General features: G+C 51.5%; 39 protein-coding genes, 7 tRNA genes and 3 rRNA genes (1 of these 49 cut by a window edge). 17 read left to right on the plus strand and 32 right to left on the minus strand.

Annotation, left to right across the window (positions count from 1 at the left end; translation table 11 throughout):
* Positions 1-14, minus strand: partial view of an acyltransferase gene (locus VHA_RS03015; RefSeq protein WP_040528112.1) — the start only. It extends 988 nt beyond the left edge of the window; only the first 14 of its 1,002 coding nucleotides appear in the window; it begins with the start codon at positions 12-14; its stop codon lies off the left edge, out of view.
* 272 nt (positions 15-286) lie between these two features.
* On the opposite strand from VHA_RS03015, the gene VHA_RS03020 reads away from it, so the two are divergent.
* From VHA_RS03020 to ygjK, 5 genes are all read left to right on the plus strand, one after another.
* Entirely contained in the window at positions 287-1,288 is a 1,002-nt protein-coding gene (locus tag VHA_RS03020) for an alpha/beta fold hydrolase (RefSeq protein ID WP_005501712.1), read from the plus strand.
* A gap of 136 nt (positions 1,289-1,424) precedes the next feature.
* Positions 1,425-2,225 (plus strand): Cof-type HAD-IIB family hydrolase, encoded by an 801-nt coding sequence (locus tag VHA_RS03025; RefSeq protein ID WP_005501715.1) that lies wholly within the window; start codon positions 1,425-1,427, stop codon positions 2,223-2,225.
* Between the two features lie 196 nt (positions 2,226-2,421).
* Positions 2,422-3,954, plus strand: a complete 1,533-nt coding sequence (locus tag VHA_RS03030; protein WP_005501716.1) for a COG3650 family protein — start codon at positions 2,422-2,424, stop codon at positions 3,952-3,954.
* A complete protein-coding gene (locus VHA_RS03035; protein WP_005501717.1) occupies positions 3,955-4,587 on the plus strand; it encodes a tRNA-uridine aminocarboxypropyltransferase in 633 nt (210 codons plus the stop codon).
* A 249-nt stretch (positions 4,588-4,836) separates the two neighbouring features.
* Positions 4,837-7,398, plus strand: coding sequence for an alpha-glucosidase (gene ygjK, locus VHA_RS03040; RefSeq protein WP_040528067.1), 2,562 nt, complete (start codon positions 4,837-4,839; stop codon positions 7,396-7,398).
* A 70-nt stretch (positions 7,399-7,468) separates the two neighbouring features.
* On the opposite strand, the gene cspE (VHA_RS03045) is transcribed toward ygjK, so the two are convergent.
* The 5 genes from cspE (VHA_RS03045) to uspB form a co-directional block, all read right to left on the minus strand.
* Positions 7,469-7,681, minus strand: coding sequence for a transcription antiterminator/RNA stability regulator CspE (gene cspE / locus VHA_RS03045; RefSeq protein ID WP_005501719.1), 213 nt, complete (start codon positions 7,679-7,681; stop codon positions 7,469-7,471).
* Between the two features lie 368 nt (positions 7,682-8,049).
* Positions 8,050-8,262, minus strand: a complete 213-nt coding sequence (cspE, locus tag VHA_RS03050; RefSeq protein ID WP_005501719.1) for a transcription antiterminator/RNA stability regulator CspE — start codon at positions 8,260-8,262, stop codon at positions 8,050-8,052.
* A 333-nt stretch (positions 8,263-8,595) separates the two neighbouring features.
* On the minus strand, positions 8,596-9,780 hold the full coding sequence (locus VHA_RS03055; RefSeq protein ID WP_005501727.1) for a BaiN/RdsA family NAD(P)/FAD-dependent oxidoreductase: 1,185 nt from the start codon (positions 9,778-9,780) through the stop codon (positions 8,596-8,598).
* Between the two features lie 62 nt (positions 9,781-9,842).
* Positions 9,843-10,970 (minus strand): mechanosensitive ion channel family protein, encoded by a 1,128-nt coding sequence (locus tag VHA_RS03060; protein WP_005501733.1) that lies wholly within the window; start codon positions 10,968-10,970, stop codon positions 9,843-9,845.
* Positions 10,971-11,075: 105 nt separating this feature from the next.
* A complete protein-coding gene (gene uspB, locus VHA_RS03065) occupies positions 11,076-11,414 on the minus strand; it encodes a universal stress protein UspB (RefSeq protein ID WP_005501735.1) in 339 nt (112 codons plus the stop codon).
* Between the two features lie 618 nt (positions 11,415-12,032).
* Between uspB and VHA_RS03070 the strand changes: the two genes are divergently transcribed.
* Positions 12,033-12,458 (plus strand): universal stress protein, encoded by a 426-nt coding sequence (locus VHA_RS03070; RefSeq protein WP_005501737.1) that lies wholly within the window; start codon positions 12,033-12,035, stop codon positions 12,456-12,458.
* 93 nt (positions 12,459-12,551) lie between these two features.
* The gene (locus tag VHA_RS03075) at positions 12,552-13,421 is read left to right on the plus strand and encodes a carboxylate/amino acid/amine transporter (protein WP_005501743.1); all 870 of its coding nucleotides are present in this window, start codon (positions 12,552-12,554) and stop codon (positions 13,419-13,421) included.
* Between the two features lie 72 nt (positions 13,422-13,493).
* Here VHA_RS03075 and fre read toward each other — a convergent pair whose 3' ends face one another.
* The 6 genes from fre to trxA all read right to left on the minus strand — a co-directional run bounded on the left by fre (position 13,494) and on the right by trxA (position 19,414).
* The gene (gene fre, locus VHA_RS03080; RefSeq protein ID WP_005501744.1) at positions 13,494-14,213 is read right to left on the minus strand and encodes an NAD(P)H-flavin reductase; all 720 of its coding nucleotides are present in this window, start codon (positions 14,211-14,213) and stop codon (positions 13,494-13,496) included.
* Entirely contained in the window at positions 14,203-14,481 is a 279-nt protein-coding gene (locus VHA_RS03085) for a 2Fe-2S iron-sulfur cluster-binding protein (RefSeq protein ID WP_040528068.1), read from the minus strand. Before VHA_RS03085 ends, fre begins: the two co-directional genes overlap by 11 nt.
* Positions 14,482-14,484: 3 nt before the next feature.
* Entirely contained in the window at positions 14,485-16,365 is a 1,881-nt protein-coding gene (ubiD, locus tag VHA_RS03090) for a 4-hydroxy-3-polyprenylbenzoate decarboxylase (RefSeq protein WP_005501748.1), read from the minus strand.
* A gap of 85 nt (positions 16,366-16,450) precedes the next feature.
* Positions 16,451-17,455: a hypothetical protein gene (locus tag VHA_RS03095; protein ID WP_040528069.1), complete on the minus strand. Its 1,005-nt coding sequence runs from the start codon at positions 17,453-17,455 to the stop codon at positions 16,451-16,453.
* 177 nt (positions 17,456-17,632) lie between these two features.
* The gene (gene rho, locus VHA_RS03100) at positions 17,633-18,898 is read right to left on the minus strand and encodes a transcription termination factor Rho (protein WP_005501751.1); all 1,266 of its coding nucleotides are present in this window, start codon (positions 18,896-18,898) and stop codon (positions 17,633-17,635) included.
* A 189-nt stretch (positions 18,899-19,087) separates the two neighbouring features.
* The gene (gene trxA / locus VHA_RS03105) at positions 19,088-19,414 is read right to left on the minus strand and encodes a thioredoxin TrxA (protein ID WP_005501753.1); all 327 of its coding nucleotides are present in this window, start codon (positions 19,412-19,414) and stop codon (positions 19,088-19,090) included.
* Between the two features lie 113 nt (positions 19,415-19,527).
* On the opposite strand from trxA, the gene rhlB reads away from it, so the two are divergent.
* Positions 19,528-20,826: an ATP-dependent RNA helicase RhlB gene (rhlB, locus tag VHA_RS03110; protein ID WP_040528118.1), complete on the plus strand. Its 1,299-nt coding sequence runs from the start codon at positions 19,528-19,530 to the stop codon at positions 20,824-20,826.
* Between the two features lie 24 nt (positions 20,827-20,850).
* Entirely contained in the window at positions 20,851-22,332 is a 1,482-nt protein-coding gene (gene gppA, locus VHA_RS03115; protein ID WP_005501758.1) for a guanosine-5'-triphosphate,3'-diphosphate diphosphatase, read from the plus strand.
* A 60-nt stretch (positions 22,333-22,392) separates the two neighbouring features.
* On the opposite strand, the gene prlC is transcribed toward gppA, so the two are convergent.
* On the minus strand, positions 22,393-24,435 hold the full coding sequence (gene prlC / locus VHA_RS03120) for an oligopeptidase A (protein WP_005501760.1): 2,043 nt from the start codon (positions 24,433-24,435) through the stop codon (positions 22,393-22,395).
* Between the two features lie 192 nt (positions 24,436-24,627).
* Here prlC and VHA_RS03125 point away from each other — a divergent pair, with 192 nt between their 5' ends.
* Together VHA_RS03125 and gorA are read left to right on the plus strand one after the other, a co-directional pair.
* Positions 24,628-25,467 (plus strand): 23S rRNA (adenine(2030)-N(6))-methyltransferase RlmJ, encoded by an 840-nt coding sequence (locus VHA_RS03125; RefSeq protein WP_040528070.1) that lies wholly within the window; start codon positions 24,628-24,630, stop codon positions 25,465-25,467.
* 84 nt (positions 25,468-25,551) lie between these two features.
* Positions 25,552-26,907, plus strand: a complete 1,356-nt coding sequence (gorA, locus tag VHA_RS03130) for a glutathione-disulfide reductase (RefSeq protein ID WP_005501763.1) — start codon at positions 25,552-25,554, stop codon at positions 26,905-26,907.
* A 65-nt stretch (positions 26,908-26,972) separates the two neighbouring features.
* On the opposite strand, the gene VHA_RS03135 is transcribed toward gorA, so the two are convergent.
* The 10 genes from VHA_RS03135 to VHA_RS03180 form a co-directional block, all read right to left on the minus strand.
* Positions 26,973-27,770, minus strand: a complete 798-nt coding sequence (locus tag VHA_RS03135; RefSeq protein ID WP_005501765.1) for a hypothetical protein — start codon at positions 27,768-27,770, stop codon at positions 26,973-26,975.
* A gap of 168 nt (positions 27,771-27,938) precedes the next feature.
* Positions 27,939-28,688: an SPOR domain-containing protein gene (locus tag VHA_RS03140; protein WP_005501767.1), complete on the minus strand. Its 750-nt coding sequence runs from the start codon at positions 28,686-28,688 to the stop codon at positions 27,939-27,941.
* A gap of 119 nt (positions 28,689-28,807) precedes the next feature.
* The gene (locus VHA_RS03145; RefSeq protein ID WP_005501769.1) at positions 28,808-29,782 is read right to left on the minus strand and encodes a peptide ABC transporter ATP-binding protein; all 975 of its coding nucleotides are present in this window, start codon (positions 29,780-29,782) and stop codon (positions 28,808-28,810) included.
* Positions 29,779-30,759, minus strand: coding sequence for a dipeptide ABC transporter ATP-binding protein (gene dppD / locus VHA_RS03150; RefSeq protein ID WP_005501771.1), 981 nt, complete (start codon positions 30,757-30,759; stop codon positions 29,779-29,781). The genes VHA_RS03145 and dppD overlap by 4 nt, the downstream gene beginning before the upstream one ends.
* Before the next feature lie 9 nt (positions 30,760-30,768).
* Positions 30,769-31,674, minus strand: a complete 906-nt coding sequence (gene dppC, locus VHA_RS03155; RefSeq protein ID WP_005501773.1) for a dipeptide ABC transporter permease DppC — start codon at positions 31,672-31,674, stop codon at positions 30,769-30,771.
* 11 nt (positions 31,675-31,685) lie between these two features.
* Positions 31,686-32,699 carry an ABC transporter permease subunit gene (locus VHA_RS03160; protein ID WP_005501776.1) on the minus strand — a complete coding sequence of 338 codons (1,014 nt, stop codon included), beginning with the start codon at positions 32,697-32,699 and terminating at the stop codon, positions 31,686-31,688.
* Between the two features lie 79 nt (positions 32,700-32,778).
* Entirely contained in the window at positions 32,779-34,371 is a 1,593-nt protein-coding gene (locus tag VHA_RS03165) for an ABC transporter substrate-binding protein (RefSeq protein ID WP_005501778.1), read from the minus strand.
* Between the two features lie 725 nt (positions 34,372-35,096).
* Positions 35,097-35,173, minus strand: a tRNA-Pro gene (locus VHA_RS03170).
* Between the two features lie 2 nt (positions 35,174-35,175).
* A tRNA-His gene (locus tag VHA_RS03175) sits at positions 35,176-35,251 on the minus strand.
* 21 nt (positions 35,252-35,272) lie between these two features.
* Positions 35,273-35,349, minus strand: a tRNA-Arg gene (locus VHA_RS03180).
* Between the two features lie 341 nt (positions 35,350-35,690).
* Between VHA_RS03180 and VHA_RS03185 the strand changes: the two genes are divergently transcribed.
* Entirely contained in the window at positions 35,691-36,113 is a 423-nt protein-coding gene (locus VHA_RS03185; RefSeq protein ID WP_005501782.1) for a c-type cytochrome, read from the plus strand.
* 43 nt (positions 36,114-36,156) lie between these two features.
* On the opposite strand, the gene rep is transcribed toward VHA_RS03185, so the two are convergent.
* On the minus strand, positions 36,157-38,175 hold the full coding sequence (gene rep, locus VHA_RS03190) for a DNA helicase Rep (protein ID WP_005501783.1): 2,019 nt from the start codon (positions 38,173-38,175) through the stop codon (positions 36,157-36,159).
* Positions 38,176-38,370: 195 nt separating this feature from the next.
* Here rep and VHA_RS03195 point away from each other — a divergent pair, with 195 nt between their 5' ends.
* From VHA_RS03195 to ubiK, 4 genes are all read left to right on the plus strand, one after another.
* Positions 38,371-38,940, plus strand: a complete 570-nt coding sequence (locus tag VHA_RS03195; protein ID WP_005501785.1) for a TetR/AcrR family transcriptional regulator — start codon at positions 38,371-38,373, stop codon at positions 38,938-38,940.
* Positions 38,941-38,954: 14 nt separating this feature from the next.
* A complete protein-coding gene (locus tag VHA_RS03200; RefSeq protein WP_005501787.1) occupies positions 38,955-40,055 on the plus strand; it encodes an efflux RND transporter periplasmic adaptor subunit in 1,101 nt (366 codons plus the stop codon).
* A 9-nt stretch (positions 40,056-40,064) separates the two neighbouring features.
* Positions 40,065-43,142: a multidrug efflux RND transporter permease subunit gene (locus VHA_RS03205; protein WP_005501788.1), complete on the plus strand. Its 3,078-nt coding sequence runs from the start codon at positions 40,065-40,067 to the stop codon at positions 43,140-43,142.
* 152 nt (positions 43,143-43,294) lie between these two features.
* A complete protein-coding gene (gene ubiK / locus VHA_RS03210; RefSeq protein ID WP_002535501.1) occupies positions 43,295-43,555 on the plus strand; it encodes a ubiquinone biosynthesis accessory factor UbiK in 261 nt (86 codons plus the stop codon).
* 67 nt (positions 43,556-43,622) lie between these two features.
* On the opposite strand, the gene ilvC is transcribed toward ubiK, so the two are convergent.
* Entirely contained in the window at positions 43,623-45,107 is a 1,485-nt protein-coding gene (gene ilvC / locus VHA_RS03215; RefSeq protein WP_005501791.1) for a ketol-acid reductoisomerase, read from the minus strand.
* A 153-nt stretch (positions 45,108-45,260) separates the two neighbouring features.
* Between ilvC and ilvY the strand changes: the two genes are divergently transcribed.
* Entirely contained in the window at positions 45,261-46,145 is an 885-nt protein-coding gene (gene ilvY, locus VHA_RS03220; RefSeq protein ID WP_005501793.1) for an HTH-type transcriptional activator IlvY, read from the plus strand.
* Positions 46,146-46,210: 65 nt separating this feature from the next.
* Here ilvY and VHA_RS03225 read toward each other — a convergent pair.
* The 7 genes from VHA_RS03225 to VHA_RS03255 all read right to left on the minus strand — a co-directional run.
* Positions 46,211-46,287: transfer RNA gene (locus VHA_RS03225), tRNA-Asp, on the minus strand.
* A gap of 42 nt (positions 46,288-46,329) precedes the next feature.
* Positions 46,330-46,446: ribosomal RNA gene (rrf, locus tag VHA_RS03230) — 5S ribosomal RNA — on the minus strand.
* 167 nt (positions 46,447-46,613) lie between these two features.
* Positions 46,614-49,620 (minus strand): 23S ribosomal RNA (locus VHA_RS03235).
* A gap of 419 nt (positions 49,621-50,039) precedes the next feature.
* Positions 50,040-50,115: transfer RNA gene (locus VHA_RS03240), tRNA-Val, on the minus strand.
* A 33-nt stretch (positions 50,116-50,148) separates the two neighbouring features.
* Positions 50,149-50,224: transfer RNA gene (locus VHA_RS03245), tRNA-Lys, on the minus strand.
* A gap of 2 nt (positions 50,225-50,226) precedes the next feature.
* Positions 50,227-50,302, minus strand: a tRNA-Glu gene (locus VHA_RS03250).
* Positions 50,303-50,475: 173 nt separating this feature from the next.
* Positions 50,476-51,756, minus strand: a 16S ribosomal RNA gene (locus VHA_RS03255); the annotation flags it as partial.

The raw sequence follows: 51,756 nt of genomic DNA on the forward strand, positions 1-51,756 counted from the left end.
ACTTTTTTCTGTATTTGCTCACCCATCGTCTGATATGTCTCTTGTGTATTATTATCTTTTATTTGATGGTGACATTTTCACCACCAAACAGAAAGCAAACAAATATAGCCGCCAAACGTCAATTCTTGATTAACTTTTTTAAAGATCACCACATCCATTTCAAGCATTGTCGGCTGTTTTCTTTTCAACTGAATGTGACGTTTCACCGATTGATAGAATGCATGACGTGCTCAGGCATATTGACGATTCAGTGGTATGCTAATAAAAAAACAACGCCGGAATTCACATGCCAATCGAACACCTTTTTTTATTTTCCCGCGAAGATGCACTGAAAGAGACCATGGAAAAGGCGATCGCGCCGTTTTGGGCCAACCGACAACGGGGGGAATTTGTCGGTCAAGACGGACTGCGCCTGAACTGGTGCGCCTTTACTAAGCCAGAGCACACCCGTGCAATTGTGGTGGTCAATGGCCGTATCGAAGGGGTCGCAAAATATCAGGAACTCTTCTTCGACCTTTTCAATCAGGGTTTTGATGTCTATAGCTATGATCACCGGGGACAGGGCCATAGCCAGCGTCTGGTCACCGGCAGTGACATCGGCCATGTGGTGGCGTTCGATCATTATGTGGACGATCTCGAGACCTTTATCAATGAGGTTGTCACCCGGAAAACCCATCTACAACGCATGATCCTGGCCCACTCCATGGGCGGGGCAATCTCAACCCTGTATGCCGCACGAAAGCCTAACGCCATTGATGCACTGGCTCTGAGCGCACCGATGTTCGGCATTAACCTGTCCCGGCCCCTGCAAGTGACCGCCAAACCACTGTGTCAGATGCTGTCCAAGTTGCAACACCCCGCCGGTTTTGCACCAGGTCAGATGCCCTACTGGGCCAAACCTTTTAAACAAAACCTGCTCACACAATCTGAAGCCCGCTACCAGTGGTTCCGCAAACTGTATGAGAAAGATGAGACACTAAAAGTCGGCGGCCCCAGCGCCCAGTGGATCTGGCAAAGTATAGAGGCCTGCAGACGCATACGTAACGCGGCCACCGACATCGAGATCCCCATCCTGTTGATGCAAGCGGCCTACGATCAGGTCGTTTGCAACCAGGCCATGTTCCAGTTCTACCGTAACCGCCAGGCGGCAGACCTGCCGATCCAGTTTGAAATTCTGGCAGGCTCCCGCCATGAACTGCTGTTTGAAGTTGACGCTATTCGCGATAAATCCCTGACCCTGATACTTGAATTTTTTAACACCCTCAACGGTGAAAGCATACAGGAGTAAACCGCCTAGCCCCGGCTACAGATGTCGGCTTTTCAGAAACAGGAAATAAACGCCGACATTTTGATCCCTTTTCTTTCCCCTTTTTCTGGATACACTGAGAGCATTAACGCATCTCTGCTTTCCTATTGAGGTATCCATGTACAACATCGTTGCATCCGATCTCGACGGCACCTTGCTAACGCCAAAACACACTATCGCTCCCTTTACCTGCGATGTCCTGCAACGTTTACATGCCAAAGGTAAGCACTTTGTTTTCGCTACAGGCCGTCATCACATCGATGTGGCTCATATCCGCAAAAATGTCGGCATCCCAGCCTGCATGATCACGTCAAACGGGGCGAGGGTGCACGATGAAAACGACCAACTGATCTTCAGTCATAACGTTGACCCTGCGGTGGTTGCCCAACTGGTAGAGATGGTAAAAGACGATGAAACCGTAACTATTCACATCTATCGTGAAGATGACTGGCTGCTGAACCGCGTGGATGAAGACCTGGCGAAATACCACAAAGATTCAGGCTTCAGTTTTAAAGAATTCGACGTCAATAACCCACCGGTTGATGATGTGGCAAAAATATTCTTTATCCGCCATGACCATGATTACCTGATGGGTTATGAGAAAACGTTCATCGACACCTTTGGTGACAACATCAGTGTGGCCTTTTCCACCCCGTTTTGTCTGGAAGTGATGGGCTCTGGCGTCTCTAAAGGAGAAGCGCTCAAAGCGGTCGCAGAAATCAAAGGCTTCAGCCTGGACGACTGTATCGCGTTTGGCGACGGCATGAATGATGTAGAAATGCTGGGTGCGGCGAAAAAAGGCCTCATTATGGCAACCGCACACCCACGTGTAAAAGCAGCCCTGCCAGATAACGAAGTCATTGGCAGTAACGCAGAAGAGGCCGTCGCTCACTACCTTGAAACCCATCTACTGGACTGAGTCGCGCGGTAGATTCCCAAACGGCAGCACTCCCCCTTGCTGCCGTTTTTTTATGCACACTTTTCTAACATCGCGATATTCTCATGCTATTGTGGCTCGGCTTTCATCAGCCAATACGCCATAATTTCCCTGTTGCTTCCTTGAATCCTGTTGGGATTTAATCCAATCAGGCACTGAATGAGAAGAGGAATGTCTGTTGAATATCCAAAACCCCCCTTTTGCCCACACACTGGGATTATTTTGTGCGACTGCCCTGCTGTCTGCCTGCAGCTTCACGCTTAAAGACCCTGTAGATCAGGGGAGCACCGACGACGTATCCCCGCAAGCAGAAACCAGTGCCACGCCTCAACGTTTTATGCTGCGTGGAGAAGTGACACTCGGCCATGAAGTTCGTGCTATTACCCCGTGCGGCAGCAATACTCAGTATTGGCTTGATCTTCCGGCTACCTTGGATCAAGGCGGGCAGGCACTGACCATGGGACCGTATCAGAATGTCTACGGCGAACTGATCGGTGAGTTTGTGCAGCCCGCCTATGATGGCTTTGCCGCTGATTACCCGGCAACGTTCAAGGTGACACAATTGAACCTGATGTCCGTCGAAATCGACGGCTGCAACCAACCTCGAAACCGTACAGTGGCATCAGGCAATGAGCCCTTCTGGTCAGTGTCTATTGATGGTAATACACTTAAGTACCAACAGCCCGGTGTAGAAGCGGAGCAATTTACCTTGATCGGGCACGACATCTCTTCCGCTGCCCGCGTTTACCGGGCAGATGGCGCGACACTTACCCTGCGCCCAGCGCTTTGCAATGACACCATGAGCGACAGCATTTACGGCTGGGCCTCGACCTTCACCAAAGGCAATCAAACCTTGAACGGCTGTGCGACGCTGGCCGCTGATGACCCAACGCAGCACTGGGTCGGCGAATATCAGGGCGTGACCAATATCGGCGGCAATTCACTGACCACCACCCTGACGCTCAACCCCGACCATACTGCCACCACCCGGTATACTCAGGCAGGGGAAGACACAGTGGAAGAAACCGGTATTTGGCAACAGGCCAGCCAAAACAAAGTACAGGTGATGATGACCCGGCACCAAGGGCAATACCTGGTCAGTGAGCGCCTGTTTACCCGCCAGGGGTTCACCCTGAATGCCGATAAGGAAACCATCAATAGCCAGGAGTACAGCCTTGGGCCAGAAGGGCTTACACTGTCGTTGATGGTCGGCAATCACCAGCAGCCCAATGCCACCACTGGCGTGAAAGGCTCCGCAGCATTCAATGAAAAAGTCGATGCCGCATTCAAGGCCTACCTTGGTGAAGACGGCGTAAAACAGGCTGAAGGTACCCGCTATCGCTGGCTGATGCAGGATCTGAACGGTGACCTTCAAGATGAGCTGATGATTTTTACTGACTGGTGCGGCAGTGGCGGCTGCACCCTGTTGGTGTTTGCCAACGACAACAATGAATGGCGTTTTAACAGCCACATCACCCTGGTGCACTTACCGTTTCAGATGAGTGCCGCCACCCGCCTCGGCTGGCACAATCTCATCATGCCAGTCGGGGGTGGCGGTGCAAAAGCGACCTCCCGCGTATTAATGTTTAACGGTACGCACTACCCGGGCAATCCATCGGTTGCACCGGAAGTGTTGTTGCCTGACAGCTCTGATCTATACCTGTTCGTTGATGGTATTTACCCGCAGCAAGAAGGCATTGAGCTGAAATAAATGGAAAAAGACTCCCGGATGCCAGAAAAAGCCGCCCCCTGCACAGGGTGCGGCTTTCACTACCACTGCTTTTGCGGTGAAGAGCCAACACTGAATAGCCAGGTGCGTATTGAGCTCTTAATGCATGAAACAGAAACCGGACGCACCACCAACACAGGCCAACTGCTCGAAAAGGCACTGCCATATTGCAGACGCCATATCTGGCAGCGCAAAGCACCGCCAGCGGCGTTGCTCACTTTATTCGCAGACTCTGCCACACAGACATATCTGGTGTTTCCGGGAGACCATGCTATTGCGTTGGATAACGCACTCGCGCAGCACACTTCTAAACCGGAAACCAATCCCATCCACTTCATCATTCTCGATGCCACCTGGCAGCAGGCAAGGAAAATGCTGCGCCAGAGCCCCTGGCTCCAGACTGCCCCTATGATAAAACTACCGGAGGGGCTTTCCACCCGCTACACCCTGCGTCGCAACCAACCAAACGGATCACTGTGCACCTGTGAAGTGGGTACCGTGTTGCTGACAGCGATGGGAGAAACAGACAATGCTGCCGCGGTAGATAAGTACTTTGAAAAATTTATACAGATATTTGAAGCAGATAGACACCATCAGCCGTTACAAAAACGATAAAGGTGAAACATGTACTAACACAGACCAAGGATCCAAGACCACCAAATGTAAGTCTTTAAAAATCAATCTATTATCAACATAAATTGGCCATTCATTTACTTTCCAGGCGACATATCACGCAATGTAATTTCGCGTAACAAAGCGTTTCACCGTGATCTTCGTTTCAAATCATTCCCATAACCCACTCTATGATTGCCGCCAATTTTTCTAGGCAAACCAAACCTCCTGGGATCATAGATAGGTGTAAGAATGACGTTTAAGTTAGCCCCTCTTTCTGCATGTATTTTTCTCTCTTTGGCACTCGCGGGATGCAACAACAACGATGTCGTCGTTAACAATAGTGTATCTCTTAATAAATACACCAATATTCTTAACCGTCACGGTAACCCACAGTTCCTCCGCGACTACGACAGCTACAGCAATCTTAAGTACAACGCTTTTGTCGATAACGGTGCTTGGCATGGACACTTGTTGCCTGCCGATGAACAAGGCTATGGCGCAGTGGGGGGCATCATGCAAGTCACTCAAGAATACGCCCATTACATGTCAGATCAGACTTTCGATAAGCTCATCCTGACGGATAATGAATCGGGTGATGTGATAGACCTCTCACTTGCAGACGCCAACCTCTACAGTACACCGGATGCCCTGGTTCAGGAGCTCAAAACGCCCACCTTACTGGTCACCATGACACTTCGCTTTGCCACAAACCGTACATCACTGTTGGAAACCAAATTGTCCGATCTCAGTGGTCAGGACCGTACATTTACCGCCGAGTGGCAAGGCACTTTGCTGACACATGCCATCTCAACCGCCCCCGAGAAAACCGTGGACGAGCAGTACCCAGAGTACGGCCGCCGCATTGAAAAATCAGACCTTGGCCTTTCTATCTCCAGTAATGAAATGAAAGACAACTGGGCCATTCGCAACGATGCTGATGCAACCTTTGTGATAGCACGCTCCGTCGACACGCAAACCCACATTGATGGCCTTTCCTATAAAGAGACCGCGCAACTTCAGTTAAAACACGGTCAAGAACAACGGCTCTACACGACATTTTCCTACCTACACAATGCTCAGGAAGTAAAAGAAGAAGCCTCAAAAATTGCGGATATCCTGCAAAACCCCAACACCTACATGGAGGCAACAAAACAGCGTTGGACAAACTACCTCACACGTGGATTGACGAATACCCACGCAAGCCAGGAACAGGCACGTGTCGGTGTAAAAGCGATGATGACACTGAACGGTAACTGGCGCTCTGCCGCCGGTGACATTGAACACGACACCGTGACCCCATCGGTGACCGCACGTTGGTTCTCCGGCAACCTGACCTGGCCATGGGATACCTGGAAGCAAGCGTATGCCCTGGCGCACTTTAATCCGGATGTGGCAATGGAAAATATCCGTACCGTGTTCCAGTATCAGGTGCAAGATAACGACCCTATCCGCCCGCAGGACAAAGGGTATCTTCTGGACGTGGTGACCTATACCGCACCGAAATCACGCGGTGGTGCCGGCGCTGAAAACTGGAACGAACGCAACACCAAGCCATCTTTGGCTGCATGGGCTGTGATGGAGATTTACCATGCCTTGCGCGATGAGTTTAATCGCCCCTCTGATGCGCAGGCATGGATTGACGAAATGTATCCAAAGCTTGTTGCCTACCATGACTGGTGGCTGACCAACCGCGACCACAATGGCAACGGCGTGCCGGAGTACGGTGCCGCTGTCGATCCTGCCCACAATACCGATGATGGCCAGATGTATGTAGAAGTGATAACCAAAGAAAATCTCGCCACCAAGTTTGGCAACAATGCCACCTTGATTGGTAACGTTAACGGCGAGAACAAGTACCGAGTCATTGGCGTGGACAACTACAACCGGGTATTGGACGAAGTCATCTACTCCGATCTCCATGTCGGCGCGCAGGAAGCGGCAGGCTGGGAATCCGGTATGGATAACGCTGCCCGCTTTGGCTTTATCGATGAAGACCAGCTCCAGGCTTACGCAAACAAAACCTACAATGGCAATCTTGACCGTGCCCGTAAAGACTGGCAGGTCCGTTTTGGTGAAAACCGCGATAAAGAAACGGACAAGTTGCTTGGCTTCTCCATGCTGCAGGAGTCAGTCGATCAGGCCTCTTACATGTACTCTGATAACGTCTATCTCGCCGACATGGCAGAGCGGGTGTCTGCCGGGGTTAAGGGCAAAGATCGCGCAGAAGAATTCCGCATTGGCGCAGAGAAGATCAAAACCTACATCAATACCTGCATGTTTGATGAAGCAAGCGGGTTCTACTACGACATCCGCATGGTTGACCAAAACGGTAAAGACACCGCCTATAACAAGAATGGGGTGATGTGTGCTGGCCAACCTTTGGTGGAACGCGGACGGGGACCTGAAGGCTGGGGGCCATTGTTTAATGGCGCAGCAACACAGGAACATGCTGACAGCGTGATCCGCACCATGACCGACCCGAAAGAGTTTGCAACCTCAGAGGCATTCCCGGGCTACGGCATTTCACTGCCCACCGCGAGCCAGACTAACCCAGCTTACGGCAAGGATATTTACTGGCGAGGCCGTGTATGGCTGGATCAGTTCTACTTTGGCGTGAAAGCGATGGAAAAATATGGCTACGGCCCGGAAGCGGTACAGATGGCCCACCAGTTGTTTGAAAACGCAGAAGGCATGACAGCAGATGGGGCGATCCGGGAAAACTACAACCCGGAGACTGGGGCGGTACAGGGTGCATCCAACTTCTCGTGGAGTGCAGCGCATCTTTACATGCTCTACCGAGACTTTTTCTAAACGCCAGAAACCCAAAAACGCGCCACCAGGGCGCGTTTTTCATATCAGGGAAATCCCGGATAACTCGACATTAAAGAGCAACGACGTTAGCCGCTTGCGGGCCTTTCTGGCCTTGTTCAACGTCGAAAGAAACTTTTTGGCCTTCAGCCAGGGTTTTGAAGCCGTCAGAAGCGATAGCACGGAAGTGAACAAATACGTCAGCACCACCGTTGTCTTGGGTAATAAAACCAAAACCTTTCTCTTCGTTAAACCATTTTACCAGACCCGTTGTTTTATTAGACATAATGTGTCCCTTATATAAATTAAATTCTTTGATTTTTTCGCTGAATGCGATGCACTGAAAGCTTGAATTTGAATTATTGAATGTTACGAAAATCTAAGGGAAACGCAGAGGGCACAACAAATGGAGGGCAAACTGAAGTTTTACTTTTACTTACGTGTTTCAAATAACCCTGTTCAACAGAGCAAGGACTATATTATAGTAAATTTACTTTTTGTAAAGTATTATTTTTTAATTTTCAAAAAATAAAATCTACCGAAATATTATCAAAAGTATTTAATGCTACTTTTTATTTCAACTAAAAAACCAATTAAAAAACGCGCCTCAATGGGCGCGCTTTTTATATCCGGAAAATTCCAGACAATTCGACATTAAAGTGCAACGACATTCGCCGCTTGCGGACCTTTCTGGCCTTGTTCAACGTCGAAAGAAACTTTTTGGCCTTCAGCCAGGGTTTTGAAACCGTCAGAAGCGATAGCACGGAAGTGAACGAATACGTCTGCACCGCCGTTGTCTTGGGTAATAAAACCAAAACCTTTCTCTTCGTTAAACCATTTTACTAGACCCGTTGTTTTATTAGACATAATGTGTCCCTTATATAAATTAAATTCTTTGATTTTTTCGCTGAATGCGATGCACTGAAAGCTTGAATTTGAATTATTGAATGTTACGAAAATCTAAGGGAAACGCAGAGGGCACAACAAAAGGAGGGCAAACTGGAGTTTTACTTTTACTTACGTGTTTCAAATAACCCTGTTCAACAGAGCAAGGACAATACTATAGTAAATCGTACCTTTGTAAAGCTTTATTATTCGAAATATCAAAATAAATCCTTATTCGCCTGGTTTTTAACCAAAAAAGCAGAAAACAGGGCGACCGACTAACTATAGATAGCCCCAGATTTCACCTACACAATGCTATACGTGCTGCCCTGCCACCCAGCCTGAGCTCCAGGCCCACTGGAAATTGTAACCACCGAGCCAACCGGAGACATCCATCACTTCGCCAACAAAATAGAGCCCTGGCACTTTCTTCGCTTCCATGGTTTTCGATGACAACTCATCGGTGTCCACACCGCCCAGTGTCACCTCTGCGGTGCGGTACCCTTCCGTCCCATTCGGTGCAATATGCCAGTTGTGAAGGTATTCTGCCAGTGCATTGATGTCTTTCGGGTTAAGCTGCCTGAGCGGTTTGTCCTGAATATCACCACGGGCAATTAAGGCTTCAACAAGTCGTTTTGGCAGCAGGCGGGCCAGGCTGTTTTTCAGGCTCTGCGCCGGGTGTTTGTCACGCATGGCACTGAGGGTGTCTGCCACGTCCAGATCGGGCAAAAGATCGATCGTGACCTTCTCGCCCGGTTTCCAGTAGGAGCTCACCTGTAACACCACGGGGCCTGACAAGCCCCGGTGGGTGAACAGCAGGTTTTCTTTAAACAGCACCCCACTCTCGGTGGTGATGGTCACCGGAACTGCGATACCGGACAGATCCGCAAAAGCCGCCTTGTCTTTATCGTGCAGGGTAAAAGGCACCAGTCCTGCCGTGGTCGGCACGCGGGCAAGGCCAAACTGTTCGGCAATCTGGTAACCAAACGGTGTCGCACCGAGTTTTGGCATCGAAAGGCCGCCAGTTGCCACAACCAGCGACTGGCAGCTCACCGTATCTGTATCCAGCTTTAAGGTGAAACCATCGTCGGTCTTTTCGATATCATGCACATCGCAGCGGTAGCGTTGCTCCACGGTTGGCTGGTCGCACTCTTTGAGCAACATATCCACAATGTCTTTAGCCGAATCGATGCAAAACAGCTGGCCGTGCTCACGTTCTTCCCATGCGATACCATATTCGTTGACCATGGAAAAGAAATCCCACTGGCTGTACTGTGCCAGCGCCGATTTTGGGAAGTGTGGGTTGCGGCAGACGTAGTTGGCGGCAGTCACATCATAATTGGTGAAATTACAACGCCCGCCCCCGGAGATCAGAATTTTCCGGCCCGGTTTCTTGCCGTTATCGACTACCAGCACACGGCGGCCACGCTTACCTGCCTGCGCGGCACACATCAGGCCTGCGGCACCTGCGCCAATGATCACCACATCTACTTGTTTCATCTTTACAACCCATTACACGAAATCGGGCGGCATTGTAGCCGCCCGTACACCTTGGAGCCAGTCTAGTTTTTATCCGGCGGGAGCGCCAATTCTGGGCTGGGTGAGATCTGCGCGTTTATCACATCATCGCGGTCAAACGCGACAGTACGGGTCGGGAAGGCAAAATCAGCACCGTGCGCGTGGACGATGTCGACAATTTTCAGCATCACGTCCTGTTTTACTTCGTGGTATCGTGCCCAGTTGACGGTTTTAGTGAAGGTGTAGATAAAGAAATTGAGCGAGGAGTCAGCAAAAGCATCGAAATTCACCATCAGGGTCGCACGCTGTTCAATGTCTGGATGGGTTTTCAGCATGTTTTTCACATCATCGACAATGGCTTCCATCTTGTCCGCGTCTTTGTAACGGATGCCGATGGTTTCGTTGATGCGGCGGTTTCGCATCCGCGACGGGTTTTGTACCACGATATTACTGAACACAGAATTGGGGACGTAGAGCGGGCGGCTTTCAAAGGTGCGGATCACTGTCATCCGCATACCTATGCGTTCCACGGTACCTTCGATATTCCTGTCTGGTGAGCTTATCCAGTCCCCGACACTGAAAGGGCGGTCGAAATAAATCATCAGGCCACCGAAAAAGTTCGACAACAAATCCTTGGCCGCAAGACCGACAATCAGGCCACCGACGCCACCAAAGGTGAGAAGCCCTGTCAGGCTGATACCAAACTCCTGCAGCAACGTCAGGACACCAATAAAGGCCAGCAGCAGACGCAAGACATGCCCTATGGCAGAAACTGTAGTCTGGTCACGCTTATTGGATTGGGAAAGGTAGGCTTCAATGGCGTTCACCAGGCGCAGCATTACCCACAGCATGAGAATGATCAGCAATGCTCGGCGTGATACAACAAGCCAGTCAGTGCCTACTTTAACTACGCTGGCATCCAGCAAGCTGCCTATCGCAAAGGTGGTTGGCCACAACCAGATAAACACACTGACTGGTGTACTGACAGCCTGAAGCACAATCGTATCCCACTGGGTCCGCGTCTTTTTCGACACCTCCACCAGTTTGCTGAACACAAACCGCCAAACCAGCCAGGCAATCGCTGCGGCACCCAGCATCAGACCAACATGTTCGAGCCAGTCTAGATTCAACCCTTCAGTGCTTTGTTGCCACCATGCAAGAAATCTGTCCAAACCCCACTCCGACGTTTTTGTTCGCTATCCGGGAAGGGTAACAAAAAAAACGCGGGCATCTGCCAGCGTTTTCTGAGAATTGAGTGAACGTTTGTTTTTTGCTCGTCAAAGCCCTGCAAACGCCACAAAAAAGAGCGACAAAACCAGTGTCAGCACCAGTGCAGTCGAAAGAATGAAGAGGTGGCGAACCTTATTGCATTTGGCAATAAAGACGTTGTCATGATGATGGAGGTATTCCTGACTGCGGATATAATGGAACAACCTTTTCTGACGACTGATATCACTCTGAGACGCAAAGAAATTATTTCCACGGGCCACTTGTTGGTAAAGCAACGGGTTAGCTTCACGCATCATGACCAATAACGTACGCAGCGAACTCAGGTAGCGCAGGATGTTGACCAGTGCGACAAAAAAAATCGCAATAATTAAGCCGTCTCCGCTCATGGTTTATCTCCCAGTGTTGCTGGTGGCCACTTCCACAATTTGGATGTCCACCACAAAGGCCGTCTGTAAAGGTGACCTCTGTCAGGTAAAACTCAATGAAGAACAGGGTCTTTCCGTCTTCCCCTAATCAGTATTTCTTCCGGTTTGCACGAACATACGCTTGTGGTATGGGCGGGATTGCATGCCCCCACACAAAACAGTAAACCAGGCAATCTTCGTGTGATACGGCGACAAAACACCTGATGGCTTAGAATCTCAATATCGAGGAGATTATGGCCCGCCGCCAGTCTGTTCATTCTGACAAGCTGTTACCTATCACCCCGCCAGTCTGGTTTTTTGATGACATGCTTATATATCAGTATAGATTTGATGCCGAAAACGCCAACTACAATTCTCGATGACATGCACAGTACCGACGTTTTACGCACTGCAATTATTTCCCTTTTTATCAAATTGATAGCTAATCTGACTATGAGATATTTTTTTTTATTGCGGTGCTATTCACACTGGCAGTAACGTCACTGGACATGCGCTGGCATTGCGATCCATGCAACAGTCTTCACACGGCGACAGTGGTAATTTTCAGCGGTAATCATTGGCTTTATAGGGAGTCAGGCTATGGGCTATAAACACATTTTGGTAGCAGTGGATCTGTCATCTGACAGCGACGTGTTGGTCAAAAAAGGGGCGGCGCTGGCGGCGCCCTTAGGTGCCAAACTGTCACTCATTCACATTGATGTGAATTACGCACAGCTGTATACCGGCCTTATCGATGTCAATCTGGTGGAAACCCGCAACCGCCTCATCGATGAAGCGCAGGCCCAGTTGAATGCACTTGCACGCCATGCGGAGTATCCGGTGGCCCACACTCTGGTGGCCAGCGGAGATCTGGCTGATGAGATCACTGAATCCATCAGTCACTATGGGATTGATTTGGTACTTTGCGGTCACCACCAGGATTTCTGGAGCACATTGATCTCGTCAGCCAAGCAACTGATCAACAAAACCCCGGTCGACATGCTGATGGTGCCACTGCCAAGTTGATCGCGGCGCTCATCCGTCCAGACGAAGATCGCTACACATTGCCGCCAGGTTCTTTAGAATTGGCGGCAATTTTTATCATGTTAGGGAAAGAAAATGGGGTATCTATCGTTTGTCACCCTGCTGTGGGCGTTTTCATTCAGTTTGATTGGCGTGTATCTGGCTGGACAGGTCGATGCCTGGTTTTCGGTAGTTACCCGTGTGGCATTAGCAGCCTTGGTATTCCTGCCCTTCCTGCGCCTGAAAGGCGTGCCTAAGCCCCTGATGCTGAAACTGATGGCAATCGGCGGCATCCAGCTTGGCCTGATGTACTGCTTCTACTACCAGTCTTTCCTTTACCTGTCTGTGCCGGAAGTACTGTTGTTCACCGTTTTCACCCCGGTGTATGTCACCCTTACCTATGACTTGCTGAACCGCCGTTTCTCCCCCTGGTACCTGATGACAGCCGCGCTTGCTGTTCTCGGTGCAGTAGTGATCAAGTTTGCCTCGGTTAACCCGGACTTTATGCTGGGCTTTCTGGTTGTTCAGGGAGCAAACCTCTGTTTTGCTATCGGTCAGGTAGGTTACAAGGTGGTGATGGAACGCGCCGGGATCGATGTGCCGCAACGCACGGTGTTTGGCCTGTTCTATCTGGGCGCTCTCTGTGTGGCCCTGCCGGCCTTCCTGCTGCTCGGCAATACAGAAAAACTGCCAACCACCCATATTCAGTGGGGCATTCTGGTTTACCTCGGCACCGTGGCATCCGGCTTGGGCTATTTCCTCTGGAACAAAGGGGCAACTCTGGTGAATGCCGGCGCACTGGCGGTGATGAACAATGCGCTGGTGCCTGCGGGTATTCTGGTGAATGTACTGATCTGGAACCGCGATGCTGATCTAGTCACGCTGGCGTTGGGCGGTGCGGTGATCCTCGTATCGCTGTGGCTCAATGAAACCTGGGTGAAAAAGAAAATCGACGCGACCGCTTAGCACGCCGGGTACACAGACAAAAACACCGCCAGCGTGGCGGTGTTTTTCTGTCTGGTGTTTCTGGCCTGTGGCTTACAGAAACGCGTAAGCATCCGCAAACAGGTGATCGCGCTCGGCGCCACGCTCATTACAGAACATCTCACGTGCTGCTCCCGCCATTTCAAACCGGCCGGCAATATAAATGTCGTAGGCAGACAGGGAGACGAAATCTTCCATCACTGCCTCCAGCACATTGCCGGTCTTGCCATTCCAGCCTTCCGGGGCAGTTTCCACCACAGGAATATAGGTCAGGTTGCTGTGTTTCAACGCCAGCGCTTCCATTTCGTCGTTTGCATAAAGCTGGCTGATATCGCGGCCGCCCCAGTAAAGGAAAATCGGCTGTTCAAACCCCTGACCCAGGCAATGGTCAACCATGCTTCGCACATAAGAAAAGCCGGTTCCGCCGGCAATCAATACTAACGGACGCTGGCGCTCTTCACGCAGCCAGGCATCACCGTGTGGCGCATCAATCACAAAAGAATTGTCGCCTTTCTCCAGTGTCGCCTGCGCCGCTTTTACCACGTCCATGGCATAGGCGTTTTCTTCTGCAGCACCAATATGCAGTTCCAGCTCGCGGCCACCCTGGCGGCATGGGCTGCTGGCAATGGAGAACGGGCGCTTGTCTTTCTCACCCATCACCGCCAGAAGATACTGGCCCGCTTTGTAGCTGACCGGTCTCTCGGGCTTCAGCAAAATTCGATAGGTGTTATTAGTCAGCGGTGACACTGACGTTACTTCACATTTAATAGTCATTGCTTTCCTCAAAACTAACCACCAGATCACTGCACGGTATGGCCTGACAGGCAAATATCCAGCCTTGTTGTTTTTCCTGTTCAGTCAGCATCGGTTCAAGGTGATAACGCACCTCGCCTTCCACCAGCCGACACAGGCAGCTTGCACAAGCCCCAATCTGGCAACGGTTAGGAAAAGGCACCCCTGCATCAAGCGCGCCCTGTAATAGGGTCTGGTGCCTGAAAACGGTAAACTGCGTTCCCGCAGGCATCAGGTGTACCGTATACATCGTCTATAGACCCAGTTTATCCCACATTTCATCGACATTCGCGACAGTTCGCGGATCTTTGCTAATGGGCGTACCCCACTCACGGACAGTTTCACCCGGCCATTTGTTGGTGGCATCAAACCCCATCCTAGAACCCGCACGTAGAGCCTGTGACCCGCCTTGCTGTGCGTTTGTGCGCAACAGGGTATCACGGGCCGGATCCATACGGGTGGTTATCGCCCAAATTACATCGTTCCAGTCGCGGATGTTGACGTCTTCCTTATCAAACACCATCACAAACTTCACGTCCGCCACGTCCCCGAGCGAACCCCAGATAGCTTCAATGATGCGGGGGCCATCGCCCAGTGCCTGTTTGTTGATGCTGGCCATCACCATGCCGTTGGCATAGGCTTCCGGTGGCAGGTAGATATCCGCCAGTTCAGTGTGCGCGGCTTTCAGGGCAGCAACTCTGGATTCAATCTCTGCGCTGTCAGCAATGCGCGCGTCATGATTGGCGTAACCGGAGAGCTCAGCGTCCCACTTTTTAGTGACATCCAACCCCATTTTCGAACCTAACCCAACCACAGGCGAGGCAAAGTCGAGCGAGTCAATCGGGGTGTGCTCAATCATCAGGGTGTCACGCACTGGATCCATGCGGGTGGTCATGGCCTGCACCACACTGTGCCAGTCTCGCGCGTTGACGTCTTCATCACAGACAATCACGTACTTGGTGTACATAAACTGGCGCAGGAAAGACCACACCCCCATCATTACGCGCTTGGCATGACCGGGGTATTGCTTCTTCATGATCACCACTGCCACGCGGTAGGAACAGCCTTCCGGCGGCAGGTAGAAATCAACAATCTCCGGAAACTGCTTTTGCAGGATAGGCACAAACACCTCGTTAAGTGCCACACCCAGCACTGCGGGTTCATCCGGCGGACGGCCAGTGTAAGTGCTGTGGTAAATCGGCTTCTGGCGCATAGTAACGTGGGTAACAGTAAACACGTGGTGGCGTTCAACTTCGTTGTAGTAGCCAGTGTGGTCGCCATACGGGCCTTCATCCGCAAACTCGTTCGGATCGATGTAGCCTTCCATCACGATTTCCGCGCTCGCTGGCACGTCTAAATCGTTACTGAGGCTTTTCACCACTTCGGTTTTGCTGCCACGCAACAGGCCGGCAAAGGCGTACTCTGACAGGGTATCCGGCACCGGCGTTACCGCGCCGAGAATGGTGGCCGGATCAGCACCGTAAGCGACAGAGACGGGAAAAGGTTTACCGGGATGAGTTTCCATCCACTCACGCAGATCAAGCGCCCCGCCTCGGTGAGCCAGCCAGCGCATGATGACTTTGTTCTTGCCAATCTTCTGCTGGCGGTAAATCCCCAGATTCTGGCGCTTTTTATTCGGCCCACGGGTGATGGTCAGCCCCCAGGTCAGCAGTGGTGCCACGTCACCCGGCCAGCAACTCATCACCGGAATTTTATCCAGATTGACCTCATCGCCCTGCCATACCACCTCCTGGCACGGCGCTTTACGCAGGCGCTTGGCTGGCATGTTCAGCACCTGTCGGAACACCGGCAGCTTTTCTATCGCATCCTTAAAGCCTTTCGGCGGCTCGGGCTCTTTGAGGTAGGCCAGCAGCTTACCAACTTCACGCAGCTCTTTAACGTCTGTACGGCCCATGCCCATGGCGACACGCTTGGGGGTGCCAAACAGGTTTACCAGCACTGGCATGTCATAACCAACGGGGTTTTCGAATAACAGTGCAGGGCCGCCAGCACGGAGCACGCGATCAGCAATTTCGGTCATTTCCTGATCGGGATTGACAGGATGGGAGATGCGCTTAAGCTCGCCCACCGATTCCAGGTGGTCGATAAAGGCACGTAAATCAGTAAATTTCATAACCTTCCCGGTTGAGGTGTGTTGGTTCGATTATAACGGGCAAGCCTTGCCAGAACAGATTGATATGTAAGAAACCGTCACGCGGTCAGCTTCCCGCGATCTTAAGCTTGAGTCCATGCTGAATGTTCCGGCGTGTCACGCCTGAAGTGGTTTCCGCCAGGGCTTTCAGCCAGGCATGATGGCCATTTTGCACCAGCAATGCCGCGACATTTTCCCCGCGCTGGCGATCACTGAGCTGTTTGGTTAGAAAGTCTTTCACGTTTTCTGTCAGCGGGTGCAATCCTGTCAGTTGCCTGATTGCGGTCTGTGCCAGTACGGGATTGACGGTGGCAGCGATCATCAATTGAACGTGTTTTTCACTCACCGGCGGCATTTCCAGCTTTTGCAACGCCGACAGGCTGTAACTGTCGGTGCGGCGACGCCAGAGTAGGTCATATGCCCGTGTCTCCCCGCTCTTCTCAGCCAATGCTGCGAGCACGGCATTATCCGGGCTCCAGACCATGTCCTTGTCAGCAAAATACAGATCCATCAAGGTATCAAGTTGTGCCTTGGAAAGTTTATGCACCAAGGTGACCATGGCTTCCCGGCGTAATGCGTAGTCACCTGAGGAGAATGACAGCCATTCTGCGGGTTTGAATTGGTTGTAGCCAAGTAAACGCAGCACTTCATCCTGCATCACTTTGATTTGCCAGCGATTAAGCACCCATTTGGCTTCACCAGCATAATTGAAGGCAGGCATGGTCACCCAAAAACCATTGCCCTGGCTTTTAACCAGATACTTGGGCTGCTGGTGGCTGATGGTCACCAGAAATTTTTCACGCTCTGGTGTCATGCCGGTGAAGTCTTGCGCCTGCTGAGCAAGCATGGTCAGGGTTTCTTCCCGCAACAAGTCCGGCATCCCATCCAGATACTGGTTGAGTGCCGTCATGTCATTGGCATTAAACAGCGTCGTCGCCCGGAGAATGGCAGTGACGGACGAGGGATCGGCCATATGTACCGCGACATCATCAGGGGACAGCGTCATAGCCCGAGCCCCCCCAGAAAACAGGGTGGGTAGCAATATGGCAAATAAAATCAGAAAACGTTTCATCCCGGAAATCCTGGGTCAGTCTGTCCTTGTTCGCTGACTGAGTAGCGATTCATCTCAATTTTGATGATCTGTATCAGTTTTGGCAACTTATAACGTTGTGAATAAAGATGACTTTTTCTGTTGTCATAATAAAAAAGCACCGCGCTTGCGGTGCTTTCTCTCTATAAAACCATCACGTTATGACTTCTGACGGCGCATAGCGTCAAAAAATTCATCATTGGTTTTGGTCATAGCCAGTTTGTCGATCAGGAACTCCATGCCTTCGATTTCGCCCATTGGGTGAACAATCTTACGCAGGATCCACATCTTCTGCAGCTCATCAGGCTTGGTCAGTAGCTCTTCACGACGGGTGCCCGAGCGGGTAAAGTCGATCGCAGGGAAGACGCGCTTCTCGGCAATCTTACGGGACAGGTGCAGTTCCATGTTACCTGTACCTTTAAATTCTTCGTAGATAACTTCATCCATCTTCGAGCCGGTATCCACCAGCGCAGTTGCGATGATGGTCAGGCTACCGCCTTCTTCTACATTACGGGCAGCACCGAAGAAACGCTTCGGACGGTGCAAGGCGTTGGCATCCACACCACCGGTCAGAACCTTGCCTGAGCTAGGTACAACGGTGTTGTAGGCACGTGCAAGGCGGGTGATGGAATCCAGTAGGATAACCACGTCTTTCTTGTGCTCAACCAGGCGTTTAGCCTTTTCAATGACCATTTCAGCCACCTGAACGTGACGGCTTGCTGGCTCATCGAACGTGGATGCGACCACTTCACCTTTTACCAGACGCTGCATCTCGGTCACTTCTTCTGGGCGCTCGTCAATCAGCAGCACCATCAGCTCACACTCTGGATGGTTGTAAGCAATACTCTGGGCAATGTTTTGCAGCAGCATGGTTTTACCCGCTTTTGGCGGTGCCACAATGAGACCACGCTGGCCTTTACCGATTGGCGATGCCAAGTCCAGTACGCGGGCCGTGATGTCTTCTGTCGAGCCATTACCACGCTCCATCACCATACGTTCGTTGGCGTGCAGTGGGGTCAGGTTTTCAAACAGGATCTTGTTACGGGCATTATCAGGCTTGTCATGGTTAACTTCGTTCACTTTCAGCAGAGCGAAGTAACGCTCACCGTCTTTTGGCGGACGGATTTTGCCTGAAATGGTGTCGCCAGTGCGCAGGTTAAAGCGACGGATCTGGCTAGGGGAAACGTAAATGTCGTCGGGGCCAGCCAGGTAAGAACTGTCTGCACTGCGCAGAAAGCCAAAACCGTCCTGAAGAATTTCCAACACGCCGTTACCAAAAATATCTTCGCCGCTTTTGGCGTGTTGCTTGAGAATAGCGAAGATGATGTCTTGTTTACGGAGGCGGGCAAGGTTCTCGAGGCCCATGCTTTCACCCAGGGCTACAAGCTCGGAAACGGCCTGATTCTTCAGTTCGGTAAGATTCATAGTGGTAGGTGTCTTGTCAGTCAAAGTTGAGGTCTGAGTTAGTTAGGGTTTAGCGATCAAGGGTGTGATCGGGAAATGAACAGAAATGTACAATTAACGTGCAATAAGTTAGCACCAGATTGGAAAACTGTCTAGCAGATAGGAAGAATAAAGCCGTGTCCGGAGGTCGTACACGGCTTCTCTGTCACATTACAGGTTTGCATCCAAGAACTCTTTCAACTGAGTCTTGGACAAAGCGCCAACCTTGGTTGCTGCCACGCTACCGTCTTTAAACAGCAGCAGCGTTGGAATACCGCGGATCCCGAACTTAGGTGGCGTACCTGCGTTCTGATCGATATTCAGTTTACCGATAGTGACTTTCCCTTCGTACTCTTCAGCGATTTCGTCAAGAATCGGGGCGATCATCTTACAAGGACCACACCACTCTGCCCAAAAATCTACCAACACAGGGCCTGCAGCATTGATAACATCTGCGTCAAAGCTGTCGTCGGTCAGCTGCAAAATCTTGTCGCTCATCTTTCACTCCAATGATTATTTTTCGTCACTGGTGATATATCAACCAGCAAATCATCGCACTATTTGAATGTATTCACTACCGTATTGCAAGCCTAAGCTGATATTCTATGCGGATGAAAATGACACATCTCACAGAGCAGAAATTTGCCGACTTCGGTCTTCACGCCGATGTTCTCAAGGGTTTGGAAGAAAAAGGGTTTCATAATTGTACCCCTATCCAAGCACTGGCATTGCCGGTCCTGCTCACCGGCCAAGACATTGCAGGGCAAGCCCAGACGGGCACAGGTAAGACGATGGCATTCCTGACTGCAACTTTCCACCATTTGCTGACAACGGAGGCACCCGCCGACCGCAAGAAAAACTGTCCGCGCGCGATCATCATGGCACCGACGCGCGAGCTTGCGATCCAGATCTATAACGATGCAGCCCCACTGCTGGCATCGACCTCGCTGACCGCAGGCCTTGCCTACGGCGGCGAAGCATACGAGAAGCAAAAAGACACACTGGAAAACGGCGTCGATATCCTGATCGGCACCTGTGGCCGTATCATCGATTTCTACAAACAGCGCGTGATTGATCTGCGTTGTATTCAGGCCGTTGTGCTGGATGAAGCAGACCGTATGTTCGATCTGGGCTTTATCAAAGACATCCGCTTCCTGTTCCGCCGTATGCCGGAGCCGTCTGAGCGCCTGAACATGCTGTTCTCGGCCACCCTGTCATACCGTGTGCAGGAGCTGGCATTTGAACACATGACCAACCCGGAACATGTGGTGGTTGAACCAGAACAAAAAACCGGTCACCGCATCAAGGAAGAGCTGTTCTACCCTTCCAACAAAGACAAAATGCGCCTGCTGCAAACCCTGATTGAGGAAGAGTGGCCGGAGCGTGCAATTGTGTTTGCCAACACCAAACACCGTTGTGAGGACATTTGGGGGCACCTGGCGGCCGACGGCCTTCGCGCAGGCCTGCTGACCGGCGACGTACCGCAGAAAAAGCGTGTCAAAATTCTGGAAGAGTTTACCAAGGGTAGTCTGGACATTCTGGTAGCAACCGATGTGGCTGCGCGTGGCCTGCATATTCCGCAAGTCACTCATGTGTTCAACTACGACTTGCCGGATGACTGCGAAGATTACGTTCACCGTATTGGCCGTACTGGCCGCGCCGGTGCCAGCGGTGCATCAATCAGCTTCGCCTGTGAAGAATACGCTGTGAACCTGCCGGCGATCGAAGAGTACATCGATCACACCATTCCGGTGTCTGAATACAACGAAGATGCCCTGTTGACCGACCTGCCCGCGCCAATCAAGGTGCAGCGTCCGCGTCAGGTGAACAGCCGCCGCAGTACGTCTGGCAAAGGGGGCGCACCTTCACGTGGTCGCGGTCGCCGCCGCCCGTCGACCAGCAAAGCGTAATTTTACCAGGGGTAACCAAAGAGCATGGAACACGCGCGTTCGCCCCTGTATGCTGCCATTGACCTTGGCTCAAACAGCTTTCACATGCTGGTTGTGCGTGAGGTTCAGGGCAGCGTGCAAACGCTGGCAAAAATCAAACGTAAAGTCCGCCTGGCTTCCGGCCTCGACAATCACCTGAACCTCAGCCAAGAAGCCATGCAGCGTGGCTGGGACTGCCTGTCGCTGTTCGCCGAGCGCCTTCAGGATATTCCACCCGACAACATCCGTATCGTCGCCACCGCCGCCCTTCGCAGCGCCAAAAACGCCGATGTGTTTATCAAAAACGCCAATCACATTCTGGGGCACCCTATCACGGTGATCAGCGGTGAAGAAGAAGCTTGCACAATTTATCAGGGGGTGGCACATACCTCGGGCGGCAAAGGCAAACGTCTGGTGGTCGATATTGGTGGTGCAAGCACCGAAGTGATTATTGGCGAAGGCTTTAACGCTTCTGCACTGACCAGCCTCGATATGGGCTGTGTCACCTGGCTGGAAAAACACTTCAAGGACCGTTCCCTGACGGAAAAAAGCTTCAATAACGCAATTGAAGGGGCGAAAGCCGTGCTCTCCCCTATCGTCAAGCGTTATCGCGAACTGGGGTGGGATGTCTGTGTCGGTGCCAGCGGCACGGTTCAGGCCTTGCAGGAAATCATGGTCGCGCAGGGCATGGACGAAACCATTACTCTCGCTAAACTCTATCGCCTGCGTAAACAAGCGATTGGCTTTGGTCAGGTCGAAGAGCTCGATATCGATGGACTGACACTGGAGCGCGCTCTGGTATTCCCAAGTGGCCTTTCCATCCTGATTGCGATTTTCGAGGAGCTGGGGGTGGAATCCATGACCCTGGCAGGCGGCGCCCTGCGTGAAGGTCTTGTGTATGGCATGATGAATACAATGTCAGAACAAGACATCCGAAAGCGTACTATCAAAAGCATACAGTCGCGATACCAGCTGGACACCACGCATGCAGGGAGTGTTGCCACCACCGCCAACACGCTGCTCAAACAGTGCGGAGACAACTGGATCCCAGAGCCTGTTGCCCCTGTCTTGCTCCATGCCGCGGCCTCACTCCATGAAATCGGCATGAGCATTGGCTTTAAGCGTGATGGTGAACATGCGGCGTATCTCATTAACAATATGGATCTGCCGGGCTTTACCCGCGCACAGAAAACGCTGCTGGCAAAAATGTTGCGTCACTACCGCGAGCAATTGCACCCTGTCGGCCAGCAGAATGCGATTTCACCCAACAGTGCCAACCGCCTGCTGCGGCTGTTGCGGCTCGCGGTGATCCTCTGTCACCGCCGTGACAGCGGGGCGATTCCAGCCTTTACACTCAAGGCCGAAGGGGATGCCCTGACACTGGCACTTCCGGCAAACTGGCTGGAAAACAACGCCCTGATGTCAACCGAGCTGACGCTTGAGGCGGAGCGCCAGAGTGACCACCACTGGCCACTGACGGTTGCGTAAGTAAACCGAAAACACCAAAAAGCACGGCCGAAACCGTGCTCTTTCTTTATTGGTCAGCAGTTAAATGCCAATCCCACTGTGGCGCAGCAGCGCATCCGGTGACGGCTCACGGCCACGGAAGCGTTTAAACAGCGCCATAGGTTCTTCACTGCCACCACGCTCCAGAATATTTTCCAGAAACGACTGACCGGTTTCCGTGTTAAAGATCCCCTCTTCCTCAAAGCGGCTGAAGGCATCTGAAGAGAGCACTTCCGCCCACAGGTAGCTGTAGTAACCCGCGCTGTAGCCACCGGCAAAGATATGGCTGAAGGAATGCGGGAAGCGATTCCATTCCGGCGACGGCACCACGGCGACCTTGCTCTTCACGTCGGCCAGTGTTTCCAGCACTTTCGCGCCTTCTTCAGCATCAAAGCGGGTGAAAAGGGTGAAGTCGAACAGGCCAAATTCCAGCTGGCGCAACATGCCCATGGCGGAGTTGTAGTTTTTCGCTGCCAGCATCTTGTCGAGCATGGCTTTTGGCAGCAGCTCACCGGTCTCATAGTGGCCGGAGATAAACGCCAGCGCCTCTTCTTCCCAGCACCAGTTTTCGAGGAACTGGCTGGGCAGCTCGACCGCATCCCATGGCACACCATTGATACCGGAGACAGCAGGCACATCCACCTTGGTCAGCATGTGGTGGATACCATGTCCGAATTCATGGAACAGGGTGACCACTTCATCATGGGTAAACAGTGCCGGTTTCCCGCCAACCGGTTTGTTGAAGTTACAGGTCAGGTACGCCACCGGGGTTTGCAGGTCACCGGAAGCAGTCACGCGGCGCACACGGCACTCGTCCATCCACGCCCCGCCACGCTTGTGTTCACGGGCATACAGGTCAAGGTAGAAGCTGCCACGGAGCGTGCCGCTGGCATCGAAAATATCGTAGAAGGAGACCGACTCATGCCACACATCCACACCGTCACGGCGTTTTACGTCCATGCCAAACACACGCTTAAGCACTTCAAACAGGCCGGCAACCACCTTGTTTTCCGGGAAGTATGGACGAAGCTCTTCATCTGAAATGCTGTATTGGTGCTGCTTGAGTTTCTCAGCGTAGTAACCCACATCCCAGGGTTCCAGCGCCTCAACGCCAAAGTTGTCTTTGGCAAACTGCTTGAGGGTGTCGAATTCTTTCAATCCTTGTGGACGCGCTTTTTCCACCAGCTCGTTCAGAAACGTCATCACCTGCTCTGTTGACGCCGCCATTTTGGTTGCCAGCGACAGTTCACTGTAGGTCGCAAAGCCCAGCAGGCGTGCAATCTCGCTTTTCAGCAGCAGGGTTTCATTGATGATGTCAGTGTTGTCCCACTTCCCGGCGTTTGGCCCACGATCAGAGGCACGCGTCGTATAGGCTTCATACATTTCCTGACGCAGCGCACGGTTGTCACAGTAGGTCATCACCGGCAGGTAAGACGGGATATCCAGCGTTAACACGTAACCGTCGAGTGATTTACTCTCTGCCATTGCCTGTGCCGCAGCCAGTGCTGACTCCGGCATGCCTGCCAATTCTTTGGCATCAGTAATGTGTTTGGTCCAACCCATGGTGGCATCGAGCACATTATTCGAAAACGCCGACGACAGCTCAGACAGGCGTTTGCTGATTTCGCCAAAGCGGTGTTGCTCTTTCGAAGGCAGTGCAATGCCGGAAAGTTCAAAATCACGCAGTGCGTCAGTCACGGTCTTTTGTTGCGCCGGGGTCAGGCTGTCAAAATCGTCACGCGCCTTGATGGCTTTATAGGCATCATAAAGCGGCTTGTGCTGGCCGACCCAGGTCGAGTAATCAGACAGCAGCGGCAGGCAGGCATCATAAGCTTCACGCAATGCCTGGCTGTTCACCACCGCATTCATATGGCCTATCGGTGACCAGATACGGCTCAGCCTGTCATCGCTTTCTGCCAGCGGTGCGCAGATGGTATCCCAACTTGGATCCATATTGTTTTCCAGTACCGCTTCAATCGCAGCGCGGCAATCGGCGATAGCCTGTTCAACAGCCGGTTGCACGTGCTCCGGTTTGATCTGGGAGAAAGGAGGCAAATCGTTAAACGACAGCAGCGGGTTGGACATAGGTCAATTCCTTTACATTTTTTAGTCTTACTATTTATGAAGGTAAATGTGCCGCTTTTCAATGCCGGGGCTGCAGATATCACCAAGAGGCCTGGCGCGACCATTCTTCGGGGACTTTCTGCACAGCTTGGGTATAACGCCTTAATAAGCGATAATGCCCCCCCTACTTTTCTCTTTTCACCGGATATTGACATGCTCAGCTACCGCCACAGCTTCCATGCTGGCAACCATGCCGATGTGCTGAAACACATCGTGCAGAGCCTTATCATTGAATCGCTTAAACAAAAAGACAAAGCCTTCGTCTACCACGACACCCATAGCGGTGCAGGCCGCTATGATTTGTCTGATGAGCGGGCAGAAAAAACCGGTGAATACAAAGAAGGCATTGGCCTGATTTGGGAGTGTGATGACGCGCCAGAAGCGATCAAGCCCTACATTGATACTATCCGCGCCCTGAACAACGGCGACACCCTGCGTTATTACCCGGGTTCACCGAAAGTCGGCCGCAGCCTGCTTCGTGAGCAGGACCGCGCCATTTTCACTGAACTTCACCCAAGCGATTTTCCGCTCCTGCTGCAAGAATTTCGCGGAGATCGCCAGGTAAAAATGTATAAGGAAGATGGCTATGCACGCCTGAAAGCCAGCCTGCCGCCCAAAGAGCGCCGTGGTGTGGTGCTGATTGACCCGCCTTACGAGCTCAAACACGAATATCAGGATGTGGTTGACGCCATCGGTGAAAGTGTCAAACGCTGGGCAACGGGCACTTACGCGATTTGGTATCCGGTGGTCTATCGCAGGAATGTTGACCTTATTACCCAAGGTCTGGAGAAACTCGGCATCCGCAAAATCCTGCAAATCGAGCTCGGCGTGGCGGAAGACAGTGAAGAACGCGGCATGACTGCATCCGGCATGATAGTCATCAACCCACCGTGGACACTCGAAACACAGATGAAAGAAATCCTGCCCTGGCTGCAAAGCAAAATTGCACCACAGACAGGGCATCAATTTGTTCAATGGGTTGTACCTGAATAACAGCCGGCGTTAACAAGGTCTGATAACATTAAAGGATAACCAGCCCGCTTTACGGGATTTAAGAATAACCAAACGGAGAAACTCATGGCCAAGCATTTTGATTATATTTGTATCGGTGGCGGCAGTGGCGGTATTGCATCGGCAAACCGCGCCGCGATGTACGGTGCAAAAGTAGCGCTCATCGAAGCACGTCACCTCGGGGGCACGTGTGTCAACGTAGGTTGTGTACCGAAAAAGGTGATGTGGCATGGCGCGCAAATCGCAGAAGCCATCAAAATGTACGGCCCGGATTACGGCTTTGACACCACGCTGAACCACTTCGACTGGGCCAAACTGGTGGAAAACCGCGAAGCCTATATCGGCCGTATCCACACGTCATACGAAAATGTACTGGGTAAAAACCAGATCGAAGTGATTGAAGGCTTCGGTAAATTTGTCGATGCCAAAACCGTCGAGGTGAACGGTGAGCACTATACGGCTGATCACATTCTGATTGCTGTGGGCGGCGCACCAACCATTCCAAATATTCCCGGCGCAGAATATGGCATCGACTCCAACGGTTTCTTCGCGCTCAACGAGCAGCCAAAACGTGTTGCTGTTGTCGGCGCAGGCTATATTGCGGTTGAGATCGCCGGCGTATTGAGCGCGCTGGGCTCAGATACCCACCTGTTTGTGCGTAAGGAATCCCCGCTTCGCAGCTTCGACCCGATGATCATCGACACCCTGGTGGAAGTGATGGAAAAAGAAGGGCCAGCACTGCACACCCACTCAATTCCAAAAGAAGTGGTGAAAGAGTCCGACGGTTCATTGACCCTGCACTTTGAAAATGGCCAAACCCACAACACCGATCTTCTGATCTGGGCGATTGGCCGTCACCCTGCAACCGACAAAATCAACCTGGCTGCCGCAGGCGTGGAAACCAATGATCGCGGCTACATCAAGGTAGACGAGTACCAGAATACCAATGTGCCGGGTATCTACTGCGTAGGCGATATTATGGAAGGCGGTATTGAACTGACCCCGGTGGCAGTGAAAGCCGGTCGCCAGCTTTCTGAGCGCCTTTTCAACGGCAAAGCTGACGCCAAAATGGATTACAACCTGGTGCCTACCGTGGTATTCAGCCACCCGCCTATCGGCACCATCGGCCTGACTGAAACTGAAGCCAAAGCACAGTATGGCGAAGAAAATGTGAAGGTTTACACCTCTAGCTTCACCGCCATGTACACCGCCGTCACCCAGCACCGCCAGCCATGTAAAATGAAACTGGTCTGTGCCGGAGAAGACGAAAAAGTCGTGGGCCTCCATGGCATCGGCTATACCGTGGATGAAATGATCCAGGGCTTTGGCGTAGCAATGAAAATGGGCGCAACCAAAGCGGATTTCGACAGTGTGGTCGCCATCCACCCGACTGGTTCGGAAGAGTTTGTTACCATGCGCTGATCGCAAACGCCTTTGAAAAAGCCCCGACAGCGAATGCTGCCGGGGCTTTTTTATTCATACCTTCATCACTCACACAAGACATTCAGCGTCAGGGTGTCGGTGATGGCCACAAATGCCATATCGAGCTTGATGTCGTACACCTTTCCACTGTTTAGCCAGTAAGGAATGGAGTTGGGCAACGCACCCTGCTTGCCGGATTGTTCAACCGCCCGCCGGATCCCCTTCTCAGATACCAGTTGTTTCCCCGCATCTCGGCAGGCCTGTTGCGCATCTTCAAAAGTGGCGCGCCACCAGTCCTGTCGGCCCCGGGTATAACGGGCATCATCCCCTTTGGGCTGAAGCGTCCAAAGCCCTGCTACCTGAGTCAGCGTCCGCGCAGATTGGGGTTGATGAGCGGAAGATGGTGCCGCTTCAGGCTTGGTTTTTCTGGCTTTGGGATAATCGACCTGGCGAATAAACGCATCCGCCGTCAGGGGCAACTGGCGCAGAAGGTTGCGGGTTTGGAATGCCATATGATGATGCTCAAACGGCCCGACAAGGCAACGCAACTGGTTAGGTTCCTGACGAAACACCAAGGGCGCCGCATTATCCAATGCCTGCTCTATCGCACGCCTTTTCTCCCCCAGAGAACCCTCTGGATAAATGCCACACTGCACCCAGAAAGGACCTCCATTTTTTGCCGGCTTCCGCCCCCAAAGCCCCTCGCCAACCGGACATGTCTCTGCCACCAAGCGCACACCGTTTTCCACACTGACACTTTGACACTGTCCGTCCAGATCAGGCTTGGCATGCACCGAAAATCCCATAGAAAACAGTACAATAAAAATTGCACTAAAGAGGGCTGAGCCAAAAGAAAACTGCATGGATGATTGCCTATTTACTACTGCTCCCAAACAACCTGAAGTGACAGGTTGTTTGGATACATACCACAAAAAGCGCTGAATCTGACCGGATAAAGCCGCCGACAATCATGCATTGTAGAGGCGGCATTATGGTATTGGGGGAATTACGATCTGTTTCTACAACAGATTTCACAAACCCTGCTTCATCTCGCGGATGACAAGCTTAGGCTCACAAAGCACCAGTAGGGCTGATGCTTTCGATAACGGTATTGAAATGCCTGTATCTGCATCAAAGGCGTTTCCATCCGCTACCCAAAAAGGCAAAGGACTGGACAATTCTTCTTTTGCCGTCGGTATCGCTATCAATTCTTTCAGCGTCTGCTCAGACACTAAATTCATATTATCTGTCGCGCAGGTCATCTTGGCTTCCTGGAGAGTGGCACGCCACCAAACATTATGTTGATCACTATATCTGGGCTCATCCACTTTTGGCATTGGACTTTTCATTCCAGCAATATCCAAATAACGGCGGGGCGGTTTTTTGACTTCCCGGATAAACGCTAAAGAGAAAGCGTCACTTTGCCTTACTGCCGCCTTCACTCCAGCAGCCTCAGAAAAGTGCATAAATGGCCCTAGCAAACAGCGGTATTGACTGCTTTCAGTGCGAAAAACCAGCTTTTCCAGTGAGATATCACGAGGAAACAGATCGGAAAAACTGGCTGGAGGCGAACGGTTGAACAAACCACATTGCACCCAGAAACGCCCGTCTTCCCTCTCGGGGCGTGTTGACCATAAACCTTGCCCGACGTCACAAGATTCTCCCACCACTTGCCAGTTGCCGTCACTCACAGGTTGACACCCATCATTGGCAACACTGGCCGATGACAAGAAAACAGCAATAAACAAGAAAGGTATCAGGTGTGAAAATTTTGCAATCATTACACGTTATCCGTCAAAGAGGTTTATTATTCAGCCTACTCTGAAATCCATGAAATAACGAGAAAAGAGGAATAGAGACAGTTTGATGCTGCCCTTTTTTCTCTTTATCGCACCTAGTGTCACTCATTCACAACATGACAAGCTATTTGTCTGTCTCCATACGTTTTTAGCGAAGGTTGTTCGTGGTGACACTTATCGATAGCGTTACGGCATCGCGCATGGAATGCACAACCTTTCGGCGGGTTCAACGGGCTGGGTAACTCCCCGGTTAGCTTAATGCGTTCTATCCGGTGTTCGGGATCGAGGCGTGGTGTTGCAGAAAGCAATGCCTGAGTATAAGGGTGCAATGGGGATTTAAAAATCTTATCCGCCTGCCCTTTTTCCACACAGCGTCCCAGATACATCACCATAACGTCGTCTGCGATGTGTTCCACCACCGACAAGTCATGTGAAATAAAGACATACGAAAGACCAAGCTCTGCCTGTAGGTCCATCATCAGGTTGAGCACTTGCGCCTGTACCGACACATCAAGCGCAGAAACCGGTTCATCGGCAACAACCACTTCAGGATTCAGCATCAAACCACGGGCAATCGCGATACGCTGACGCTGCCCACCGGAGAACATATGGGGGTAGCGATCGTAGTGCTCTTTCTTGAGCCCGACTTTCGCCATCATCTCCATCGCACGCGCTTTCCGCTTGACCGCGCTCAGGTCAGTGTTTATCGCAAGCGGCTCTTCAAGGATCTGGCCGATTTTTTTTCGGGGATTCAAGGAGCCATAGGGGTTCTGGAAGACAATTTGAATCTTCTGACGACGTAGCTTGTCTGATTCAGGATCGCGCTTGAGAAGATCTTTGCCTTTAAAATCCAGCGTCCCTCCGGTAGGCACTTCGATCATGGTCAGTAACCGGCCAAGCGTTGATTTACCACAGCCAGACTCCCCAACAACAGCAAGGGTTTTGCCTCGCTCCAGGGTAAATGACACACCGTCCAGTGCTTTAACCTCTGCATCCGGTTTAAATAGGCCCTGTTTAACCGGATAGTATTTTTTCAGATCCACTGCATGGAGCAGCGGTACATTCTGTTCACTCATCGTGTTGGCTCTCCCTGCTCATTCAATGGATAATGGCACTTCACCGCACGCTCCGGAGGCCCTTGTACCGCAGGCTCCTGAGTGCGGCACTTATCTGTTGCATACGGACAGCGGGGGTTCAGCAAACACCCTCCCGGGCGGTCGAACAGGCCAGGAACCACACCTGGCAAAGAATCCAGACGATGCTTGCCGGCGGAAGATTCCGGTAAAGAGCGCAAAAGTGCCTGGGTATACGGATGCTTTGGCATGCTGAAAATGTCCGTCGCCGCACCGGTCTCAACCACCTGCCCGGCGTACATTACCATCACTTTATGCGCTGCCTCTGCTACCAATGCCAAATCATGGGTGATCAGCACCAGCGCCATGTTTTGCTCTTTCTGTAGTTCGAGCAGCAAGTCAATGATCTGTGCCTGAATCGTTACATCCAATGCCGTGGTGGGTTCGTCGGCAATCAGCAGGCGGGGATTACAGGCTATCGCCATCGCAATCATTACGCGCTGACTCATGCCACCGGAAAGCTGGTGCGGATAAACCTTAAGACGTGAAGCCGGATCGGGGATCCCAACCAGCGTCAACAATTCCTCAGCCCGCGTCCGGCGCGCTTTTTTGCTCCCCCCCTGGTGAACACCCAATGCTTCCATGATTTGATAACCCACAGTAAAGCAGGGGTTAAGGCTGGTCATGGGGTCCTGGAAGATCATCGAAATATCGGCACCAGTCAGTTTTTTCCGCGCGTTGTCCGGCATCTCCAGCAGGTTAGAACCGTAAAAATTCACCGACTGGGCACTCACTCGCCCCGGGTAATCAATCAGCCCCATAATCGCCAGTGAACTGACTGATTTTCCGGAACCAGATTCACCAACAATGCCAAGGATTTCACCTTCATCAACGCGATAACTGATCTTATCCACCGCTTTAAACGGCGCCCGCTCATCACCAAAGTGCACAGAGAGCTCGTTTACTTCTAATATTGCCATGTCGCTCTCCTACTGCTTCAACTTCGGATCCAGCGCATCACGCAGACCGTCACCCATAAGGTTAAAGGCCAGCACCGTGAGCAAAATTGCAAGTCCCGGGAAGGTCACCACCCACCAGGCCGAATTAATAAACTGACGGGCATCAGCCAGCATCACGCCCCATTCAGGCGTGGGCGGCTGGGCCCCCAAGCCAAGAAAGCCGAGCGCCGCCATGTCGAGGATAGCGGCAGAAAAGCCCAGTGTAGCCTGCACGATCAGAGGCGCCAGGCAATTAGGCAGCAGGACAGAGAACATCAAACGAATATGCCCCGCACCTGCGACGCGGGAAGCAGTGACATAATCCCGGTTAATTTCTGCCAAGACTGACGCGCGGGTCAGGCGCACATAGTGCGGCAGGGAGACAAAGGAAATCGCCAGTGACGCATTGAAGATAGATGGCCCAAGGATGGCAACAATGGCAATCGCCAGAAGCAAGCTTGGCAGTGCCAACATGATATCCACCAAGCGCATGATGGAGGTATCGACGACACCTCCGAAATAACCGGCAACCAGTCCAAGCGCCACACCCAGCACCAGTGACAAAACCACCACAAGGCAGCCAATCAACAATGAAAGCCGGGCTCCGTAAATCAAGCGGGAGAGAATATCGCGACCGACATCGTCAGTGCCCAGGATATAACTCCAGCTGCCACCATCAACCCAGGCTGGCGGCATCAAAAGAGCATCGCGAAATTGCTCGGCCGGGTTATGCGGTGCAACTATCGGAGCCAACACGGCAATAACAATGACACAGGCGATATATATCAGGCCCGCCAGCGCCCCCTTGTTGGACGAAAAGTATGCCCAGAATTCTGCAAACGGCGACAGCGGCTCACGTTCCTGGGGAAAGCTTGAAGTTTGTGTAGTATCAGACATCGTTTACCCTCCTACTTGCCGTGACGAATACGCGGGTTAACGATGCCGTAGAGAATATCCACAATCAGGTTAACAACAATGATAATGGTCGCCACCAGCAAAATCCCCCCCTGTACAACGGGGTAATCACGTCGGCCAATAGATTCAATCAACCATTTACCGATCCCCGGCCAGGCAAAGATGGTCTCTGTCAGAATGGCACCGGAAAGCAGGATACCGACCTGGAGGCCAATCACTGTAATGACGGGAATAAGCGCGTTGCGCAAGCCGTGAATGAGAACCACACGCCAAGGCATCAGGCCTTTCGCACGTGCAGTGCGGATATAATCCTCTCCCAGCACTTCCAGCATCGATGAACGGGTCATACGGGCAATCACCGCAAGGGGGATCGTTCCAAGCGCGACAGCAGGCAAGACAAGATGGTGAACGGCGGCGCCAAACGCCCCGTCCTCCCCCGAAAGCCAGCTGTCTATCAACATGAACCCTGTGACTTCATCGACCCAATAAGTGGCATCATCCATGCGTCCGGAAACCGGTGTTATATCAAGGCCGATAGAGAAGAAAAGAATAAGCAACAGCGCCCACCAGAAGATAGGCATGGAGTAACCGGTTAACGATACCGCCATGACAGAGTGGTCAACCACCGTTCCGCGTTTGACCGCTGCAAGTACCCCGGCAGGCAAGCCAATGGCAATGGCAAATAACGCAGCACAGAGAGCCAGTTCCATCGTGGCAGGAAACAGAGTCATAAACTCTTTCATGACAGGCTCTTTGGTAATCAGGGAAGTACCCAGATCTCCTTGCAGCACGTTGCTGATGTAGACGAAATACTGCTCTAGCAGGGGTTTATCAAGGCCAAGCTCGGCCATCAACTGGGCATGGCGCTCGGGGGATACACCGCGCTCACCGGCCATCACTTCAATGGGGTCACCCGGGATCATCCTGATCAGGGAAAAGGTCAGCAGGGTAATGCCGATAAACGTCGGGATCACCAACCCCAAACGCTTAAGAATAAACTGCAACATAAAACAACTCGCTCAATTGCGTGGTGACGCAAAAACCGCGGCTACGTCCTGCAGCCACGGTATTCTTTGCATGGCGTGATTATTCTTGGATGTCTACGCCGTAGAAAATGTGACCGCCGAAGGGATCAATCTTGTAGTCTTTGACTTCTTTACGTACTGGTTCAAAAACAACAGAGTGCGCGATAGTGACCCAAGGCGCCTGCTCTTTGAAGACGGCCTGGGCTTGCTGGTAAAGCTTGGTGCGCTCATCGACATTGGATGTTTTCTTCGCTTTCTGGATCAGATCCTCAAACGGTTCATAGCACCATTGGGCGCGGTTTGAACCGCCAACACCGGAGCAGCCAAGCAGTACGGCAAGGAAGTTATCCGGGTCACCGTTGTCACCGGTCCAACCCAGTAACACAGTGTCATGCTCACCCGCTTTGGAGCGCTTGAGGTACTCACCCCATTCAAAGGTTACGATTTCAGCCTCAACACCAATCTTCGCCCAATCTGCCTGAATCACTTCTGCCATACGACGCGCATTCGGGTTGTAAGGACGTTGTACAGGCATTGCCCAGATATTGGTTTTAAAGCCCTTCTCCAGACCTGCGTCCTTCAGCAATGCTTTGGCTTTTTCCAGATCGTATTCATAGTCGACAACCGCATCGTTATATGACCAGATAGTAGGTGGGATGGGGTTTTTCGCCGCTTTACCAGCCCCCTGGAATACTGCATCAATGATCGCCGCCTTATTCACCGCCATGTTGAGCGCCTGGCGCACACGCACGTCGTCATACGGTTTTTTCTGGGTATTGAAGCCAAGGTAACCTACATTCAACCCTTCCTGGTTCATCAGGTTTACCACCTCATCCGAACGCATACGATCAAGATCGGCCGGGTTTGGATAAGGCATTACGTGGCATTCGCCTTTTTGCAGTTTTGCATAACGGACTGACGCATCTGGCGTAATAGAGAACACTAGGCGATCAATAGGCGCTTTGCCTTCAAAGTAATCCGGGTGTGCAAGATAACGGATAGTAGAATCTTTCTTGTAGCCCGCAAGGACAAATGGACCGGTACCCACAGGCTCGAAATCCAGCTTCTCAGGAGACCCCGCTTTCAGCATTTGGTCAGCTTGCTCAGCAGACATGATTGACGCAAAGTCCATCGCCAGGTTGGCGATGAAAGGCGCTTCTGGGCGGGTCAAGGTGAACGTGATGGTGTAGTCATCAACTTTCTCGATAGTGTCAATCAACCCGCCCATTTCCATCGCATTGAAGTACTCATAAGATCCGCCGGATACTTTATGGTACGGGTGGTTCTCATCTTTCTGGCGCATAAACGAGAAGATGACGTCATCAGCGTTGAAATCACGTGTCGGTTTGAAATTTTTCGTGGTGTGGAACTTAACACCTTCACGCAGTTTGAAGGTGTAGGACAGGCCATCGTCAGAGACAGTCCATGACTCGGCAAGACCCGGTACGATGTTAGTGGTACCGCGCTCAAACTGCACCAGACGGTTAAAGATTTGGCGAGAGCTCGCATCAAAAGTGGTGCCTGCAGTGTAGAGTGACGGGTTAAATCCTTCCGGAGAACCTTCTGAACAGTAAACCAAGGTTTTTGCCTGCACGCCAGCCGTCATCGCTGATGCAAGTAACGCTGCACTCAGCTTCAACATTCCTGTTTTCATCGTTTGACTCCATGTGGTTTGAACGACAAACGGCCGCCAAACCACCTTCCTTACAGCGAAAAATGCTTCCCGCACTCTTTCGTGTAAATCAATCCGGTTTGAGGAAGCTATAGATGGAATCAGCGGCCAGTTTTAAATTGCGCAAATTCAAGGCAATTTGCTGATAGATGAATCTGTCAAAAATTTTACAAAAAATCAACAAAGCAGCACTAAGTTCTACCTTTAAAGCTATATATCGCATATTTAGTCAAACTAATAGCAATATTCAGAGCAACAGAAGAAAAGAAATAAAATACGTAATATTTTGTTTTATAAGTTTTTATTTGGAACAAGCAGTGACAGAAAGAGATATGTAAATATACAGAAAAAAATAAGCGTAAAATGAAATTATTAGAATAAAAACCAATCTACAATGCGCAATCTGCCACACTTTCTAGCATTTATTGCTAAAAATAAGCTATCGACATCTAACAATGTCCGATTGGTCATGAGTAACATAATTGCATAATTAGGAGGATTAACATGCATTAAACACTCAATTCAGCGCCTCTTTCAGTATGACTTACTTCAAAGAAATGATAATTCATATGAAGCACTGTCTGAGTGTTCCTATCATGTTAACGAAAAGCAGGCTTCTATATCAGCCATGGATGTAATGACGCCGCCTCAATTCCGTACAGAGAAAGCGAAAAAGCCCGCTCTACTGAGCGGGCTTTCCCTGAAAGTGGTCGGTGAAGAGGGATTCGAACCCCCGACCCTCTGGTCCCAAACCAGATGCGCTACCAAACTGCGCTATTCACCGAGTGGGGTGGCTAACGGGACTTGAACCCGCGACAACTGGAATCACAATCCAGGGCTCTACCAACTGAGCTATAGCCACCATATTTTTTTCGTTCCGGACTGGCGCACCCGACAGGATTCGAACCTGCGACCTTTGGCTCCGGAGGCCAACGCTCTATCCAGCTGAGCTACGGGCGCTTGCCCCTGTCGGCGGAGTCGCATATTACGGATATCGCCCCCTTCCGTCTAGCACTTTTTTTAATTTTTTCTCCGAACGGTTTATTTTCACCCAATCAGGCTAAAATCAGTGCAGGCAAGGCGTATCATAACGGTTTCACGCAACAATCTAAAGCGCTATAATCACTTAATCTTTACACGGAGTTAACCTGATAATATTCATACTTCGTATTCAAGATTGTCATGATGACTAAAAAGGGAGACTCAGTTAGCCGAACCTTCCCTTCAATTGTGATAAAAATAACTAACCGCATAAAAAGCGTCCGGGTACTCGGGACCAAAAAGATATTGGGAGTGAAACAGTGAGCGCAAAGGGAATTTTTTTACGTCGTCTAGCAGTATCTGCTGTTACCGCTTTCTCTCTGATGGGCACAGCGCACGCTGCCGATATGTCAGAAGAAGCCATTGCAGAACGCATCGCACCTGTCGGTTCCGTTTACCTGGAAGGCGAAGCACCGGTTGAAACGGCAGCGGCGGCACCTTCAGGCCCACGTACAGGTGATACAATTTACAACACCTTCTGTATGGCCTGTCACGCAACAGGGGCAGCCGGTGCGCCGAAAGTCGGTGATGCCGCCGCGTGGGAACCACGCCTGGCGCAAGGCCGTGACACATTGAACAAGCATGCGATTGAAGGGTTTAATGGTATGCCAGCACGCGGTACATGCATGGATTGTTCAGACGAGGAAATCATCGCAGCCGTCGACCACTTGCTGTCACTGTAAGGCGCGGCCCGTTAGGGAAAAAGCCGGGTGATCCGGCTTTATATCACTCTTTCTTCAGCATTGCCCTTAGGTTGGCAATCGCCGCCTGCCCTTTGGCCATCCGCTCTTCCTGTGTCTGAGGCTTTTTCTTCTCTTCCCACTCCACGTCATCGTACGGCAGCTCTTCAAGGAAACGGCTGGGCATCGGCTTTATCAGCTCACCATACTGCCTGCGCTCTTTACACAGGGTAAAGGTCATCTCCTTTTGAGCACGGGTAATGCCGACGTACGCAAGACGGCGCTCTTCCTCGACGTTATCCTCGTCAATACTCGATTGGTGAGGCAACAAGCCCTCTTCCATGCCCACCAGGTATACATACGGGAACTCCAGACCTTTTGAGGCATGCAGTGTCATCAACTGCACCTGATCGGCATCGTCATCATCCTCGCCGCGTTCCATCATATCGCGCAGCGTCAGGCGCTGAACCACTTCACGGAGTGTCTTTACTTCGTTGTCGTCGTTATCGCCCTCCAGATCGGCCACTATCCAGCTGTAGAGATCAGACACGTTCTTCATCCGCATTTCCGCAGCTTTCGGGCTCGAAGAGGTTTCATACAGCCAGTCTTCATAGTGCGAATCACGCACCAGTGAGCGCACGGCATCCACCGCATCCCCCCGCTCAAACTGATCGGAAAGCTCTACAATCCAGCGGGTGAAACGTTGCAGGGACTCAAGCCCACGTCCACTGAGGTGCGTCTGGAGCCCTAATTCGAAGCTGGCGGCAAACAGGCTTTTCCCCCGCATGTTGGCGTATGTTCCGAGCTTTTCGAGTGTCACCGGCCCAATTTCACGGCGCGGAACATTCACAATGCGCAGGAAGGCATTGTCGTCATCCGGGTTGGTCAGCAAACGCAGGTAAGCCATGATGTCTTTGATTTCTGTGCGGGCAAAGAAGGAGGTGCCACCGGAGATCTTGTAAGGAATACGGTTCTGCATCAGGGCCTTTTCGAACAGGCGTGACTGGTGGTTGCCACGGTACAAGATGGCATAATCCTTGTAGTGCGTGCGGTTCATAAACTTGTGGGCAATGAGTTCACCCACCACCCGTTCAGCTTCATGCTCCTCGTTGTTGGCTTTAAGCACCTTGAGCATTTCGCCGTCCGGCAGCGCAGAAAACAGGGTTTTCTCAAACACGTGTGGGTTATTGGCGATCAGGATATTGGCTGCACGCAGAATACGGCTGGTCGAACGGTAGTTCTGCTCCAGCTTAATGACTTTCAGCGCCGGAAAATCCTGGCTCAACATCAACAGGTTTTTTGGCTGCGCGCCGCGCCAGCTGTAAATCGACTGGTCATCGTCTCCTACTACGGTAAAGCGTGCCCGCTCTCCCACCAGCAATTTCACCAACTGGTACTGGCTGGTGTTGGTATCCTGATATTCGTCGACCAGAAGGTACCGGATTTTGCTCTGCCAGCGCTCACGCACCTCCTCATTGGTTTTCAGCAAAATCACCGGCATCAGGATAAGGTCATCAAAATCCAGCGCGTTGTACGCCTTCATTTGCTTTTGGTACTTGGCGTAGCAGTGGGCAAACAACTGGTCACGCTCTCCCATAGCAGCAGACTGTGCCTGCTGCGGCGTCAGCATATCATTCTTCCAGTTGGAAATGGTGTGCAATAACAGCCTAAGCAAATCCTTATCGCCGTCGAGCTCTTTTTCAGTGAGATCTTTTAAAAGTGCTATCTGGTCTTGATCATCAAACAGCGAGAAACCGGCTTTTAGGCCCAGACTCTTATATTCACGACGAATGATGTTAAGTCCAAGGGTGTGAAACGTGGACACCATCAATCCCCGCGTTTCCTGACGGCTTAGAGTCTGCCCGACACGCTCTTTCATCTCCCGGGCGGCTTTATTGGTGAACGTTACTGCCGCAATATGACGCGCTTTATAACCACAATGTTGAACCAGATAAGCAATTTTGTTCGTAATAACACGCGTTTTACCGGAACCCGCGCCCGCCAGAACCAGGCAAGGCCCAGAGACATGGTGGACAGCATCATTCTGTGCTGGATTGAGTTTCATGCGGCTCCTCTGTTTCGTTCACGCGATAGTTAGCAGGCGCATTGTATACCCAAACACGGGGTAACTTCAGGCCACAGGTGATAAAAGGGCAAGTCCCGATACTGAAACCTTGTCATTATGAATAACGTGTTGGCAATGTGTGAGCTTATCAATACAATGAATGAATGAACGTTCATTCACCAAAGACGTCTTGTTATGACTGACAAGAAAACGCAAATCCTGGAAGCAACGGAGCGTTTGCTGGCCACCCACGGCTTTGACCGCTTGTCGATACAAATGGTAGCGAAAGAAGCTAAGGTTGCCGCAGGCACGATTTACCGTTATTTCTCGGATAAAGATGATTTGTTACGCCAGCTCAGAAGCCACGTGGTTCAGCAATGTGCGACCAAAATGCTTGAGGGTTTCAGCGATAACATGTCCCTGGAGCAACAGTTTGTCACGCTGTGGCGCAATGCCTGGCACCTGACCATCAGTCGTGATGACAATGCGATAAACCGCGAACAATTTGACAGTTTGCCTTACCAGAGAAACGAAGAACAACAGTCGTTAGATTTAAAAGCCTTCGGCCCAATTCACCGTTTTTTTGAATGTGGTATTGCAAACGGTACATTTAAACCCCTATCCACCTATGTACTGTCCAGCATTGGTATTGAACCGGCGGTGTGTCTGGCTCGCAAACAGGTACAAGGTGTGATTGAACTCGACGAACCAGCAATCGAAGAAGCGATCAATGCATGCTGGGACGCTATATGCCTTCAAAGATAACCGGAGCAATCTCAATGAAGAAATGGTTGATAATGCTGGCCATTGCGGCCGTGATGGCCACACCCGTTCTCTACAAGCTGAACGACAACCTTGAAAAATTCGAAGCCTTCAAAAACATGCCTGAGGCTGAATTCCCTGTCACAGCAGTGGAAATGACACCCACAGCTTGGATCCCGACCATTGAGGCGATCGGTTTTATCGAGCCCAACCAGGGTGTCACACTGACCAGTGAAGTCAGTGGCGTCATTGAAACGATTAACTTTGAATCTGGCCAGACCGTTAAACAGGGGGATGTGCTGGTAGCACTGGACTCGAAAGTCGAAGCGGCAAACCTGAAAAGCACCCAGGCACGCCTGCCGGCAGCGGAGGCCAAGTATAAGCGCTATCAGGGACTGTTCGAAAAAGGGTCTATCTCTAAAGAAGCGCTGGATGAAGCTGAAGCCAACTTCCGTTCACTCCTGGCCGATGTAGAGAGCCTGAATGCCTCCATTGATCGCCGCACCATTGATGCGCCTTTCGATGGCATTGTCGGCCTACGGAACGTATTTCTGGGCGAGTATCTTCAACCGGGCAATGAAATTGTTCGTCTGGAAGACACGTCCATCATGCGCCTTCGCTTTACCGTTCCCCAGACTGACATAGCCAAAATCAGGCTGGGCCAACAAATTGACATTTCTGTCGACGCCTATCCGGACACGCCGTTTACCGGCAAGATCAGCGCCATTGAGCCTGCGGTCAACTTCCAAAGCGGCCTGATCCAGGTGCAGGCGGATATTCCAAACAACCACGGCCAGCTACGCTCAGGTATGTTTGCCCGTGCCAATATCATCCTGCCTACCATCGAAAATCAAATCGTGGTTGACCAGACCGCTATCAACTTCACCCTGTACGGCGAAAACGTGTACGTGCTGCGGGAAGAAGAGGGCGAGTTGCGCGCATACCAGCAGGTAGTGAAAGTCGGCGAACGTAAAGGCCACGTTGCCCATGTACTGGAAGGCCTGAAAGCCGGTGACAAAGTGGTCACTTCTGGTCAGGTTCGCCTGAGTAACGGTGCCAAAGTGCGCGTGGTCGAAAGCGATGCCCTAAACCCACCGGCTGAACTGCCACAACTGTAAGGGGCCGCCATGAAATTCACTGATATTTTCATTAAGCGTCCGGTCCTGGCGGTGTCGATCAGTTTCCTGATCGCCCTGCTCGGCCTGCAATCAATGTTCAAGATGCAGGTACGGGAATACCCGGACATGACCAATACCGTGGTAACCATCTCCACCAGCTACTATGGTGCGAGTGCCGACCTTATCCAGGGCTTTATCACCACCCCGCTTGAACAGGCGGTGGCGCAGGCTGACAACATCGACTTTATGACGTCTGAATCGGTGCTGGGTAAATCGACCATCACGGCATATATGAAGCTCAATACCGATCCAAATGCGGCGCTGGCTGACATTCTGGCCAAGGTAAACTCGGTGCGCGCCCAACTGCCGGGAGAGGCCGAAGATCCATCGGTATCCATGTCGACCGGTTCAACCACAGCGGTAATGTACATCGGCTTTACATCGGAAACGCTCGACTCCAGCCAGATCACGGATTATCTGGAACGTGTCACCAAACCACAGTTGTTCACCGTCAATGGTGTAGCCAGTATCGATCTGTACGGTGGTCTTAAATACGCCCTGCGCGTTTGGCTGGATCCGGCCAAAATGGCCGCCTTTAACCTGACCGCTACTGATGTGATGGGCGTGCTGAATGCCAACAACTACCAGTCGGCAACCGGCCAGTCTATCGGTACCTACATGATCTATAATGGCGCAGCAGACACTCAGGTCTCTGACACCAATGAGCTGAAGCGTCTGGTGGTTGCCACCCAGGAAGGCCAGGTGATCCGCCTGGGGGATATTGCCAAGGTCACGCTCGAAAAGAGCCATGATATTTACCGTGCTACAGCGAACGGTTCTGAGGCTGTGGTCGCTGCAATTAATGCTGCGCCAACGGCCAACCCAATTAACATTGCTGCCGATGTACTGAAAAAGCTACCAGAACTTGAGCGCAATATGCCTAGCACGATCAAGATGAACGTGCTTTACGATTCTACCGTTGCCATTAACGAGTCAATCAAAGAGGTGGTGAAAACCATCATTGAAGCAGCATTGATCGTGTTGGTGGTGATCACCCTATTCCTAGGTTCCTTCCGTGCGGTACTCATCCCGATCATTACCATTCCACTGTCGCTGATTGGTGTGGCAATGATGATGGAACTGTTTGGCTTCTCGCTGAACCTGATGACGCTGCTGGCGATGGTACTGGCTATTGGCCTGGTGGTGGATGACGCCATCGTGGTGCTTGAAAACGTTGATCGGCATATCAAGCTTGGGGAATCCCCGTTCCGCGCAGCCATTATTGGTACCCGAGAAATTGCGGTCCCGGTCATTTCGATGACCCTGACGCTGGCGGCAGTCTATGCGCCTATCGCGCTGATGGGTGGTATCACAGGCTCGCTGTTTAAAGAGTTTGCCCTGACGCTGGCCGGTGCCGTTTTTGTCTCCGGTATCATCGCGCTGACCCTGTCGCCGATGATGTGTTCGAAAATGCTGAAAGCCAACGAGCAACCGGGCAAGTTCGAAGCGAAAGTCCATCACTTCCTGGATGGCATGACCGAGCGCTACGCAAAAATGCTGAAAAGCGTTATGGGCATGCGTCCAGTGATCATCACCTTCGCCGTGATTGTCTTTGCCAGCCTGCCAATGCTGTTCAAGCTCATTCCGAGTGAACTGGCACCGGCAGAAGACAAAGGCGTGCTGGTTATGATGGGAACTGCGCCGTCTACCGCGAACCTGGACTACATCCAGAACACCATGGCAGAAGTGAACCAGAAGCTGGCTGACCAACCGGAAGTGGCATTCTCTCAAGTATTCTCCGGCGTGCCTAAATCCAACCAGGCGTTTGGTATTGCCTCTCTGGTACCTTGGAGTGAGCGTGCAGCCAGTCAGGCCGAGGTTGTTCAACGCATGGCAGTCGAAGTGAAAGATATCCCAGGCATGGCAGTCACTGCGTTCCAGATGCCTGAATTACCGGGAGCTTCTTCTGGCCTGCCAATTCAGTTCGTGATCACGACACCGAATAACTTCGAGAGCCTGTTTCAGGTTGCCTCTGACATCCTGGCGGAAGTAAAAAGCAACCCGCAGTTTGTATACTCCGACATGGATTTAAACTTCGACTCTGCGACGATGAAAATCAACATCGACAAGGATAAAGCCGGTGCCTACGGCGTGACCATGCAGGATATCGGTATCACTCTGGGAACCATGATGGCGGACGGCTACGTCAACCGTATCGACCTGGATGGCCGCTCTTATGAAGTGATCCCGCAGGTTGAGCGCAAGTACCGCCTGAATCCGGAATCGGTTAAGGGCTACTACGTACGCTCAGCCAGTGGCGAAGCGGTACCATTAGGCTCGCTGATCACCATTGACGTTGTCGCAGAGCCCCGCGCTCTGCCACACTTCAACCAGCTGAATTCAGCCACCATCAGCGTTGCTGCTGCGGGTATGCCAATGGGCGATGTGATTGACTGGTTTGAAAATGTCGCCAGGGAAAAACTGCCTGCCGGTTACCAGCATGACTACTTGGGAGAGTCCCGTCAGTTCGTCACTGAAGGTAGCGCACTGGTAGGCACCTTTATGCTGGCGCTGGCGGTGATCTTCCTGGTACTGGCTATCCAGTTCGAATCACTGCGTGATCCCTTGGTCATTCTGGTATCGGTGCCGCTCGCTATCTGTGGTGCACTGATTGCATTGGCCTCGGGTGCCGCAACCATGAATATCTACTCGCAGGTCGGCCTTATCACGCTGATCGGCCTCATCACCAAACACGGTATCCTTATCTGTGAAGTGGCTAAGGAAGAACAACTGCACCGTGGTGTGGGCAAGATGGAGGCGGTAATAGAAGCAGCGAAAGTCCGCTTGCGCCCAATCCTGATGACCACTGCCGCGATGATTGCCGGCCTGATCCCACTGATGTACGCCACCGGTGCCGGTGCGGCGCAACGTTTCAGCATCGGTATCGTTATCGTTGCCGGCCTGGCGATTGGTACGCTGTTCACTTTGTTTGTTTTGCCGGTGATCTATACCTATCTGGCAAGTAAACACCAGCCACTGCCCGAGTTTGAAGAAGATCTTGACGCCAGCAAAAAGCCTGCGCACTAACCTTCAAACCTGACGAAAAAGGCCTCATTTGAGGCCTTTTTCTTTTCACTACGTATGATGTAGTGTTCCTGTTCGTCAAATGTCTTACATGACCCTTTCGACAAAAGGCTGGGGGTTGCTTAGAATAGCGGCATCAAAATAAGGAGTAACACATGTTCGACCCCAAAAAATTGGAGCAAATTGCCAAGCAAATCCATGAGTCTATGCCAAAGCCGGTTAAAGATCTGGGTAACGATGTGGAGCAAAAGGTTCGCGAGGTGATCCAGTCACAGCTGGCTAAACTGGATGTGGTCAGCCGAGAAGAGTTTGATGTGCAAACCCAGGTCCTGCTTCGTACCCGCCAGAAGCTGACCGAAATGGAACAAAAGCTGGCTGAGTTTGAGCAAAAGCTTAACGAAAAATCTGACGCTTAAGTGCCGTTGCTAAAGATATAGAAAACCCGGCGATTGCCGGGTTGCTCGTATTTGCATTCTTAGGTGATTAGTCACCGACTGCGATACGTTTCATGTCAGTCATGTAGCCACGCAGCTCTTGACCAATCCACTCTACCGGGTGATTACGCAGAGCATCATTGACGTCAATCAGGGTTTGGTTATCAACGTGGTTGCCAGTTTCACCCAGACCTTTACCAATCACATCAGTACCCACCAATGGCATGAACTTCTCACGCAGCAGAGGTGTTGCAACATTCGCAAACAGGTAGTTACCATATTCTGCCGTGTCAGAGATAACCACATTCATTTCATACAAGCGCTTGCGTGCGATAGTGTTCGCAATCAGTGGCAACTCATGCAGTGATTCATAGTAAGCAGACTCTTCGATAATGCCAGATGCCGTCATCGCTTCAAACGCCAGCTCAACGCCCGCACGAACCATAGCAACCATCAGGATACCGTTGTCGAAGTACTCCTGCTCGGCAATCTTCACGTCTGTTTCTGGGTAGTTTTCAAAAGCAGTTTCAGCTGTCTCTGCGCGCCAACCCAGCAAGTCCGCATCATTGTTCGCCCAGTCAGCCATCATGGTTGATGAGAAGTGGCCAGAGATGATGTCGTCCATATGCTTGTTGTACAAGGGGCGCATCAGATCTTTCAGATCTTCAGAAAGCTCAAACGCTTTCACTTTTGCTGGGTTAGACAGTCGGTCCATCATATGGGTGATGCCGCCAAACTTCAGCGCTTCAGTGATAGTTTCCCAACCAAATTGCAGCAATTTGCCTGCATAACCTGGGTCAATACCGTCAGCAACCATTTTCTCGTAACACACGATAGAACCTGCCTGCAGCATGCCACACAGGATGGTTTGCTCGCCCATCAGGTCAGATTTCACTTCCGCAACAAAAGAAGACTCCAGCACACCTGCGCGGTGACCACCGGTTGCAGCAGCCCACGCTTTCGCAATCTCCAGGCCATCACCGTTTGGATCGTTTTCTGGGTGAACCGCAATAAGGGTCGGAACGCCAAAGCCACGCTTGTATTCTTCACGCACTTCTGTGCCCGGACACTTAGGCGCCACCATCACAACAGTGATGTCACTGCGGATTTGCATGCCTTCTTCAACAATATTGAAACCGTGCGAGTACCCCAGTGCCGCACCTTGCTTCATCAGCGGCATCACTGCGCTAACGACTGCCGTGTGCTGCTTGTCCGGCGTCAGGTTAACCACCAGATCTGCCTGAGGGATCAGGTTTTCGTAGTTATCGACATTAAAACCGTTCTCTTTGGCATTTTTGTAAGACTGACGCTGCTCATCAATCGCCGCCTGACGCAGTGCATAAGACACGTCCAAACCTGAATCGCGCATGTTAAGTCCCTGGTTCAGGCCCTGTGCACCACAACCCACGATAACGACCTTTTTGCCTTTCAGGTAATCCGCTTCATTTGCGAATTCCGCTTTATCCATAAAACGGCATACACCTAATTGAGCCAATTGCTCTCGCAAGTTCAAGGTATTGAAATAGTTAGACATGTCGAATACTCCATGAAGAAAATGTGTCCCTTGGCGATGCGAACATAACGATCTGTTGCACCAAATTGCCCCATCATAGATCAGGCATTAGGTTGCCTAAAGTGATATATTCACAACAAGTAATTGCATTTTTTGCAACATGGAAGTTAATCGATGAACATCAAACATCTTCAGCTGTTCATACATCTTTGCAACAGCAGAAGTTTCTCTAAAACCGCATCGGCCATGCATGTCAGTCCATCCGCACTGAGCCGCCAAATCCAGAAGCTGGAGCAGGAAGCGGAACAGCAACTGTTTCTTCGCGATAACCGGAGCGTAGAGCTGACATTGGCTGGAAGAAAGCTGTTACCGGTCGCGTTGAAGATCTTGCAAGAATGGCAGCAGTACCAAAGCCAGTTTAACGCCACAGGAAATGAGTTGGTGGGTGAGATAAGGTTGTTTTGCTCCGTCACTGCAAGCTACAGCCATTTGCCCGAGCTATTGGCTGAGTTCCGCTTAAGGCACCCATTGATTGAATTGAAAGTCTCAACTGGAGATCCAGCCCAGGCAATCGACAAGGTACTCTCTGATAGTGCTGACATTGCAATCTCGGCATTGCCAGAACAACTTCCTGCGAAAATTGCGTTTGAGCCTATCAGTGATATTCCATTGTCCGTCATTGCCCCGGCAGGTGTCAGCAGTTTTACTGATACGCTGCAAAGTGAGCATCCTGACTGGTCTGCTATCCCCTTTATTGTGCCGGAAGCGGGGACAGCCAGAGAACGTGCCAATACCTGGTTCAAGAGAATGAAGATTAGACCCAATATCTATGCTCAGGTATCCGGCCATGAGGCAATAGTCAGTATGGTCGCACTCGGATGCGGAGTTGGAATTGCACCCGATGTCGTCATCAACAACAGCCCTGTCAGAGACAAAATAGAAAAACTGAAACTGGCACCAATTAAACCATTTGAACTAGGCGTATGCTGCCTACGCTCCCAGATAAACAATCCGCTGATCAAAGCGCTTTGGGATGTGGCAGAAGGGAAAACGATCTAGCTTTAGATATCAAATAACGCAAACAGCAAAAAGCCCTGCTACTGCTAGCAGGGCTTCTGAAGAAGTGGCGGAGCGGACGGGACTCGAACCCGCGACCCCCGGCGTGACAGGCCGGTATTCTAACCAACTGAACTACCGCTCCACTCAAATTAACGTCCGTTCACAACGTTAACCTAAATTGGACGCCTGGCGATGTCCTACTCTCACATGGGGAGACCCCACACTACCATCGGCGCTGCTCTGTTTTCACTTCTGAGTTCGGCATGGAGTCAGGTGGGTCCAAAGCGCTATGGTCGCCAAGCAAATTCTGTATCGGGGTTCTCGGTCCTAGGTGACTAGGCCCTGGGAACGCCCATTAAAATCTTGGAAAACTGACCGCGGTTGCTCTTCCTAGGTCCTAGCAACCGCTCTCTCTTTACACACTCTTTGTGTTCTTACTTGAGTCCGTCAAAACCCCTTGGGTGTTGTAGGGTTAAGCCTCACGGGCAATTAGTATCAGTTAGCTCAATGCCTCACAGCACTTACACACCTGACCTATCTACGTCGTCGTCTCCAACAACCCTTTAGAAGGCTTTTAGCCTTAGGGAGAACTCATCTCGAGGCTCGCTTCCCGCTTAGATGCTTTCAGCGGTTATCAATTCCGAACTTAGCTACCGGGCAATGCCACTGGCGTGACAACCCGAACACCAGAGGTTCGTCCACTCCGGTCCTCTCGTACTAGGAGCAGCCCCTCTCAATTCTCCAACGCCCACGGCAGATAGGGACCGAACTGTCTCACGACGTTCTAAACCCAGCTCGCGTACCACTTTAAATGGCGAACAGCCATACCCTTGGGACCGACTTCAGCCCCAGGATGTGATGAGCCGACATCGAGGTGCCAAACACCGCCGTCGATATGAACTCTTGGGCGGTATCAGCCTGTTATCCCCGGAGTACCTTTTATCCGTTGAGCGATGGCCCTTCCATTCAGAACCACCGGATCACTATGACCTGCTTTCGCACCTGCTCGAACCGTCATTCTCGCAGTCAAGCGGGCTTTTGCCATTGCACTAACCTCACGATGTCCGACCGTGATTAGCCCACCTTCGTGCTCCTCCGTTACGCTTTGGGAGGAGACCGCCCCAGTCAAACTACCCACCAGACACTGTCCTCACCCCAGATTATGGGGCCAAGTTAGAACATCAAACATACAAGGGTGGTATTTCAAGGATGGCTCCACGGCAACTGGCGTCACCGCTTCCAAGCCTCCCACCTATCCTACACATGTAGGCTCAATGTTCAGTGCCAAGCTGTAGTAAAGGTTCACGGGGTCTTTCCGTCTAGCCGCGGGTACACAGCATCTTCACTGCGATTTCAATTTCACTGAGTCTCGGGTGGAGACAGCGTGGCCATCATTACGCCATTCGTGCAGGTCGGAACTTACCCGACAAGGAATTTCGCTACCTTAGGACCGTTATAGTTACGGCCGCCGTTTACTGGGGCTTCGATCAAGAGCTTCTCCCTAAGGATAACCCCATCAATTAACCTTCCAGCACCGGGCAGGCGTCACACCGTATACGTCCTCTTTCGAGTTTGCACAGTGCTATGTTTTTAATAAACAGTTGCAGCCACCTGGTATCTGCGACTGCCCATAGCTCCATCCGCCAGGGACTTCACCGCGGGCAGCGTACCTTCTCCCGAAGTTACGGTACCATTTTGCCTAGTTCCTTCACCCGAGTTCTCTCAAGCGCCTTGGTATTCTCTACCCGACCACCTGTGTCGGTTTGGGGTACGGTTACTGATAACCTGAAGCTTAGAGGCTTTTCCCGGAAGCAGGGCATCAATGACTTCAACACCGTGGTGTCTCGACATCGTGTCTCAGTATATAGCAAGCCGGATTTGCCTAACTCACCTACCTACGCACTTGAACCAGGACAACCGTCGCCTGGCCCACCTAGCCTTCTCCGTCCCCCCATCGCAGTTATCAGCAGTACGGGAATATTAACCCGTTTCCCATCGACTACGCCTTTCGGCCTCGCCTTAGGGGCCGACTTACCCTGCCCCGATTAACGTTGGACAGGAACCCTTGGTCTTCCGGCGAGGAGGTTTTTCACCCCCTTTATCGTTACTCATGTCAGCATTCGCACTTCTGATACCTCCAGCATGCCTTACAGCACACCTTCTACGGCTTACAGAACGCTCCCCTACCCAATGTGCCTAAACACACTGCCGCAGCTTCGGTGTATCGCTTAGCCCCGTTACATCTTCCGCGCAGGCCGACTCGACCAGTGAGCTATTACGCTTTCTTTAAATGATGGCTGCTTCTAAGCCAACATCCTGGCTGTCTGAGCCTTCCCACATCGTTTCCCACTTAGCGATAACTTGGGGACCTTAGCTGGCGGTCTGGGTTGTTTCCCTCTCCACGACGGACGTTAGCACCCGCCGTGTGTCTCCCGGATAGTACTTACTGGTATTCGGAGTTTGCAAAGGGTTGGTAAGTCGGGATGACCCCCTAGCCTTAACAGTGCTCTACCCCCAGTAGTATTCGTCCGAGGCGCTACCTAAATAGCTTTCGGGGAGAACCAGCTATCTCCGGGTTTGATTGGCCTTTCACCCCTAGCCACAAGTCATCCGCTAATTTTTCAACATTAGTCGGTTCGGTCCTCCAATTGATGTTACTCAATCTTCAACCTGCCCATGGCTAGATCACCCGGTTTCGGGTCTACGTCATGCAACTGAACGCCCAGTTAAGACTCGGTTTCCCTACGGCTCCCCTATGCGGTTAACCTTGCTACATAACGTAAGTCGCTGACCCATTATACAAAAGGTACGCAGTCACCCTATCCCAAAGCACTCAAGCCTACTGCTTGATTTTTGAGGTTTGTCGTTGCAAACAACGCAACGACAACAGTGTGAATTCACTTCACGCTGTCACCTTCATGCTCGGATAAGCACTTTGGTGATAGGGCTCCCACTGCTTGTACGTACACGGTTTCAGGTTCTATTTCACTCCCCTCACAGGGGTTCTTTTCGCCTTTCCCTCACGGTACTGGTTCACTATCGGTCAGTCAGGAGTATTTAGCCTTGGAGGATGGTCCCCCCATCTTCAGACAAGATAACACGTGTCCCGTCTTACTCGTTTTCACTCACTGTGCGTTGTCGTGTACGGGGCTATCACCCTGTATCGCGCCACTTTCCAGTGGCTTCCACTAACTCACAATCAGCTTAAGGGCTGCTCCGGGGTCGCTCGCCGCTACTGCCGGAATCTCAATTGATTTCTTTTCCTTCGGGTACTTAGATGTTTCAGTTCCCCGAGTTCGCCTCATTAACCTATGGATTCAGTTAATGATACTGGCTTATGCCAGTGGGTTTCCCCATTCGGAAATCCCAGACTCAAGTGGCTGTTACTGCCTTATCTGGGCTTATCGCAAGTTACTACGTCCTTCTTCGCCTCTGACTGCCTAGGCATCCACCGTGTACGCTTAGTCACTTAACCCTACAACCCCAAGAGGTTTCGTAGGTTCAAACAACCAAGGTGTTCATTTACATGAACGATTTCGCCGGACTCAAATTCCAAGAACACGTGAATGTGTTTGGTGTTAACTCCTAAGAGTTAACCTTTGAGAACTTTTACAAACAATCTCTGCTTCCGTAGAAACAAAGTTGTTTAGTCAGCTTTCCAGATTGTTAAAGAGCATTTCTCGTAAAGAGAAGGGGGTGTTTCTCTGCTTTAGAGATCCCACTTTCTAATGATTTTCGGCGGCAAAAGATCGCACCCTGTAAATGTCATTTAAAGGGCCTGCGAGTCCATTGCAGAAAATAATTAGAGAGTGTGCTTTTTCTTTAGGCAAGGCGAAGTGTTTCGACGTTTAGTTCGCTAAACGAGAAAGGCTTCAACGCAGCATAAAGAAAAAGTGGTGGGCGATACCGGGCTCGAACCAGTGACCCCCTCCTTGTAAGGGAGGTGCTCTCCCAACTGAGCTAATCGCCCACATTGTTTGTTTTACATCCCCAGTGGTGAAGATGGTGGGTCGTGCAGGATTCGAACCTGCGACCAATTGATTAAAAGTCAACTGCTCTACCAACTGAGCTAACGACCCAATGGCGTCCCATAGGGGAGTCGAACCCCTGTTACCGCCGTGAAAGGGCGGTGTCCTAGGCCTCTAGACGAATGGGACACAACGTTTGCCAGCGAAACATGTTTCGCTAACTTTGTGTCAGCGGAGTGACGAGCCTGCGAGAAGCGACATCATACCGAATACACAACGTTTGTTGAGGTTTGGGTACCTCAACCACTCTTTACATTTTCAACCTATACAATCTGTGTGGACACTCACATCCATAGCATCGGTAAGGAGGTGATCCAGCCCCAGGTTCCCCTAGGGCTACCTTGTTACGACTTCACCCCAGTCATGAACCACACCGTGGTAAACGCCCTCCCGAAGGTTAAGCTATCTACTTCTGGTGCAGCCCACTCCCATGGTGTGACGGGCGGTGTGTACAAGGCCCGGGAACGTATTCACCGTGGCATTCTGATCCACGATTACTAGCGATTCCGACTTCATGGAGTCGAGTTGCAGACTCCAATCCGGACTACGATGCACTTTCTGGGATTCGCTCCACCTCGCGGTCTCGCTGCCCTCTGTATGCACCATTGTAGCACGTGTGTAGCCCTACTCGTAAGGGCCATGATGACTTGACGTCGTCCCCACCTTCCTCCGGTTTATCACCGGCAGTCTCCCTGGAGTTCCCACCCGAAGTGCTGGCAAACAAGGATAAGGGTTGCGCTCGTTGCGGGACTTAACCCAACATTTCACAACACGAGCTGACGACAGCCATGCAGCACCTGTCTCTCAGTTCCCGAAGGCACACCAGAATCTCTTCCGGCTTCTGAGGATGTCAAGAGTAGGTAAGGTTCTTCGCGTTGCATCGAATTAAACCACATGCTCCACCGCTTGTGCGGGCCCCCGTCAATTCATTTGAGTTTTAATCTTGCGACCGTACTCCCCAGGCGGTCTACTTAACGCGTTAGCTCCGAAAGCCACGGTTCTAGACCACAGCCTCCAAGTAGACATCGTTTACAGCGTGGACTACCAGGGTATCTAATCCTGTTTGCTCCCCACGCTTTCGCATCTGAGCGTCAGTCTTTGTCCAGGGGGCCGCCTTCGCCACCGGTATTCCTTCAGATCTCTACGCATTTCACCGCTACACCTGAAATTCTACCCCCCTCTACAAGACTCTAGCCTGCCAGTTCAAAATGCCACTCCCAGGTTAAGCCCGGGGCTTTCACATCTTGCTTAACAGACCGCCTGCATGCGCTTTACGCCCAGTAATTCCGATTAACGCTCGCACCCTCCGTATTACCGCGGCTGCTGGCACGGAGTTAGCCGGTGCTTCTTCTGCCGCTAACGTCAAGTAACGCAGGTATTAACTACGCTACCTTCCTCACGGCTGAAAGTGCTTTACAACCCGAAGGCCTTCTTCACACACGCGGCATGGCTGCATCAGGCTTGCGCCCATTGTGCAATATTCCCCACTGCTGCCTCCCGTAGGAGTCTGGACCGTGTCTCAGTTCCAGTGTGGCTGATCATCCTCTCAAACCAGCTAGGGATCGTCGCCTTGGTGAGCCTTT

Origin of the sequence: Grimontia hollisae CIP 101886, from assembly GCF_000176515.1 — a bacterium.
Classification (GTDB): domain Bacteria; phylum Pseudomonadota; class Gammaproteobacteria; order Enterobacterales; family Vibrionaceae; genus Enterovibrio; species Enterovibrio hollisae.

What these genes read in the sequence shown, in the direction of transcription:
- VHA_RS03085 (WP_040528068.1), bottom strand. Translation starts at nt 14,481, where the DNA reads ATGTATACGGTACACCTGATGCCTGCGGGAACGCAGTTTACCGTTTTC.
- dppD (WP_005501771.1), bottom strand. Translation starts at nt 30,759, where the DNA reads ATGGCAATATTAGAAGTAAACGAGCTCTCTGTGCACTTTGGTGATGAG.
- VHA_RS03165 (WP_005501778.1), bottom strand. Translation starts at nt 34,371, where the DNA reads ATGAAAACAGGAATGTTGAAGCTGAGTGCAGCGTTACTTGCATCAGCG.
- VHA_RS03125 (WP_040528070.1), top strand. Translation starts at nt 24,628, where the DNA reads ATGCTCAGCTACCGCCACAGCTTCCATGCTGGCAACCATGCCGATGTG.
- VHA_RS03195 (WP_005501785.1), top strand. Translation starts at nt 38,371, where the DNA reads ATGACTGACAAGAAAACGCAAATCCTGGAAGCAACGGAGCGTTTGCTG.
- VHA_RS03025 (WP_005501715.1), top strand. Translation starts at nt 1,425, where the DNA reads ATGTACAACATCGTTGCATCCGATCTCGACGGCACCTTGCTAACGCCA.
- uspB (WP_005501735.1), bottom strand. Translation starts at nt 11,414, where the DNA reads ATGAGCGGAGACGGCTTAATTATTGCGATTTTTTTTGTCGCACTGGTC.
- VHA_RS03055 (WP_005501727.1), bottom strand. Translation starts at nt 9,780, where the DNA reads ATGAAACAAGTAGATGTGGTGATCATTGGCGCAGGTGCCGCAGGCCTG.
- cspE (WP_005501719.1), bottom strand. Translation starts at nt 7,681, where the DNA reads ATGTCTAATAAAACAACGGGTCTGGTAAAATGGTTTAACGAAGAGAAA.
- VHA_RS03205 (WP_005501788.1), top strand. Translation starts at nt 40,065, where the DNA reads ATGAAATTCACTGATATTTTCATTAAGCGTCCGGTCCTGGCGGTGTCG.
- ubiD (WP_005501748.1), bottom strand. Translation starts at nt 16,365, where the DNA reads ATGAAATTTACTGATTTACGTGCCTTTATCGACCACCTGGAATCGGTG.
- prlC (WP_005501760.1), bottom strand. Translation starts at nt 24,435, where the DNA reads ATGTCCAACCCGCTGCTGTCGTTTAACGATTTGCCTCCTTTCTCCCAG.
- rhlB (WP_040528118.1), top strand. Translation starts at nt 19,528, where the DNA reads ATGAAAATGACACATCTCACAGAGCAGAAATTTGCCGACTTCGGTCTT.
- cspE (WP_005501719.1), bottom strand. Translation starts at nt 8,262, where the DNA reads ATGTCTAATAAAACAACGGGTCTAGTAAAATGGTTTAACGAAGAGAAA.
- VHA_RS03200 (WP_005501787.1), top strand. Translation starts at nt 38,955, where the DNA reads ATGAAGAAATGGTTGATAATGCTGGCCATTGCGGCCGTGATGGCCACA.
- trxA (WP_005501753.1), bottom strand. Translation starts at nt 19,414, where the DNA reads ATGAGCGACAAGATTTTGCAGCTGACCGACGACAGCTTTGACGCAGAT.
- VHA_RS03160 (WP_005501776.1), bottom strand. Translation starts at nt 32,699, where the DNA reads ATGTTGCAGTTTATTCTTAAGCGTTTGGGGTTGGTGATCCCGACGTTT.
- VHA_RS03035 (WP_005501717.1), top strand. Translation starts at nt 3,955, where the DNA reads ATGGAAAAAGACTCCCGGATGCCAGAAAAAGCCGCCCCCTGCACAGGG.
- rep (WP_005501783.1), bottom strand. Translation starts at nt 38,175, where the DNA reads ATGAAACTCAATCCAGCACAGAATGATGCTGTCCACCATGTCTCTGGG.
- VHA_RS03135 (WP_005501765.1), bottom strand. Translation starts at nt 27,770, where the DNA reads ATGCAGTTTTCTTTTGGCTCAGCCCTCTTTAGTGCAATTTTTATTGTA.
- dppC (WP_005501773.1), bottom strand. Translation starts at nt 31,674, where the DNA reads ATGTCTGATACTACACAAACTTCAAGCTTTCCCCAGGAACGTGAGCCG.
- VHA_RS03075 (WP_005501743.1), top strand. Translation starts at nt 12,552, where the DNA reads ATGGGGTATCTATCGTTTGTCACCCTGCTGTGGGCGTTTTCATTCAGT.
- ubiK (WP_002535501.1), top strand. Translation starts at nt 43,295, where the DNA reads ATGTTCGACCCCAAAAAATTGGAGCAAATTGCCAAGCAAATCCATGAG.
- VHA_RS03145 (WP_005501769.1), bottom strand. Translation starts at nt 29,782, where the DNA reads ATGAGTGAACAGAATGTACCGCTGCTCCATGCAGTGGATCTGAAAAAA.
- VHA_RS03095 (WP_040528069.1), bottom strand. Translation starts at nt 17,455, where the DNA reads ATGAAACGTTTTCTGATTTTATTTGCCATATTGCTACCCACCCTGTTT.
- VHA_RS03020 (WP_005501712.1), top strand. Translation starts at nt 287, where the DNA reads ATGCCAATCGAACACCTTTTTTTATTTTCCCGCGAAGATGCACTGAAA.
- gorA (WP_005501763.1), top strand. Translation starts at nt 25,552, where the DNA reads ATGGCCAAGCATTTTGATTATATTTGTATCGGTGGCGGCAGTGGCGGT.
- ilvC (WP_005501791.1), bottom strand. Translation starts at nt 45,107, where the DNA reads ATGTCTAACTATTTCAATACCTTGAACTTGCGAGAGCAATTGGCTCAA.
- VHA_RS03070 (WP_005501737.1), top strand. Translation starts at nt 12,033, where the DNA reads ATGGGCTATAAACACATTTTGGTAGCAGTGGATCTGTCATCTGACAGC.
- rho (WP_005501751.1), bottom strand. Translation starts at nt 18,898, where the DNA reads ATGAATCTTACCGAACTGAAGAATCAGGCCGTTTCCGAGCTTGTAGCC.
- ygjK (WP_040528067.1), top strand. Translation starts at nt 4,837, where the DNA reads ATGACGTTTAAGTTAGCCCCTCTTTCTGCATGTATTTTTCTCTCTTTG.
- gppA (WP_005501758.1), top strand. Translation starts at nt 20,851, where the DNA reads ATGGAACACGCGCGTTCGCCCCTGTATGCTGCCATTGACCTTGGCTCA.
- VHA_RS03140 (WP_005501767.1), bottom strand. Translation starts at nt 28,688, where the DNA reads ATGATTGCAAAATTTTCACACCTGATACCTTTCTTGTTTATTGCTGTT.
- fre (WP_005501744.1), bottom strand. Translation starts at nt 14,213, where the DNA reads ATGACTATTAAATGTGAAGTAACGTCAGTGTCACCGCTGACTAATAAC.
- ilvY (WP_005501793.1), top strand. Translation starts at nt 45,261, where the DNA reads ATGAACATCAAACATCTTCAGCTGTTCATACATCTTTGCAACAGCAGA.